This is a genomic window from Rhodococcus sp. 1R11 (assembly GCF_004563845.1).
GTDB lineage: Bacteria > Actinomycetota > Actinomycetes > Mycobacteriales > Mycobacteriaceae > Rhodococcoides.
The window spans coordinates 1-57,120 of the sequence record NZ_SPNG01000005.1 but is presented as its reverse complement, the minus strand read 5'-3'; the positions used below and the strand labels follow the sequence as shown (position 1 = coordinate 57,120).

At 65.2% G+C, this 57,120-nt stretch carries 52 protein-coding genes, 1 tRNA gene and 1 pseudogene; 35 read left to right on the top strand and 19 right to left on the bottom strand.

All coding sequences use genetic code 11. The annotated features are described in order from the left end of the window. Positions 1–247: 247 nt before the first annotated feature. Positions 248–1,618 (top strand): MFS transporter, encoded by a 1,371-nt coding sequence (locus tag E4P29_RS10270; protein WP_037176013.1) that lies wholly within the window; start codon positions 248–250, stop codon positions 1,616–1,618. Between the two features lie 151 nt (positions 1,619–1,769). Beyond that, positions 1,770–3,644, top strand: coding sequence for a glycosyltransferase family 39 protein (locus E4P29_RS10265; protein WP_135044373.1), 1,875 nt, complete (start codon positions 1,770–1,772; stop codon positions 3,642–3,644). A 62-nt stretch (positions 3,645–3,706) separates the two neighbouring features. Here E4P29_RS10265 and acs read toward each other — a convergent pair whose 3' ends face one another. After that, complete coding sequence (gene acs / locus E4P29_RS10260) at positions 3,707–5,650, bottom strand: acetate--CoA ligase (RefSeq protein ID WP_135044371.1); 1,944 nt, start codon at positions 5,648–5,650, stop codon at positions 3,707–3,709. Between the two features lie 445 nt (positions 5,651–6,095). Between acs and E4P29_RS10255 the strand changes: the two genes are divergently transcribed. From E4P29_RS10255 to E4P29_RS10235, 5 genes are all read left to right on the top strand, one after another. Beyond that, positions 6,096–7,724 (top strand): ABC transporter substrate-binding protein, encoded by a 1,629-nt coding sequence (locus tag E4P29_RS10255; RefSeq protein ID WP_135044369.1) that lies wholly within the window; start codon positions 6,096–6,098, stop codon positions 7,722–7,724. Positions 7,725–7,888: 164 nt separating this feature from the next. Continuing rightward, positions 7,889–8,815, top strand: a complete 927-nt coding sequence (locus E4P29_RS10250; RefSeq protein WP_135044368.1) for an ABC transporter permease — start codon at positions 7,889–7,891, stop codon at positions 8,813–8,815. Next, entirely contained in the window at positions 8,808–9,779 is a 972-nt protein-coding gene (locus E4P29_RS10245) for an ABC transporter permease (protein WP_027494482.1), read from the top strand. The genes E4P29_RS10250 and E4P29_RS10245 overlap by 8 nt, the downstream gene beginning before the upstream one ends. Further along, positions 9,776–11,497 (top strand): ABC transporter ATP-binding protein, encoded by a 1,722-nt coding sequence (locus tag E4P29_RS10240; protein WP_027494481.1) that lies wholly within the window; start codon positions 9,776–9,778, stop codon positions 11,495–11,497. The genes E4P29_RS10245 and E4P29_RS10240 overlap by 4 nt, the downstream gene beginning before the upstream one ends. Before the next feature lie 32 nt (positions 11,498–11,529). After that, positions 11,530–12,276: an oxidoreductase gene (locus E4P29_RS10235; RefSeq protein ID WP_135044367.1), complete on the top strand. Its 747-nt coding sequence runs from the start codon at positions 11,530–11,532 to the stop codon at positions 12,274–12,276. Between the two features lie 365 nt (positions 12,277–12,641). Here the strand turns inward: E4P29_RS10235 and E4P29_RS10230 are convergent, their stop codons facing one another. Beyond that, on the bottom strand, positions 12,642–13,475 hold the full coding sequence (locus E4P29_RS10230) for an HAD-IB family hydrolase (protein WP_135044365.1): 834 nt from the start codon (positions 13,473–13,475) through the stop codon (positions 12,642–12,644). A 347-nt stretch (positions 13,476–13,822) separates the two neighbouring features. On the opposite strand from E4P29_RS10230, the gene ssd reads away from it, so the two are divergent. The 7 genes from ssd (at position 13,823) to E4P29_RS10195 (ending at position 18,428) form a co-directional block, all read left to right on the top strand. Then, entirely contained in the window at positions 13,823–14,938 is a 1,116-nt protein-coding gene (gene ssd, locus E4P29_RS10225; RefSeq protein ID WP_135044363.1) for a septum site-determining protein Ssd, read from the top strand. Continuing rightward, the gene (locus tag E4P29_RS10220) at positions 14,926–16,119 is read left to right on the top strand and encodes a TadA family conjugal transfer-associated ATPase (RefSeq protein WP_135044361.1); all 1,194 of its coding nucleotides are present in this window, start codon (positions 14,926–14,928) and stop codon (positions 16,117–16,119) included. The genes ssd and E4P29_RS10220 overlap by 13 nt, the downstream gene beginning before the upstream one ends. Continuing rightward, positions 16,116–16,895 (top strand): type II secretion system F family protein, encoded by a 780-nt coding sequence (locus E4P29_RS10215; RefSeq protein WP_135044359.1) that lies wholly within the window; start codon positions 16,116–16,118, stop codon positions 16,893–16,895. Before E4P29_RS10220 ends, E4P29_RS10215 begins: the two co-directional genes overlap by 4 nt. Then, on the top strand, positions 16,892–17,464 hold the full coding sequence (locus E4P29_RS10210; RefSeq protein ID WP_135044357.1) for a type II secretion system F family protein: 573 nt from the start codon (positions 16,892–16,894) through the stop codon (positions 17,462–17,464). Before E4P29_RS10215 ends, E4P29_RS10210 begins: the two co-directional genes overlap by 4 nt. A gap of 66 nt (positions 17,465–17,530) precedes the next feature. Next, on the top strand, positions 17,531–17,731 hold the full coding sequence (locus tag E4P29_RS10205; RefSeq protein ID WP_032364737.1) for a DUF4244 domain-containing protein: 201 nt from the start codon (positions 17,531–17,533) through the stop codon (positions 17,729–17,731). Positions 17,732–17,754: 23 nt separating this feature from the next. Next, entirely contained in the window at positions 17,755–18,066 is a 312-nt protein-coding gene (locus E4P29_RS10200; protein WP_135044355.1) for a TadE family type IV pilus minor pilin, read from the top strand. Positions 18,067–18,083: 17 nt separating this feature from the next. After that, positions 18,084–18,428 carry an Rv3654c family TadE-like protein gene (locus E4P29_RS10195; RefSeq protein ID WP_135044353.1) on the top strand — a complete coding sequence of 115 codons (345 nt, stop codon included), beginning with the start codon at positions 18,084–18,086 and terminating at the stop codon, positions 18,426–18,428. Between the two features lie 235 nt (positions 18,429–18,663). Here E4P29_RS10195 and E4P29_RS10190 read toward each other — a convergent pair whose 3' ends face one another. After that, complete coding sequence (locus tag E4P29_RS10190) at positions 18,664–19,926, bottom strand: alpha-hydroxy acid oxidase (protein ID WP_135044351.1); 1,263 nt, start codon at positions 19,924–19,926, stop codon at positions 18,664–18,666. Positions 19,927–20,155: 229 nt separating this feature from the next. Continuing rightward, positions 20,156–22,525: a DEAD/DEAH box helicase gene (locus E4P29_RS10185; protein WP_135044350.1), complete on the bottom strand. Its 2,370-nt coding sequence runs from the start codon at positions 22,523–22,525 to the stop codon at positions 20,156–20,158. 404 nt (positions 22,526–22,929) lie between these two features. Here E4P29_RS10185 and E4P29_RS10180 point away from each other — a divergent pair, with 404 nt between their 5' ends. From E4P29_RS10180 to E4P29_RS10165, 4 genes are all read left to right on the top strand, one after another. Beyond that, on the top strand, positions 22,930–23,133 hold the full coding sequence (locus tag E4P29_RS10180) for a cold-shock protein (protein WP_005248460.1): 204 nt from the start codon (positions 22,930–22,932) through the stop codon (positions 23,131–23,133). Between the two features lie 154 nt (positions 23,134–23,287). Beyond that, the gene (locus E4P29_RS10175; RefSeq protein ID WP_032364537.1) at positions 23,288–23,875 is read left to right on the top strand and encodes a hypothetical protein; all 588 of its coding nucleotides are present in this window, start codon (positions 23,288–23,290) and stop codon (positions 23,873–23,875) included. A 109-nt stretch (positions 23,876–23,984) separates the two neighbouring features. Further along, positions 23,985–26,990: a type I DNA topoisomerase gene (gene topA / locus E4P29_RS10170; RefSeq protein WP_135044348.1), complete on the top strand. Its 3,006-nt coding sequence runs from the start codon at positions 23,985–23,987 to the stop codon at positions 26,988–26,990. Between the two features lie 118 nt (positions 26,991–27,108). Continuing rightward, entirely contained in the window at positions 27,109–28,296 is a 1,188-nt protein-coding gene (locus E4P29_RS10165) for a DNA polymerase III subunit delta' (RefSeq protein WP_135044346.1), read from the top strand. On the opposite strand, the gene E4P29_RS10160 is transcribed toward E4P29_RS10165, so the two are convergent. Beyond that, positions 28,293–28,811 carry a CGNR zinc finger domain-containing protein gene (locus E4P29_RS10160; protein ID WP_135044344.1) on the bottom strand — a complete coding sequence of 173 codons (519 nt, stop codon included), beginning with the start codon at positions 28,809–28,811 and terminating at the stop codon, positions 28,293–28,295. The two genes, E4P29_RS10165 and E4P29_RS10160, sit on opposite strands and share 4 nt — an antisense overlap. 87 nt (positions 28,812–28,898) lie before the next feature. Between E4P29_RS10160 and E4P29_RS10155 the strand changes: the two genes are divergently transcribed. The 4 genes from E4P29_RS10155 (at position 28,899) to E4P29_RS10140 (ending at position 31,720) form a co-directional block, all read left to right on the top strand. Beyond that, entirely contained in the window at positions 28,899–29,594 is a 696-nt protein-coding gene (locus tag E4P29_RS10155) for an SDR family oxidoreductase (protein ID WP_135044342.1), read from the top strand. A 66-nt stretch (positions 29,595–29,660) separates the two neighbouring features. Then, positions 29,661–29,736, top strand: a tRNA-Thr gene (locus E4P29_RS10150). A gap of 103 nt (positions 29,737–29,839) precedes the next feature. Next, complete coding sequence (locus E4P29_RS10145; protein WP_245154254.1) at positions 29,840–30,889, top strand: alcohol dehydrogenase family protein; 1,050 nt, start codon at positions 29,840–29,842, stop codon at positions 30,887–30,889. A 21-nt stretch (positions 30,890–30,910) separates the two neighbouring features. Beyond that, entirely contained in the window at positions 30,911–31,720 is an 810-nt protein-coding gene (locus tag E4P29_RS10140) for an alpha/beta fold hydrolase (RefSeq protein WP_135044338.1), read from the top strand. Here E4P29_RS10140 and E4P29_RS10135 read toward each other — a convergent pair. The 4 genes from E4P29_RS10135 to E4P29_RS10120 are packed head-to-tail and all read right to left on the bottom strand — an operon-like array spanning position 31,710 to position 35,725. Beyond that, complete coding sequence (locus tag E4P29_RS10135; protein WP_027494448.1) at positions 31,710–32,522, bottom strand: ABC transporter permease; 813 nt, start codon at positions 32,520–32,522, stop codon at positions 31,710–31,712. The two genes, E4P29_RS10140 and E4P29_RS10135, sit on opposite strands and share 11 nt — an antisense overlap. After that, positions 32,519–33,481: an ABC transporter ATP-binding protein gene (locus E4P29_RS10130; RefSeq protein WP_135044336.1), complete on the bottom strand. Its 963-nt coding sequence runs from the start codon at positions 33,479–33,481 to the stop codon at positions 32,519–32,521. Before E4P29_RS10130 ends, E4P29_RS10135 begins: the two co-directional genes overlap by 4 nt. Continuing rightward, positions 33,478–34,569 (bottom strand): transcriptional regulator, encoded by a 1,092-nt coding sequence (locus tag E4P29_RS10125; protein WP_135044334.1) that lies wholly within the window; start codon positions 34,567–34,569, stop codon positions 33,478–33,480. Before E4P29_RS10125 ends, E4P29_RS10130 begins: the two co-directional genes overlap by 4 nt. Positions 34,570–34,627: 58 nt before the next feature. Continuing rightward, the gene (locus E4P29_RS10120; protein WP_135044332.1) at positions 34,628–35,725 is read right to left on the bottom strand and encodes a DNA alkylation repair protein; all 1,098 of its coding nucleotides are present in this window, start codon (positions 35,723–35,725) and stop codon (positions 34,628–34,630) included. Positions 35,726–36,022: 297 nt separating this feature from the next. Here E4P29_RS10120 and E4P29_RS10115 point away from each other — a divergent pair, with 297 nt between their 5' ends. After that, positions 36,023–38,509 carry an EAL domain-containing protein gene (locus E4P29_RS10115; RefSeq protein WP_135044330.1) on the top strand — a complete coding sequence of 829 codons (2,487 nt, stop codon included), beginning with the start codon at positions 36,023–36,025 and terminating at the stop codon, positions 38,507–38,509. A gap of 92 nt (positions 38,510–38,601) precedes the next feature. Then, positions 38,602–39,693, top strand: a complete 1,092-nt coding sequence (locus E4P29_RS10110) for a spore photoproduct lyase family protein (RefSeq protein ID WP_135044328.1) — start codon at positions 38,602–38,604, stop codon at positions 39,691–39,693. Positions 39,694–39,697: 4 nt separating this feature from the next. Here the strand turns inward: E4P29_RS10110 and E4P29_RS10105 are convergent, their stop codons facing one another. Next, positions 39,698–40,066, bottom strand: coding sequence for a helix-turn-helix domain-containing protein (locus E4P29_RS10105; RefSeq protein ID WP_135044326.1), 369 nt, complete (start codon positions 40,064–40,066; stop codon positions 39,698–39,700). Between the two features lie 79 nt (positions 40,067–40,145). On the opposite strand from E4P29_RS10105, the gene E4P29_RS10100 reads away from it, so the two are divergent. The 5 genes from E4P29_RS10100 to E4P29_RS10080 all read left to right on the top strand — a co-directional run bounded on the left by E4P29_RS10100 (position 40,146) and on the right by E4P29_RS10080 (position 44,975). Further along, complete coding sequence (locus tag E4P29_RS10100; protein WP_135044324.1) at positions 40,146–40,556, top strand: RidA family protein; 411 nt, start codon at positions 40,146–40,148, stop codon at positions 40,554–40,556. A gap of 75 nt (positions 40,557–40,631) precedes the next feature. Beyond that, a complete protein-coding gene (locus tag E4P29_RS10095) occupies positions 40,632–41,189 on the top strand; it encodes a dihydrofolate reductase family protein (protein WP_135044321.1) in 558 nt (185 codons plus the stop codon). 39 nt (positions 41,190–41,228) lie between these two features. After that, positions 41,229–42,464 carry an AGE family epimerase/isomerase gene (locus E4P29_RS10090; protein WP_135044319.1) on the top strand — a complete coding sequence of 412 codons (1,236 nt, stop codon included), beginning with the start codon at positions 41,229–41,231 and terminating at the stop codon, positions 42,462–42,464. A gap of 49 nt (positions 42,465–42,513) precedes the next feature. Next, a complete protein-coding gene (locus E4P29_RS10085; RefSeq protein WP_245154253.1) occupies positions 42,514–43,869 on the top strand; it encodes a hypothetical protein in 1,356 nt (451 codons plus the stop codon). Continuing rightward, positions 43,866–44,975 (top strand): hypothetical protein, encoded by a 1,110-nt coding sequence (locus E4P29_RS10080; protein WP_135044317.1) that lies wholly within the window; start codon positions 43,866–43,868, stop codon positions 44,973–44,975. The genes E4P29_RS10085 and E4P29_RS10080 overlap by 4 nt, the downstream gene beginning before the upstream one ends. A gap of 28 nt (positions 44,976–45,003) precedes the next feature. On the opposite strand, the gene E4P29_RS10075 is transcribed toward E4P29_RS10080, so the two are convergent. Beyond that, positions 45,004–45,264: a hypothetical protein gene (locus tag E4P29_RS10075; RefSeq protein ID WP_135044315.1), complete on the bottom strand. Its 261-nt coding sequence runs from the start codon at positions 45,262–45,264 to the stop codon at positions 45,004–45,006. A gap of 118 nt (positions 45,265–45,382) precedes the next feature. Continuing rightward, positions 45,383–45,916: a CGNR zinc finger domain-containing protein gene (locus E4P29_RS10070; protein ID WP_135044313.1), complete on the bottom strand. Its 534-nt coding sequence runs from the start codon at positions 45,914–45,916 to the stop codon at positions 45,383–45,385. Between the two features lie 39 nt (positions 45,917–45,955). Between E4P29_RS10070 and E4P29_RS10065 the strand changes: the two genes are divergently transcribed. Then, positions 45,956–46,957 (top strand): DMT family transporter, encoded by a 1,002-nt coding sequence (locus E4P29_RS10065; protein WP_135044311.1) that lies wholly within the window; start codon positions 45,956–45,958, stop codon positions 46,955–46,957. Between the two features lie 7 nt (positions 46,958–46,964). On the opposite strand, the gene E4P29_RS10060 is transcribed toward E4P29_RS10065, so the two are convergent. Further along, positions 46,965–47,609 carry a TetR/AcrR family transcriptional regulator gene (locus E4P29_RS10060; RefSeq protein ID WP_135044309.1) on the bottom strand — a complete coding sequence of 215 codons (645 nt, stop codon included), beginning with the start codon at positions 47,607–47,609 and terminating at the stop codon, positions 46,965–46,967. A gap of 72 nt (positions 47,610–47,681) precedes the next feature. Between E4P29_RS10060 and E4P29_RS10055 the strand changes: the two genes are divergently transcribed. Genes E4P29_RS10055 through E4P29_RS10045 form a run of 3 tightly spaced genes read left to right on the top strand, consistent with a single transcriptional unit; the run spans position 47,682 to position 50,760 of the window. Next, positions 47,682–48,548, top strand: coding sequence for an SDR family oxidoreductase (locus tag E4P29_RS10055; protein WP_135044307.1), 867 nt, complete (start codon positions 47,682–47,684; stop codon positions 48,546–48,548). Between the two features lie 24 nt (positions 48,549–48,572). Next, positions 48,573–50,063: an NAD(P)/FAD-dependent oxidoreductase gene (locus tag E4P29_RS10050; protein WP_135044305.1), complete on the top strand. Its 1,491-nt coding sequence runs from the start codon at positions 48,573–48,575 to the stop codon at positions 50,061–50,063. A 37-nt stretch (positions 50,064–50,100) separates the two neighbouring features. Further along, on the top strand, positions 50,101–50,760 hold the full coding sequence (locus tag E4P29_RS10045) for an NAD(P)-binding domain-containing protein (RefSeq protein WP_135044303.1): 660 nt from the start codon (positions 50,101–50,103) through the stop codon (positions 50,758–50,760). 23 nt (positions 50,761–50,783) lie between these two features. Here the strand turns inward: E4P29_RS10045 and E4P29_RS10040 are convergent, their stop codons facing one another. The 5 genes from E4P29_RS10040 to E4P29_RS10020 all read right to left on the bottom strand — a co-directional run bounded on the left by E4P29_RS10040 (position 50,784) and on the right by E4P29_RS10020 (position 55,669). Next, positions 50,784–51,065: a protealysin inhibitor emfourin gene (locus tag E4P29_RS10040; RefSeq protein WP_209205365.1), complete on the bottom strand. Its 282-nt coding sequence runs from the start codon at positions 51,063–51,065 to the stop codon at positions 50,784–50,786. A 9-nt stretch (positions 51,066–51,074) separates the two neighbouring features. Beyond that, entirely contained in the window at positions 51,075–52,148 is a 1,074-nt protein-coding gene (locus E4P29_RS10035; RefSeq protein ID WP_135044302.1) for a M4 family metallopeptidase, read from the bottom strand. A 90-nt stretch (positions 52,149–52,238) separates the two neighbouring features. Further along, positions 52,239–52,988: a 5'/3'-nucleotidase SurE gene (locus E4P29_RS10030; RefSeq protein ID WP_135044300.1), complete on the bottom strand. Its 750-nt coding sequence runs from the start codon at positions 52,986–52,988 to the stop codon at positions 52,239–52,241. Then, on the bottom strand, positions 52,985–53,938 hold the full coding sequence (locus tag E4P29_RS10025) for a PfkB family carbohydrate kinase (protein ID WP_135044298.1): 954 nt from the start codon (positions 53,936–53,938) through the stop codon (positions 52,985–52,987). Before E4P29_RS10025 ends, E4P29_RS10030 begins: the two co-directional genes overlap by 4 nt. 57 nt (positions 53,939–53,995) lie before the next feature. Further along, complete coding sequence (locus E4P29_RS10020; protein WP_135044296.1) at positions 53,996–55,669, bottom strand: phospholipase D-like domain-containing protein; 1,674 nt, start codon at positions 55,667–55,669, stop codon at positions 53,996–53,998. Between the two features lie 54 nt (positions 55,670–55,723). Between E4P29_RS10020 and E4P29_RS10015 the strand changes: the two genes are divergently transcribed. Then, the gene (locus E4P29_RS10015) at positions 55,724–56,572 is read left to right on the top strand and encodes an aldo/keto reductase (protein WP_048316651.1); all 849 of its coding nucleotides are present in this window, start codon (positions 55,724–55,726) and stop codon (positions 56,570–56,572) included. A 96-nt stretch (positions 56,573–56,668) separates the two neighbouring features. Here E4P29_RS10015 and E4P29_RS10010 read toward each other — a convergent pair. After that, positions 56,669–57,001: pseudogene (locus E4P29_RS10010) on the bottom strand (CoA-transferase); the annotation flags it as partial. Between E4P29_RS10010 and E4P29_RS26590 the strand changes: the two are divergent. Then, the coding region (locus tag E4P29_RS26590) for a CoA-transferase (RefSeq protein ID WP_348539764.1) at positions 56,984–57,120 on the top strand (137 nt) is incomplete at its 3' end. The pseudogene E4P29_RS10010 and the gene E4P29_RS26590 sit on opposite strands and share 18 nt — an antisense overlap.

Below are 57,120 nucleotides of genomic sequence, written 5' to 3'. Positions count from 1 at the left end.
CTCTGCTCGGTGTTGCGGTGATCGCTCTGCTCGGTGTTGCGGAAGATCGTATCGACAGTAGTGCCTAAGTAGCAGATTATCTGTCCCGCGGCGGCCGAGCGACGCTCGGCCCGTCGTCGGTTACCTCTCCGGCTGTCGGCACAAACACGGAGATGTTGCACGAATCGGCAACGAACGGCCCGGGGGCGTGAAATTCTCAGGTGTTCATCAGGTAATTTTCAGGGAACTTTCCCCTTCAGGAGCACTCGTGAGTTCACCACACGCCGTCACGGACGACGGCGCAATTCCCGCACCTCAGGTGCCTCGGTCCCGCATCGTGATCGCCTCGATGGTCGGTACGTCCATCGAATTCTTCGACTTCTACATCTATGCAACGGCCGCAGTGCTCGTCTTCCCTCGACTGTTCTTCCCCGCGGGCAACGACACGACCGCGCTGCTGGCGTCGTTCGCTACCTTCGGTTTGGCGTTCGTGGCACGACCCATCGGCTCGATTCTGTTCGGCCACTTCGGTGATCGCATCGGACGCAAGGCGACCCTCGTCGGGTCCCTGTTGACGATGGGTGTCGCGACGTTCGCGATCGGCCTGTTGCCGACGTACGCCGCGGTGGGTCTGTGGGCACCGGCTCTGCTGGCGATCATGCGCTTCACCCAGGGCGTGGGCCTCGGCGGCGAATGGAGTGGTGCGGCGTTGCTGGCCACCGAAACCGCGAAGCCGGGCAAGCGAGCCTGGGCCGCGATGTACCCGCAGCTGGGTGCGCCCATCGGCTTCTTCTTCGCCAACGGCATCTTCCTGCTCATCGTCATCGCGACCGGCTACGATTCCGCGAACTCCGGCACCGACCATGCGTTCCTCACGTGGGGCTGGCGCATCCCGTTCCTGCTCAGCGCGATCATGGTGATCATCGGCCTGTACGTCCGCCTCAAGCTCGAGGAGACGCCGGTGTTCAAGCTGGCCGTCGAGCGCGGCCAGAAGGTCAAGACCCCGTTGGCTCAGGTGTTCAAGACAAGTTGGCGTCAGCTGATCATCGGCACGTTCGTCATGCTCGCCACCTACACGCTCTTCTACATCATGACGACGTGGGTGGTCAGTTACGGAACGGGCAAGGTGGCCGACGTCAACGGCCCCAAGTTGGCCATCCCGTACACGGACTTCCTGGAGCTCCAGCTCATCGCGGTGCTGTTCTTCGCGGCCCTGATCCCGGTCGCCGGGCTGCTCGCCGACAAGTACGGCCGTCGCCCCACGCTCATCGTCATCACCGCGGCGATCGTCCTGTTCGGACTCTCGTTCCACTGGTTCGCCGACCCGTCGTCCGCGTCGGCAGGCAAGATGCTGGTGTTCATGTGCGTCGGCCTGGGACTGATGGGCCTGACATTCGGACCCATGAGTGCCGTTCTGCCCGAACTCTTTCCGACCAACGTGCGCTACACGGGCTCGGGAATTTCGTACAACACCGCGTCGATCCTCGGAGCTGCAGTGGCCCCGTTCATCGCCACCTGGCTGGTGAGTACCTACGGCGTCGGCTGGGTGGGCGTCTATCTCGCCATCGCTGCTGCGCTGACCCTGATCTCGCTGATCATCATGAAGGAAACGCGAGACCAGTCGCTCGACAGCGTGTAGAGCGGCTTCGCCGCACGTGAGTGGAAACTCGTAGCAGGGGTCGAGTTTCCGCTCACCTGCGTAGCTCGTTCAGGTGGTCGCTGGACATAGACAGGCGATTGCCAGGAAGTCGGCAGCGGAGCCTCAGGGTCGAGGGCAACAGTGATCGACTGTGACCATCCGTTCTGCAACCAGCGCTGTCGAGCGCCACGTGAGTCGTCCGCGTTGGGCGTTGCCCACTCTTGCCGCCCTCCTCGTCGGAACAGCAGGGGCCTATGCCCTCGATCTGAACCGCGAGCATTGGGGTAATTCCTTCTACGCGGCGGCCGTTCAGGCCGGTTCGATCAGTTGGAAAGCGTTCCTGTTCGGTTCGTCCGATGCCGCGAATTCCATCACGGTGGACAAGCCGCCGGCATCGCTGTGGATCATGGAGCTCTCGGTACGGATCTTCGGTCTCAACTCGTGGTCGCTGTTGTTGCCGCAGGTGCTGATGGCCGTGCTGAGCGTGGGCATCATGTACGCGATCGTCGCCCGTCGATTCGGATACGGGGCAGCGCTGATTGCGGGCGCGGTCTTGGCCACCACCCCGACCTTCGCGCTGATGTTCCGCTACGACAATCCCGACGCCTTGCTCACCCTCACCCTGTTGGGGGCAGCATGGGCGATGCTGCGTGCTCTCGAAGACGGACGCACTCGCTGGCTGGTGCTGACGGGCGCTGTCGTGGGTCTCGGATTCCTGACCAAACAGCTGCAGGCGTTCCTCGTCGTTCCGGCTCTTGCCGTGGCCTACGCCGCGTTCGGTCCGCCCAAGCTCGGACGCCGACTTCTGCAGTTGCTGGCCGCCGGTGCCGCCGTGCTCGTCTCCGCTGGATGGTGGGTTGCGATCGTGCAACTGGTGCCGGCGGCGGACCGGCCCTGGGTCGGTGGATCGAAGACCGACAGCATTCTGGATCTGACCTTCGGCTACAACGGCCTGGGCAGGTTGACCGGTAACGAACACGCGGGCACCGGATCTTCTGCCGGTGATGCAGCGCAGGCCGGCGGTTTCGGGCCGGGCGGGCACGGACCTCAGACGGGCATCACCCGGATGTTCGCGGCCGCGCAGGGCGGTCAGATCTCCTGGCTCATTCCGGCCGCACTGGTGCTCGTGGTCGCGGGAATCGTGTTGCGCGGCAGAGCTCCTCGGCAAGACTTTCAGCGGGCCTGGTTCGTGATGTGGGGACTGTGGCTCGTCGGGTGCTCGCTGGTGTTCAGCTTCATGTCGGGCACGTTCCACTCGTACTACACGATCGTTGTCGCTCCGGCGATAGCCGCCATCGTCGGAGCGGCTCTCCGCGAGCTGTGGATGAGGCGTGACAAGGCCGCGTGGCGTGCGGTTCTCGTGCTGGCATCGGCGATCACGACGGCTACCTCATTCGTCTTTCTCGCCCGCACTCCCGAGTTCGTTCCGTGGCTGCGGTGGGTAGTGCTGGGAGTCGGGTTGGTCGTAGCAGTGGCCCTGGTGTTCAGGGGATCTCGAAAGACGTCGATCGCGGTGGGGGCCGTCGCACTGGCGGTCGCCCTGGCCGGGCCGCTGGCGTATGTCGCCGACACCGTGGTGACCCCGCACAGTGGAGGAGGTCCTTCTGCCGGACCTGCTGTTGCATCCGAGCCCGCTGGCTATCGAAGCGGTTCGAGAGACGAAAGTTCTGGCCGTTCAGCGCAATTCGGCTCCCCATCGGCTCCCGACTCCGAGCTGACCGGACTCCTCGAAGCCGATCCGCAGAAGTACACCTGGGCGGCGGCGACCATCGGATCCAATGCCGCGGCGGTCCTGCAGCTCGCGACCGACGACCCGGTGATGCCGGTGGGCGGATTCTCCGGTACCGACCCGTCGCCCACACTCGACCAATTCGAGGCCGACGTGGCCGCGGGAAAGATCCACTACTTCATCGCCGGAACGGGCAAGACCAGGCCGTCGGCGATCGGTGACTGGGTGGCCGCCACGTTCACATCGAGGACTATCGGCGATTACACGGTGTTCGATCTGACGGCCTCAGCGGCCTGAGCGGCTGCGCCGCATGTGAGTGGAACCTCGTAGTGGGCTACGAGGTTCCACTCACATGGTCGCTAGCGGCCCTTCTTGATCGCCTCGAACACCTTCGGGTCGACGAGGGTGGAGACGTCACCGAGTTCGCGGCCCTCGGCCACGTCACGGAGCAGGCGGCGCATGATCTTGCCGGACCTGGTCTTCGGCAGCTCCGGCACGATGGAAATTTCCCGTGGCCGGGCGATCGGCGAGATCTCCTTGGAGACCTGGGCTTTGAGTTCGGCGATCAACGCGTCGCCGGTGTTCTCCTCGCCGCCCCGCAGGATGACGAACGCGACGATGCCCTGACCGGTGGTCTCGTCGGCGGCACCGACGACGGCAGCCTCGGCGACACTGTGATGACTGACCAACGCCGACTCCACCTCCGAGGTGGAGATGCGGTGGCCCGAGACGTTCATGACGTCGTCGACGCGGCCGAGGACCCACAGCGCGCCGTCCTCGTCGTACTTGGCGCCGTCGCCGGCGAAGTACCAGCCTTCTTCGGCGTAGCGGGACCAGTAGGTGTCCTTGTAGCGGTCCATGTCGCCCCAGATCCCGCGGAGCATCGCCGGCCACGGCTCGGAGAGAACGAGGTATCCGTTGCCGCCGTTGCCCAGGGGTTTGGCGTCGTCGTCGACGATCTTGGCCGAGATACCCGGCAGGGGCGTCATCGCGGAGCCGGGCTTGGTGGCGGTGACGCCGGGAAGCGGCGAGATCATGATCGCGCCGGTCTCGGTCTGCCACCAGGTGTCGACGATCGGTGCGCTGCCGCCGCCGACGACGTCGCGGAACCAGCGCCATGCCTCGGGATTGATGGGCTCGCCGACGGAGCCGAGCAGGCGGATCGAGGACAGATCGTGTGCCTCGGGAATCTCCTTGCCCCACTTCATGAATGTACGAACGAGGGTGGGGGAGGTGTAGTAGATCGACACCTTGTACTTCTCGATGACGTTCCAGTGCCGGTGCTCGTCGGGCGAATTGGGCGTGCCCTCGTAGACCACCTGGGTGGCGCGGTTCGAAAGCGGTCCGTAGACGATGTAGGAGTGTCCGGTGACCCAGCCGATGTCGGCGGTGCACCAGTAGACGTCCGTGCCGGCTTTATGGTCGAAGACGTTGTGGTGGGTGTACGAGGTCTGCGTGAGGTAGCCGCCGGAGGTGTGGATGATGCCCTTGGGCTTACCCGTCGTACCCGAGGTGTAGAGGATGAACAGGGGGTGCTCGGCCGGGAACGGCTGCGCCTCATGCTCTTTCGACGCCGTGGCGACGGTCTCGTGCCACCACAGGTCGCGGTCCTCGGTCCAGGCGACGTCGGAGTCGGTGCGCTTGACGACCAGCACGTGTTCGATCGAGGCTGCCCCGTCGACTGCTTCGTCGACGGTGTCCTTGATGGGGGCGGGCTTGCCGCGTCGCCACTGGCCGTCGGTGGTGATGACGAGTTTGGCTTCGGCGTCGTCGATGCGCGAGCGCAGTGCGGTGGCCGAGAACCCGGCGAAGACGACCGAGTGGGTGAGGCCGAGGCGGGCGCAGGCGAGGATCGAGACGATGGCCTCGGGGATCATCGGCATGTAGATCGCGACGCGGTCGCCGGAGACGAGGCCCAGTTCGGTCAGGGTGTTGGCCGCCTGGCTGACGTCGGCGAGCAGATCGGAGTAGGTGATGTCGCGGCTGTCGCCGGGCTCGCCTTCCCAGTGAATGGCGACCTGGTCGCCGTGGCCGTCGACGACATGGCGGTCGACGCAGTTGTAGGCAACGTTGAGCTCGCCGTCGGCGAACCATTTCGCGACGGGGGCGTCGGACCAGTCGAGTACTTCGGTGAACGGAGTGTGCCAGTGCAGCCGGCGAGCCTGCTCCGCCCAGAAGCCGAGCCGGTCCTTCTCCGCGGCGGCGTACAGATCTTCCTGAGCGTTCGCCTGCGCCGCGAACTCGGCCGACGGTGCGTAGGAGGCAACCGCGGTCTCGTCGCTTCCGGAGGTACTGGTCGTCATCTCTTATAGCTCTCTTTCGTCCGAAGCATTTCGCCCATGAAACGGCACTTACAGGCCGGTCTGGAGCCCCTAGTGAGGGTAGTCACATGTGATGGCGATCGCACCGTTGCAAGCGTCTGAAACCCCTTGATCTGCGGTGATCGGTAGTTTCCGCACGATGGACGGTCATCGGTGTCGTCGACGCGAGGCCGTCTCGGCGGCTCTGCCCGCACTGTGGGAAATCGACTTGCCGAAACGTTTCGATCATGTTTCCGACCTACTCGCCGGTCAACAAAACTCGGGGGAGTTCACATGTTCGTTTCAGGATGTGTCTAAAGTTCGTTCCATCAGATCGTTGGTACGGCTCACAGGCCGTGTCTTGCGGTCGCCCACGAATCCCCGGGCGTCGCGCCCGAGGAACCTGAACACGGATGACCCCGTGCTCACATCTGGATGGAGGATTTCCTTGCGTAAAACACGCATCGCGTCAGCTGCAATCGCAGTTGTCGTGGGAGCGGCGCTGGTGACGGCGTGCTCTTCGAGCGATTCGACCGGCGGCGGAGGGTCAGGAGACGGCTCCGGCATCATCAACGCGTGGAGCGGTGAGCCGCAGAACCCCTTGGTGCCCACCAATACGAGCGAGAACACCGGCGGACGTGTCGTCGACTCGATCTTCGCCGGCCTGGTGTCCTACACCCCCGAGGGCGGTGTCGAGAACGAGGTCGCGGACTCGATCGATACCACCGACGGCCAGAACTACACCGTCACGTTGAAGGACGGCTGGCAGTTCACCGACGGCACGCCGGTCACGGCCAAGTCGTTCGTCGATGCCTGGAACTACGGCGCACTGTCGACCAATGCGCAGCTGCAGGGCTCGTTCTTCGATCCGATTCAGGGCTACGACGAGGTCGCGGCCGAGAACCCGACGGTGCAGACCATGTCCGGTCTCGAGGTCGTCGACGACAAGACGTTCACCATCGAGCTCAAGCAGCCCGAAGCAGCGTTCCCCGATCGTCTCGGCTTCGCGGCCTACTACCCACTGCCCGAGGTTGCGTACCAGGACATCGCCGCGTTCGGCGAGAACCCGATCGGCAACGGCCCGTACAAGTTCGCCCAGGAGGGCGCTTGGCAGCACAACGTGCGGATCGACCTGGTCACGAACCCCGACTACGCCGGTAACCGCAAGCCCGCCAACGGCGGCGTGAGCTTCATTCTGTACAGCAACCTCGACACCGCATACACGGACCTGCTGTCGAACAACGTCGACGTTCTCGACAACGTTCCGGCCTCGGCCGTCACCACCTTCGAGTCCGATCTTCCCGACCGCACGGTGAACCAGCCGTCCGCGTCGATCGAGACGTTCACGATTCCGGGCCGCCTCGCGCACTTCGGTGGCGAAGAGGGTGTGCTGCGTCGCCAGGCGATCTCCAAGGCCATCAACCGCGACCAGATCACCGAGCAGATCTTCAACAAGACCCGTACCCCGGCCAAGGACTTCACCAGCCCGGCCATCGACGGCTGGACCGGCGACCTCTCCGACGTCGGAAACGTCGAGTACGACCCCGAGGGTGCCAAGGCTCTGTGGGCGCAGGCCGACGCCATCGCGCCGTGGTCCGGAACGTTCTCCATCGCGTACAACTCCGACGGTGGACACCAGGAATGGGTGGATGCGGTCAGTAACAGCATCCGCAACACGCTCGGCATCGAGGCGCAGGGTGCGCCGTACCCGACGTTCGCTCAGCTGCGCACCGAAGCCACCAACCGCACCATCGCGACCGCCTTCCGGTCGGGCTGGCAGGGTGACTACCCGCAGCAGTACGGCTTCTTGGCACAGAACTACCAGACCGGTGGCAGCTCCAACGACGGTGAGTACTCCAACCCCGAGTTCGACCGTCTGCTCCGCGAGTCCGCAGGTGAGACCGACAAGACCAAGGCGCAGGAGCTGACCAACCAGGCTCAGGAAATCCTGCTCAACGACCTGCCCGCAGTGCCGACCTGGTACCGCAACGCAGCCAGTGGTTGGTCGGAGAACGTCACCAACGTCAAGATCGGTTGGGACGGAATCCCCATCTACAACCAGATCGAGAAGAACTGATCACGTTCGCTCCACTGCTGTAGAGACCGAGAAGGGCGGTAGGTCTTCCACCTACCGCCCTTCTCGTGTGCTCGCTCACTCCCGCATCTACGTTCGACGCCCCGCTGCAGCTGATCCTTGCGCCTCTGCGGTGACGTCCACCTTCCTCCAAAGGAGGTGATCCGATGCTCTGGTACATCGGACGCCGATTACTTCAGATGATCCCCGTGTTCATCGGGGCGACATTCTTGATCTATGCCATGGTCTTCTTGCTGCCAGGAGACCCCATCGCGGCATTGGCCGGAGACAAGGCGATCAGTCCCGCCGTCGCCGACCAACTGCGCGCCCGCTATCACCTCGACCAGCCGTTCATCGTGCAGTACCTGCTGTACCTCAAGGGCATTTTCACGTTCGACTTCGGCATGTCCTTCTCGGGCCGCCCCGTCAGTGAAGTTCTCGTACAAGCGTTTCCGATCACCGCCAAGCTCGCCTCGATGGCCCTCGTGATCGAGGCCGTGTTCGGTATCGGCTTCGGTCTCATCGCGGGTCTGCGCAAGGGCAAGCTGTTCGACTCGACTGTCCTCGTCGTCAGCCTCGTCATCATCGCCGTGCCGATCTTCGTCATCGGTTTTCTCGCGCAGTTCTTCATCGGTATCAAGTGGGGTTGGGTGCCGCCGACAGTGGGAGGCAACACCAGCTTCACCAACCTGTTGCTGCCGGCATTCGTGCTCGGAGCCGTCTCGTTCGCCTACGTGGTGCGGTTGACGCGCACGTCGGTGGCCGAGAATCTCAGTGCAGACTTCGTGCGGACGGCGACGGCCAAGGGCCTCTCGCGTAACCGCGTCGTCAACGTGCACGTGCTGCGCAACTCGCTGATTCCCGTCGTGACGTTCCTCGGCGCCGATCTCGCCAGCCTCATGGGCGGCGCGATCATCACCGAGGGAATCTTCAACATCAACGGAGTCGGCGGCACCATCTACCAAGCCGTCATCCGCGGTGAGGCACCGACCGTCGTGTCTTTCGTGACCGTGCTGATCGTCGTCTATCTGGTCGCCAATCTCATCGTCGACCTTCTCTATGCCGCGCTCGACCCGAGGATTCGCTATGTCTGATCCCATCACACCGAAGAGCGTCGACGCCGATCGCGCTACTCGCCAAGCACGTTTCGTCGAGGCCGACGAGGTCATCGACGTGTCGCAGACCGATGCGGTCGTCATCGACGACGCACCCGCCAGCATCTGGTCCGATGCGTGGCGGAACCTGCGCACGCGTCCGATGTTCATAGTCTCGGCCATCATCATCCTGGCCGTCATCGTGGTCGCAGCCGTGCCTGGCCTGTTCACCAGTACCGATCCGCGCTTCTGTGATCTGCAGTTCAGCATGCAGGGCCCGGGATCCGGGCACTGGTTCGGTTACGACCGACAGGGCTGCGACATCTACTCTCGGGTGCTGTTCGGTGCTCGGGCGTCCGTGCTGACCGGAGTCGGGGTCACGTTCCTCGTGCTGGTCATCGGCGTCGTGTTCGGTGCTCTGGCCGGCTTCTACGGCGGCATCGCGGACTCGTTGCTCTCACGAATCACCGACATCTTCTTCGGTGTTCCGCTGATTCTGGCTGCCATCGTCCTCATGCAGCTGTTCACCGATCGCACGATCTTCACAGTCATTCTGGTGTTGGCGTTGTTCGGTTGGCCTCAGATGGCTCGCATCACCCGCGGTGCAGTGCTGTCGGCGAAGGGCAACGATTACGTAATGGCTTCGCAGGCTTTGGGTTTGACGCGACTGCGAACTCTGATCCGGCACGTACTGCCCAACGCGATGGCACCCATCATCGTCATCACGACAATTTCACTCGGTACGTTCATCGTGGCCGAGGCGACGCTGTCGTTCCTCGGTATCGGACTGCCTCCCACCGAGGTCTCCTGGGGCGGCGACATCAGTGCCGCCCAGGTCACCCTGCGTCAGGGCTCGACCATTCTCTTCTATCCTGCTGCAGCGCTGGCAATCACGGTGCTCGGCTTCATCATGATGGGTGACGCCCTGCGCGACGCCCTCGATCCGAAGGCGAGGAAGCGATGACGGATCCAGCACGCATCGCAGTGGAGCAGCCCCTGCTCGACATCCAAGATCTCGAGGTCTCGTTCCGGTCCAACTCCGGTGCGGTCCCGGCTGTTCGCGGTGTATCGCTGACGGTCTACCCGGGGCAGACCGTTGCGATCGTGGGCGAATCCGGTTCCGGTAAGTCGACCACCGCGCACTCGATCATCAACCTGCTTCCCGGAACCGGCACGGTGACGGCGGGGCGCATCCTGTTCGAGGGCCGTGACTTGGCGCAGGCCAAGGAGAAGGACTTCGTCGACATCCGCGGCAGCCAGATCGGCCTGGTTCCTCAGGACCCGATGTCCAACTTGAATCCGGTGTGGAAGATCGGCTTCCAGATCGAGGAGGCCCTCGCTGCCAACGGCATCGCCAAGGGTAAGGCGGCGCGGGTTCGGGCAGCCGAGCTGCTCGAGGAAGCGGGCCTCAGCGATTCGGAGAAGCGGGTCAATCAGTACCCGCACGAGTTCTCGGGCGGTATGCGTCAGCGTGCGCTCATCGCGATCGGGCTTTCGGCACGTCCGAAACTTCTGATTGCCGACGAGCCGACGTCCGCTCTCGACGTGACCGTGCAGCGTCAGATTCTCGATCATCTCGAGGGTTTGACGAAGGAACTCGGCACCGCGGTTCTGCTGATCACCCACGATCTGGGCCTGGCTGCCGAACGAGCCGAGCACCTCGTCGTCATGAGCAAGGGACGGATCGTGGAATCCGGTCCGGCACTGGAGATCCTGCAGGATCCCCAGCACCCGTACACGCGCAAGCTCGTCTCCGCCGCGCCGTCTCTGGCGTCTCAGCGACTCAAGTCGTCGGTGGTGCGCAAGGACATCGTCGAGCATGCCAAGCAGGTGGCGGTCGAGGCCGTCACCGAGGAGACCGACTCGGCATTCGAGCCGGCCGCGGACACTGTGCTCGTGGTCGAGGGGCTGACGAAGGAATTCAAGCTCCGGGGCGGCAACCCGTTCAAGTCATCCGTGTTCACGGCCGTCAAAGATGTGTCGTTCGGAGTCGCACGTGGCACCACCACTGCGATCGTCGGCGAATCGGGTTCGGGCAAGTCGACTGTGGCACAGATGGTTCTGGGACTTCTCGAGCCCACTGCAGGTTCGGTGAAGTTCGACGGGCGTGATGTGGCGGGGTTGAACAACAAGGACGCGTTCGCGTTTCGTCGTCGAGTGCAGCCGATCTTCCAGAATCCGTACGGGACGCTGGACCCGATGTATTCGATCTTCAGCACTATCGAGGAGCCTCTGCGCACTCACAAGGTGGGGTCGAAGTCCGAGCGGGAAGCCAGAGTCCGTGATCTGCTGGACAAGGTGGCACTGCCGTCGTCGGTGATGCGCAGGTTCCCCAACGAGCTGTCCGGCGGCCAGCGGCAACGTGTCGCAATCGCTCGTGCGCTGGCCCTCGAGCCCGAAATGGTCATCTGTGACGAGGCAGTGTCGGCTCTGGACGTGCTGGTGCAGGCGCAGATCCTGTCGCTGCTCAACGACCTTCAGGCCGAGCTCGGATTGACGTACCTGTTCATCACGCACGACCTCGCAGTGGTCCGCCAGATCGCCGACGACGTGCTCGTGATGCGCAGCGGCGAGATCGTCGAGGCGGCGTCGACCGATGCCGTCTTCGACAACCCGCAGCAGGAGTACACCCAGAAGCTGCTCGCAGCCATTCCGGGTGGCTCGGTGCAGCTGGGCGCATAACCGCGGTGGGTGAGGGGGTACCGTCGTCTGTCGTGACGGACCCCCTCGCCCCGCTGCTGGAATTGCCCGGAGTTGTCGATTCCGCCGAACGGGCACGCGATGCCCTCGGTGCCGTGCATCGGCACAAGGCCAATCGTCGTGGGTGGCCGGCGACCGCAGCCGAGGCCGCTGTGCGGGCAGCTCGTTCGTCCTCCGCGCTCGAGGGCGGTTCGATGGATTTCCCCCGCGAAGGCGAGGAAGGCGACCCGATTCTGGCGGGTGCGCTGCGAGTGGCCGCTGCTCTGGACGGTGACGCCCTGCAGAACACGTTGTCGACGTGGAAGCGCGCACCACTGCAGACGCTGGCCCGCTTACATCTGTTGGCTGCCGCGGATCTCGTCGACGACGCTTCCTCGCTCGGTCGGCCGCGCACGGCCGCCGGCATCGGTGAGCGGCTCGATCTGCTCGCGCAGTTGGTGACGGGTGGAACCTCCGCGCCCGCTCCGGTGATCGCCGCAGTCGTGCACGGTGAACTGTTGACGCTTCGGCCTTTCGGAACTGCCGACGGCATCGTGGCGCGTGCTGCATCGAGATTGGTGGCCGCATCGTCGGGATTCGATCCGCACAACCTCGGGGTGCCCGAGGTGAGCTGGATGCGTCGAGCGAACGCGTACCGGGATGGAGCCGCTGGATTCGCCGAGGGCACGGCAACGGGCGTCGGCAGTTGGGTGATCCTCTGCCTAGGGGCATTCGAAGCCGGTGCGGCAGAAGCGACTTCGATTGCCGAAGCTGCGCAGTAGGAATTGTGCACACGTAAAAGGGCGGCGATGCCGACTTGCGTCGACGTCGCCGCCCGTTAGCACGGAGCGCCTGGTTACCAAGCGTGCACAGGTGGGCTGTGATGGACTACCACGTGGCCTCGGCGAGAACTCGACGGTGATGAGGTCATCCCTGCAACCGGTGCAGGGTTCTTGCTGATCACCCACGAATATCGCAGGCCCACAGCGCTTCTGCCATTAGGTGGCTAGCTCCGCGTGGGTGCCGGTGTCCGTGCTGGGAATCGCGGTCGGGAGAAGCGAACCTTCTCTTCCGGTTCGTCCTTGGCCTTCCGTTCTTCCGTACGTCATTTGTACCCCGTGACGCCGCTCACATCAAGGGTTTGGGCTCATCGTTTTCTGCGCAGCAATCCGTAGGTGATCGCGCCAGCTGCTATTGCACTGAAACCTGCTGCAGCACTTGCCACCACGGTCCTTCCGGACGGATTCGGAATGCGAGAGCGCAGCGAAACGGGGTTCGAGAACGTCAGAATCGGCCAGCCGAGGGACGAGGCCTCTTTGCGGAGCGCGCGGTCGGGATTGACGGCGGTGGGGTGCCCGACCGCCCGCAACATCGGAACGTCGGTGATCGAATCCGAGTAGGCGTAGCTCTTGGACAGGTCGTAATCATGTTGTGCCGCCAGAGACTTCATGGCGTCGACCTTTCCCTCGCCGTAGCAATAGAAGTCGACCTCGCCGATGTACTTGCCGTCGACGGTCACCATGGTCGTGGCCATACTGTGGTCGGCACCCAGCAGTTCGGCGATGGGGTGCACGATCTCGTCGCCCGACGCCGAGACGACCACCACGTCGTGTCCGCGGAGCTTGTGGTCCGCGATCAGATCGGCCGCTTCGGCGAAGACGAGGGGATCGACGATGTCGTGCAGCGTTTCGGCCACCACTGCTCGCACCTGTTCGACGTCCCACCCGGCGGTCATGCCCGCGATGTGCGCGCGCATGCGTTCCATCTGGTCGTGATCGGCACCGGAGAGCAGGAACAGGAACTGCGCATAGCTGCTCTTGAGTACCGCTCGCCGGTTGATCAGACCTTGGTCGAAGAACGGCTTGCTGAAGGCCAAAGTGCTCGACTTCGCGATGATCGTTTTGTCGAGGTCGAAGAAGGCGGCGACGCGCGCTGCGCGTCGGCCGGCGGGGGCGTCGTCGGTGTCTGCGCTGAGGGTCACGATTGTCACCATAGTGGCCGGTGGTGACCGGTGGATGTCGCGCTACTTCTCTACTCGACTCGCTCCGGACAAGTCCAAAAAATGCGACGGTTGAACTTGCAAACATGGACGTCCACGGGTGTAGTATTTTCCACGAGCCCGGTTCATTCCGGGCGGTGTTCAGCCCGACCCCCCGGGGCTGAACCAGACGACCCTCGCCTCCTCCCCCCCTGGCGAGGGTCGTCCTCTTTTCCGGGGTAGGCCGAAAACTGGTACCTCGGTACCGATATTCATCCACAGGGCCTGATCTATCCACATTTCCCCAAGTCGCGCGCCGATCGAGCGAATTCTCACGCACGCTTGGACCCATGAAAACGGATCCGATTTCACGGCGGACGAACGCGGACGCGTCGATGTCGATCGACCATCACGGACTGCGTCAGGACGTGTACCGAATCGCGGCAGCCGCGGATTGTGTTGTGGAAGAGCAGAACTTACTGGTCGGTATCGGATCGGCGCGCCCGATTTGGGAATTTGCCGGAATAATTTTGATCGATTTTTCTTCGGCCGAGACGGCACTCGCGGCCGGATTTCCGCGGCGGCCCGGCGTCGTTCTGGTCACGGCCGCGTCGCCGACACTCGATGATTGGCGGACGGCCACAGCGCTCGGTGCCGAACACGTGGTGTCATTGCCCACGGACGAGGACACGCTCGTTCGCATCCTCGGTGACCCCGTCGTCACATCGCCAGGCGGCGGTGGCGTCATCGCGGTCGTCGGTGCCCGCGGAGGCGCGGGGGCGTCCACATTCGCGGCGGCGCTCGGCCTGTGCAGCAGTCACACGGGGCGACGCACGCTCGTGGTCGAAGCCGACCGGTACGGCAGCGGCCTCGATCTGCTGCTCGGCTGGGAGAACGCCCCAGGCCTGCGGTGGTCCGGCCTCGTCGTCGAGGGCGGGCGAGTATCCGGCGACGCACTCCACGGCGCGCTGCCGTCGAAGAACGGATTGTCGGTACTGGCACTCGGGCGATCCGACGACCGGCGAACCGGACTCTCGGCCGTCGCCGCGGCGGCTGTGCTCGACGCAGGGCGCGCCGGAGGCGATCTCGTTGTGTGCGACGCCCCGCGCCACTCCGATGACCTCTCGGACGCCCTGTACGCCGCGGCCGACCTCGTCGTACTGGTGCTGCCTGCGGAATTGCGGGCCGTGACGTCGGCAGAAGCAGTAGCGGCCGAGATCTCGAGTCGAAATGCGAACGTCGGATTGGTCGTTCGTGGCCCCGCCCCCGGGGGACTGCGGGCCGCGGACATCGCGGCCGCCCTCGATCTGTCGCTGCTGACGTCGATGCGGGCCGAGCCGGGATTGGCCGAGCGTCTCGAGCGGGGCGGACTTGCTCTCGGCCGCCGGTCACCGCTCGCGGCGGCGGCAACCGTGGTACTGGATACGTTCGCGCACAAGCCCGGTGGTCAGCGGTGGGCCGCATGAGCGCAGTCGTCACCGCCGATCTGCTCGACCGCGTACGAGATCGGCTGGCTGCCTCGGCGCAGTCTCCAATGCCGGCCACCGTTGCCGCGGCCATCCGTACCGAGGCAGGGGGAGTCATCGGTGACACCGATATGCTTGCGGCACTGCGTATTCTGCAGACCGAGCTCACCGGAGCAGGCCTGTTGGAGCCGCTCCTGTCCGAGCCAGGGGTGACCGATGTTCTGGTCACGGCACCGGATCAGGTGTGGATCGATCGCGGTAGAGGCCTGGAACGCACCGGAGTCCAGTTCGTCGACGAAGCCGCGGTCAGGCGGTTGGCACAACGGCTCGCGCTCTCGGCCGGTCGGCGATTGGACGATGCGCAGCCGTGGGTCGACGGCCGATTACCCGGCGTCGGGCAGGGAGTCTTCGGTGTCCGTCTGCATGCGGTGCTGGCACCGGTGGCGAGCGGTGGCACCTGCCTGTCGTTGCGAGTGCTTCGCCCGGCTACCCAGGGACTCGGAGCGCTCCGGGCCTCAGGTGCGGTGACCGAGGAGGGCTACGAGCTGCTTGCGCGGATTGTGCTCGCACGCTTGGCATTTCTGGTCGTCGGAGGTACCGGTGCCGGGAAGACCACCCTTCTGGCTGCTCTGCTGGGCGAGGTCGACCCGTCCGAACGAATCGTCTGTGTCGAGGATGCGGCCGAGTTGGCTCCGGCACATCCCCATGTGGTGCGCCTGGTGGCCCGTGCTCCCAACGTCGAAGGTGTGGGCGAGGTATCGGTTCGGCAATTGGTTCGCCAGGCATTACGGATGCGACCCGATCGGCTCGTCGTCGGTGAGGTGCGCGGGGCCGAGGTGATCGACCTGATGACGGCTCTCAACACCGGGCACGACGGCGGTGCCGGAACCATCCATGCCAATTCGCCCTCGGAAGTTCCCGCTCGGCTCGAAGCCCTTGCTGCACTGGGCGGAATGGGCAGAGACGCGCTGCACAGTCAACTCGCCGCCGCGGTCCAAGTGGTGTTGCACGTCCACCGCAGCGCCGACGGCACGAGGCGATTGCGTGAGATCGGACTGGTCGAGGTGGATTCGACAGGACGTGTCCATATTGTGCCTGCCTGGTCCGCTGATTCCGACGCCGTGCCCGGGCAGCGCGGGCTGCACGAACTGCTCGCTCAGCGCTGTGGCGAGATGCGATGACAGCGGCACTGTGCGCCCTGGCCGCTGCATTCACGCTGTGGCCCAGCAGCTCTCGCCGACTATCGCGCCGCGGTCGAGGTGCCGTCGGCGTTCCTGGGTGGGCGTTCCCTCTCGTTGTTGCCGCGGCGTCGGCCGTGGGCATGTTCTGGATCGGCGGTCCGTGGGGCGCGGCGGCTCTGTTCGTGGCGGGCGGTACCGGATGGCACCGACATGGCCGTCGCACCGTGCGCGCCCGTCGTACGGCCGAATTGGATTGGTTGGCAACCGGAGTCGAAGTGGTCATCGGTGAATTGCGGGTCGGTGCGCACCCGGCGACGGCCGGCGAGGTGGCTGCGGACGAGTGCGACGGTATCGCCTCCGAGGCGCTGCGCGGTGCTGCGTCCAGATCGCGACTCGGTGGACGCGCTGCCGACGGGATAGCCGCGTCGGATCCGCTGTTGAACCCGGAACTGGACCGCTTGGCCGCGGCGTGGCGGGTGGCCGACGAACACGGCCTTGCACTCGCCGAGTTGCTCGACGCCGTGCGCGAGGATCTGCTCGGCCGTCGGCGATTTCGGGAACGAACCGAGGCGTCGCTCGCAGGGGCCCGCGCTACTGCACTGGTGTTGGCCGGACTGCCCGTCCTCGGGGTCGCGCTCGGACAACTGATGGGGGCCGATCCGCTGCGCATACTGCTCGGCGGCGGGCTGGGCGGAATCCTGCTCCTCATCGGAACCGCTCTCGGCTGCGCAGGTCTGCTGTGGACCGATGCGATCACCGGCAAGGTGACAACATGACGTGGGCGATCACGCTCTGTCTGGCAACGGCTTTGGTCGTCGTCCCCGCTGCCCGTGGCGGTTTGTCACGCGTGGAGGTTGTAGGGCTTTCGACGGCAGAAGCCGTCGACGACTCCGGACCCGATCCGCTCGCCGTAGCGACGACGTTCGACCTTCTCGCTGCGTGTCTGCGTTCCGGACTCCCGATCTCGACTGCCGCGGCGGCCGCAGCCCACTCTGCTCCGCCCGCATTCGGTGTCGCACTGCGCAAAACCGCCGATCTGCTCGAGCTGGGGGCCGATGCAGCGACGGCGTGGGACGCAGTGGCGAAGGATCCGGAGACCGAGGCGCTGGCGCGGATGGCAAGGCGATCCGCCCGGGCCGGGTCGTCCATGGCGTCGGCGATGACGGAACTGGCTGCCACCCAACGAACTCGGGCCGAGGACGCGTCGGCGGCAGCGGCCGAACGGGCCGGTGTGCTGATCAGCGGACCGCTGGGCCTGTGCTTTCTGCCTGCCTTCATCTGCCTGGGCATCGTGCCCGTGGTGATCGGCCTTGCGGGCAATGTCCTGGGCGGCGGTCTGCTGTGACCGCCGAACAACGAATCGTCCGGTGCGGACACGCCGCGCCGGAATACTGGGAGGGGAAGCATCATGATGGGGAATGCACTGCAGGAGATCAAGACTCGAATCGCATTGTTCGGCGTGGAGGACGATGGTATGTCGACCGCGGAGTACGCGATCGGCACCATCGCCGCCGCGGCATTCGGGGCGGTGCTCTACACGGTGGTGACGGGGGACAGCATCGTGACCGCGCTGACGGGGATCATCGATCGAGCGCTCAACACAGCCGTCTGATTCCGGGCGGTGAGGACGGGGCTGTGACGGTGGAGGCGGCGATTGCCGTCGCGTCCATCGTCGCAGTGATCGTGGTGTGCATCGGGGCGATCGTGTCGGTGACGATGCACATCGGCTGCGTCGACGCCGCGCGGGAGGCGGCCCGATTGGCGGCGAGAGGTGATGCGGCCCGGGCTGTGTCGGTGGGGGAGCGGGTTGCGCCGGAGGGTGCTCTGGTGACGGTGAGGGAGGACGGGGAGTTCTTCGTCGCGCGGGTGGAGGTAGCGAGCCCGCTGCCGGGTTTGACGTTGTCGGCGGAGGCGGTTGCTGCTGCGGAACCGGTTGCCGCGGAATGAGTCTTGGTCTCCGGAGGATGCTGCGTGACGACGAGGGTGGGGCGACGGTGTTGGCGGCGCTGGCAATGTCGGCGCTGATCGCCGTCGTGGTGATGGTGATGCACGTCGGCTCGGCGGTGGGTGCTCGTCATCAGGCGCAGTCGGCGGCCGATCTCGCTGCGTTGGCCGGGGCGGGCGCACTCGATCGCGGGGTGGCCGATGCTTGTGAGACGGCGCGGACTTTGGCGGTACGAATGGGGACTCAGTTGCGGGAGTGCACGATCGACGACTGGGACGTGATCGTGACGGTGGGTCAGCCGGTGTTCCTCGGGCGCTTCGGAATGTCCGACGCCATCGCGACGGCGCGGGCGGGGCCGGGGTGAGTCCGGGCCCCCGCCCGCCCGAATCCGCAAACCCGCCCGAATCCGCAAACGCGCGCGCGTTTGTCAGGTGCGAGCGGAATCGCCCCGTTCGAGCCGGCGAATTCGCGTGCGTTCAGCGAATGCGCGCGCGTTTGCGGTGAAACCCGGCCTCGACCCCCGCCCGAGGACCCGAACCCGCGGCCGATACGTCGTCCCCCGGCCTCGAACCCCGGCATCGACGGTCTGTCCGCAGCGGTCAGCTTGATGTGAAGGTGCGCGCACCTGATTGCAGGGGAGCGAATCGAGTGAGCTGCGTGACGTGCTCCGGGGTGAGCTCTGCGAGGGAATTGACCTGCAGCAGTTGCATGGTACGGATGATCTCCTCTCGCAGGATCTCGATCATCCGGTCGACGCCCGCGCGACCTCCCGCCATCAGACCGTATAGGTACGCCCGGCCGACGAGCGTGAACGACGCACCCATTGCGATGGAGGCGACGATGTCGGCGCCGTGCATGATGCCGGTATCGACGGCCACTTCGAAGTCGGATCCGACTTCCCGGACGACCTGAGGCAGGAGATGGAAGGGCACCGGAGCGCGATCCAGTTGCCGGCCTCCGTGATTGGACAGAACGATACCGTCCACACCCAGTTCGGCCAGACGCACTGAATCTGCCACCGACTGAACACCTTTGACGACCAGCTTGCCGGGCCAGATCTCGCGAATGACGTCGAGGTCCTCGAACGAGATGGAGGGATCCATCGCTGAATCGACCAGCTCTCCGACTGTGCCGCCGGTAGAGGTCAGCGACGCGAACTCCAGCTTGGGCGTGGTGAGGAAGTCCCACCACCACCATGGGCGCGGAATGGCGTTGGCGATGGTCGACGCGGTCAACTGCGGCGGAATGGAGAACCCGTTGCGTTTGTCTCGCAGGCGAGCTCCGGCGACCGGTGTGTCGACCGTGAACAGGAGGGTGTCGAAGCCAGCTTTCGCGGCGCGTTCGACAAGACCGAACGAGATGTCGCGGTTACGCATGACGTAGAGCTGGAACCAGTTTCGGCCGTTCGGGTTGGTGGCCTTGACGTCCTCGATCGACGTGGTGCCCAGGGTCGAGAGGGAGAACGGAATTCCGGCAGCGCCGGCGGCGGCAGAACCGGCGTATTCGCCCTCGGTCTGCATCAGGCGGGTGAAACCCGTCGGCGCGATACCGAATGGAAGCGCGGACGGTCCGCCGAACACCGTCGTCGAGGTGTCGACGTGGGAGACGTCTCGCAGGATCGAGGGGTGGAATTCGACGTCGCGAAAAGCCTGCCGAGCCCGGGAGAGCGAGATCTCGGCGTCGGCCGCGCCGTCGGTGTAGTCGAATGCTGCGCGCGGGGTGCGGCGACGGGCGATGGTGCGGAGATCGTCGATGGTCAGTGCCGCGCTGAGGCGTCGTCGACGCAGGTTCAGATCGGGCTTCTTGAACGAGAGTACCTCGCGCAGGTCGGTGGCTTTGGGTATCTGCCGGGTGATGGGCATGCGTTGTCTCGATTCTGTGGGCTGATCCTCTCCCCACCACACCACCCGAGGTGTTGGCAACGACAGGCAGGGTGGCGCACCAGTTCGATCCAAGCCTTGAACGCGCGCGCGTTTGCGAAAAATGACTGGTTATCCTCGTGAAACCCTGGCAATTTTGCGCGCGCATGGCAAACGCGCGCGCGTTTGCGGCGACCCCCCACTCGGTCCCCAGCACACAGGGCCCAGGTGCTCATCCCTCCCGAGTAATCGCCGCCAAGACAGCAGTCAACACTCGAACGGCACCCTCTTTGTCCAGGGGGTCGTTACCGTTTCCGCATTTCGGGGATTGCACGCAGGAGGGGCATCCGGTCTGACATTCGCAGGAGACGATGGCGTCCTTGGTGGCGGCGAGCCAGTCCGCGATGGCTACGTGTCCGCGGTCTGCGAAACCTGCTCCGCCGTCGTATCCGTCGTAGACGAAGACCGTCGGCAGACCGGTGTCGGGGTGTAGCGCCGTCGACACTCCGCCGATGTCCCATCGATCGCAGGTCGCGACCAACGGAAGCAACCCGATGGCGGCGTGCTCGGCGGCATGCAGCGATCCAGGGAATCGCTCGAACGGAACGCCGCTGTGCTCCAACAACTCCAGGGTGATGGTGTACATGACGGCGCGGGTGTCGAGGGTCTGGGCCGGCATGTCGAGCTCGATGGAATCGAGGACCTCGCCCGAGGGGAGGCGTCGAAGATATCCCACCACCTGATGGGTGACGTTCACCTGCACCAACGCGACTCGGACCTCGCCGTAGTCGACGGATTCGTGCACCGCCGTGATGGCAATGTCGGTGATCTCGCGGGCCGAGGTGTTCCACTCGGGCTGTTCGGCATGCACCAGCGCGAGGCCGGCCTCGAGATCGAGCTCGTCGACCACGAAGGACTCACCCTGATGAATGTGCACCGCACCGGGATGTGCTGTGGCAGGGGCACGTCCGCCGTCGACGGTGCCGAGCATGCGGCCTGACTCGCCGTCGACGATGGCGACCTGCACGCCCGTGCCGCCGCGAATGTTGACCGCACCGTGCGGAGACAGCTGCTGTCCCTCGGGGGTGATGAACCACCCGTGAGGACGCTTACGCACGTAACCCTTCAGCTCGAGCTCTTCGAGTACCGATTCCGCGCTCAACGCCTCGGCCTCGGCTAGGGTGATCGGTAGTTCGACTGCAGCGCAGAGCAATTGGGGAGCAAGAATATACGGATTGGTCGGGTCGGTGACGGTTGCCTCGACCGGCTTGTCCAGCAGGGCCGCCGGGTGATGCACCAGGTAGGTATCCAACGGATCGTCGCGCGCGACGAGTACCAGCAGTGAGCCCTCCCCGCGTCGTCCGGCACGCCCACCCTGCTGCCAGAACGAGGCGACGGTGCCCGGGAAACCGGCGACGATCACCGCGTCCAGACCGGCGATGTCGACGCCGAGTTCGAGGGCGTTGGTGGTGGCCACTCCCAGCAGGGTGCCGTCGGAGAGATCCCGTTCGAGTTTTCGCCGATCCTCGGCCAAATAGCCTGCGCGATAAGCGGCGACGCGTCGGACCAACTGCGGATCGACGTCGGCGAGAATTCGCTGGGTCCCCAACGCAGTGACCTCGGCTCCGCGCCTGGACCGTACGAACGCGAGTGTCCGCGCACCCTCGATCAACAGATCCGCCATGATGCGCGACGCCTCGGCCCCGGCCGATTTGCGTACGGGCGCGCCGTTCTCGCCGGTGATCTCCTTGAGCAGCGGCGGTTCCCAGAGTGCGACGGTGCGCGCTCCGTGGGGTGAGCCGTCCTCGGTGATCTCCTCGCAGGGCGCTCCGATGAGTCGACTGGCTGCGCGTCCCGGCTCCGACGTCGTGGCACTGGCGAGAACGAATACCGGAGATGCTCCGTAGCGCGCGCAGAGGCGTCGCAACCGACGGAGTACCAGGGCGACGTTGGAGCCGAAAACACCTCGGTAGTAATGGCATTCGTCGACCACCACGTAGCGCAGGTTGCGCAGGAAACGCGACCATCGCTCGTGCGCGCCGAGGATGCCCAGGTGCAACATGTCGGGATTGGTGAAGATCCAGCGCGCATTCGTTCTGGCCCACTGCCGAATCTCGATCGGGGTATCGCCGTCGTACGAGCTGGGAAACACCTCGGCGAGATCGTCTGACAGCGAACGTAACTCGTCGGTGATCGAGATGGTGGTGCGTAGCTGATCGGCTCCGAGGGCCTTGGTCGGTGCGAGATACAGCGCCGTCGCCCGGGCGTCGGCGGCCAGCGTCGTCAGAATGGGCAGCTGATAGGCCAACGATTTGCCCGACGCGGTACTGGTCGAGAGCACCACATGACTGCCCTCGGCGGCGAGCGTCGCGGCCCGGGCCTGATGCGTCCACGGTTGTGCGATGCCGCGAGAGGTGATCACCTGCACCACTTCCGGGCCGACCCAGGACGGCCAGGGTGCAAAGCTGGACGATCGCGCGGGCAACTCGGCGACATGCGTGACGGGGCCGTCGTCGGCGGGGGTACCGGCCAACACTCGATCCAGCAGCCGCTGCCCGTAACTCCGGACATCCGCACCGTCGTGCGGATGCTTCTCGCTCACTGCCGCTCTCCATGCATTCGTTCGATCTACTGGCCGCCCGTTCGGGCTAGGCGCGACCTGGGGTCCTCATGCTATCGCGGACCCGAAACGAGCGGCTCGAGCCCTGGTGAGAGCCGCATTCCACCCGTCCGGCGTTGTGTGTTGTTACAAGACGGGCAATTTGTTCGAAAAGGGTCGGTTTTCGACTGTTGCGAACGCGGAGTTCATGGTTCACTTGACGCGGTCGCAGCTTCTGTGTTCGTTCTACGCTTCGCAGGATCTTATGTTGCGGGCGCGGTACTGGGAGAGCTCGTCCATCAGGGGGAAGTCCTGAGGGGGATTCGTACAAGTGCAGCGGTCGGAACCGGCCCGATGGATCGAAAGTGCGCTCCATCGAATCCGGTGTTAGAAAGAGAAGGAAAAGCATGGCACAGGGAACTGTGAAGTGGTTCAACGCCGAAAAGGGCTTTGGATTCATCGCACCAGAAGACGGCTCCGCTGACGTTTTCGTTCACTACTCCGAGATCCAGGGCAGCGGCTTCCGCACCCTCGAGGAGAACCAGCGCGTCGAGTTCGAGGTCGGCCAGGGCACCAAGGGTCCTCAGGCAACGGGCGTTCGCGCAGTCTGATTCTCTTCTCCTCTTCGGAGACGAGAACCTTCATCCCCCTTTCTCGATCGGCCGTGAAAAGCCGTTCGAGAAAGGGGGATGTTTCGTTCGTGGCGAACCACCAGGAAGAGTCGAAAGCAGTGTCTGCCGGTGTCGATGTCCTAATGTCCATGCTGTGAACCAGCTGTCCTTCTTCTCTGCCGAGTCGTTGCCGCCTGCGGTGACCGATCTCAGCGGATTGCTGGCTGCCACCGGCCATGTCGTCACGTCCTCGGGATCGGCACGCATCTCGGTCGTCGTCGACGCGCAGTGGCGGGCCGATGCCATTGCCGAGTTGATCGAACAGTGTGGTCTGTCGGCGGAGCTGGGACGGTCCGAAGAAGACCGTCCTCTCGTGCGCACCGCGTCGGTTCCGGAACTGTCCGCCCTGGCGTCGTTGTGGACCAAGGGCGCGGTGAAGGCTGTGCCTCCCGGGTGGGTGCCCGGTTCCCGCGAGTTGCGGGCATGGGTGCTCGCGTCGGGGCGTCCCGAGGCGGAGGGGGAACGCTACGTGCTCGGTCTCGACCCGCACGCGCCGGAGACTCATGCGGTCCTCGCTCAATCGTTGATGCGCGCGGGCATCGCGCCGACTCTGATCGGCACCCGCGGGTCCAATCCGGGCCTTCGAATCACCGGCCGACGTCGGCTGTTGCGGCTCACCGAGAACGTCGGTGAGGCTCCTGCGAATGTGGACGCACGTACCAATTGGCCCCACGCTGAGTAGGAAGATGAATGACTGATCTGCGAGTATTTGCTCGACGTATGTCAGTCTGTTAGGAGTGGGGCAGGCAAATCTGCTTGTGAAAACGCACTAGGGAAGGTTCGGCAGCAAGGTGGCAGCACGTAACAACGGCTCGGGGGACAGCTCCGCCGAGCCGCGTCGTCTGGTCATCGTCGAGTCTCCGACCAAGGCCAAAAAGATCGCTCCCTACCTCGGGAGCAACTATGTCGTCGAGGCCTCCGTCGGCCATATCCGCGACCTTCCTCGTGGTGCTGCCGACGTGCCCGCCAAATACAAAGGCGAGCCCTGGGCGCGTCTCGGTGTGGACGTCGACCACGACTTCGAGGCCCTGTACGTCGTCTCGCCCGAGAAGAAGGGCAAGGTCGCAGAGCTGAAAAGCCTGCTCAAGGACGCCGACGAGCTGTATCTCGCCACTGACCCCGACCGCGAGGGTGAGGCCATCGCCTGGCATCTCCTCGAGACCCTGAACCCCAAAGTTCCTGTTCGACGGATGGTCTTCCACGAGATCACCAAGCCGGCGATCCTCGCGGCCGCCGCCGATACTCGCGACCTCGACCAAGACCTCGTCGACGCGCAGGAGACCCGCCGCATTCTCGACCGCCTCTACGGCTACGAGGTCAGCCCGGTGCTGTGGAAGAAGGTCATGCCGAAGCTGTCGGCAGGCCGTGTGCAGTCCGTGGCCACCCGCATCATCGTCCAGCGTGAGCGCGAGCGGATGGCATTCCGCAGTGCCGAGTACTGGGATATTTCTGCCACTCTGGACGCCGGTGCCGACGCGAGCCCGCGCAGTTTCGGAGCACGTCTGGTCAATGTCGACGGCAATCGCGTCGCCGCCGGCCGCGACTTCGGTCCCGACGGCAAGCTCAAGACCGAGTCGGTCACCGTCCTGGACGAACCGCGTGCTCGACGCCTCGCCGACGCTCTCGAAGGCGTCGACCTCACCGTCGCGTCCGCCGAGGACAAGCCGTACACGCGTAAGCCGTACCCGCCGTTCATGACGTCGACGCTGCAGCAGGAGGCCGGCCGCAAGCTGCGGTTCAGTTCCGAGCGGACCATGCGTGTCGCGCAGCGTCTGTACGAGAACGGCTACATCACCTACATGCGTACCGACTCGACGTCGCTGTCCGCGTCTGCGGTCTCCGCGGCACGGGCGCAGGCGACCGAGCTCTACGGCCCCGAGTACGTGCACCCCACTCCGCGGCAGTACACCCGCAAGGTCAAGAACGCGCAGGAGGCGCACGAGGCCATCCGCCCCGCGGGTGACGTGTTCCAGACTCCCGGTCAGCTGCATTCGGCGCTGCAGACCGACGAGTTCCGGCTGTACGAGCTGATCTGGCAGCGCACGGTTGCGTCGCAGATGGCAGATCTGCGCGGCACCACGCTGACCCTGCGCATCACCGGCACCGCGGGTACCGGCGAGGAGTGCACGTTCTCCGCGTCGGGTCGCACCATCACGTTCGCGGGCTTCCTCAAGGCGTATGTCGAGAGCGTCGACGACGAGGCGGGCGGTCAGACCGACGACGCCGAATCGCGTCTGCCCGCATTGAAGGCCGGCCAGGCGGTGACGGCCACCAAGCTCGATCCCGACGGTCACACCACCAACCCGCCTGCTCGATTCACCGAGGCGTCGCTGATCAAGACGCTCGAAGAGTTGGGAATCGGTCGACCGTCGACGTATTCGTCGATCATCAAGACGATTCTCGACCGCGGCTACGTCTACAAGCGTGGCAGCGCTCTTGTGCCGTCGTGGGTGGCGTTCTCGGTGATTGCGTTGCTGGAAGCGCACTTCGGGCGTCTGGTGGACTTCGACTTCACCGCAGGCATGGAGGACGATCTCGACGCGATCGCGGGAGGCCGTGAGCGGCGCGGAGATTGGCTGCAGAGCTTCTACTTCGGCGGCGAGACCGGTGCCGAGGGTTCGGTGGCGCGCTCGGGTGGCCTCAAGAAGATGGTGGGCCAGAACCTCGAAGACATCGATGCGCGCACCATCAACTCGATTCGTCTGTTCGACGACTCCGAGGGCCGCGAGATCCATGTGCGCGTGGGCCGTTACGGTCCGTACCTCGAGCGCATGGTCGTCAGCGACGACGATCCGGACGGCGATCCGATCAGCCAGCGGGCGAACTTGCCCGACGATCTGCCGCCGGACGAGTTGACGCTCGACTTCGCCGAAAAGCTCTTCGCCACACCGCAAGAGGGCCGCAAGCTCGGTGTGGATCCGTTGACCGGTCACGACATCGTGGCAAAGGAAGGCCGATTCGGGCCCTACGTCACCGAGATCCTGCCCGAGCCGGAACCCGAGCCGACGCCGCCTCAGCCCGACATCGTGCCGATCCCGTCCGGTAACGACGGCGATGGTGGCGGTGGCGTCAAGACTGCGGTGAAGAAGGCCGCAGCCAAGAAGGCGCCGGCCAAGAAGGCTGCCGCGAAAAAGGCCACTGGCCCCAAGCCGCGGACCGGTTCGTTGCTCAAGTCGATGGATCTGGCGACGATCACGCTCGAGGATGCGCTCAAGCTGCTGTCGTTGCCACGCGTCGTCGGTGTCGATCCCGAGTCCAAGGAAGAGATCACCGCGCAGAACGGCCGTTACGGTCCGTATCTGAAGAAGGGCACCGATTCTCGCTCGCTCGCCGACGAGGATCAGATGTTCACGGTCAGTCTCGAAGAGGCTCTGAAGATCTACGCCGAGCCCAAGCGTCGGGGCCGTCAGGGCGAGGCCAAGCCGCCGCTGCGGGAGCTGGGCGTCGACCCGATCAGTGAGAAGCCGATGGTGATCAAGGACGGTCGGTTCGGGCCGTACGTCACCGACGGCGAAACCAACGCGAGTCTGCGCAAGGACGACGAGGTCGAGACGATCACCGACGATCGCGCGTCGGAGTTGTTGGCGGACAGACGTGCTCGGGGACCGGTGAAGAAGAAGGCACCGGCGAAGAAGGCCGCTGCGAAGAAGGCACCGGCCAAGAAGGCTGCCGCTAAGAAGGCTCCGGCCAAGAAGGCTGCAGCCAAGAAGACCGCCACGAAGACGACGGCGGCCAAGACCACGACGAAGAAGGCTGCTGCCAAGAAGGCACCGGCGAAGAAGACCGACGGCGAGTAGCTCGCGAACTCGAAGTTGTGGATGGAATCGGCTGCGATTATGTCCATAGCTTCGAGTTCGGCACTTGTCCGGGAACAGTGCGGCGGGGTAGTCGGTCCCAACCGTTAGGGTTGCCAGCATGGCGGGTGTGTTCGATCGATTGGTCGGTCAGGAAGATGTCGAGGCCGATCTGACGGCTGCAGCAGTGGCTGCTCGTACGGGTGTCGACTCGTCGGCGATGACGCATTCGTGGCTCTTCACCGGCCCTCCCGGGTCCGGGCGTTCCATCGCCGCCCTGTGCTTCGCTGCGGCGTTGCAGTGCACCACCGAAGGCACTCCGGGTTGTGGGCATTGTCAGGCGTGTTCGACGACGATGGCAGGCACTCACGGCGATGTGCGACGCGTCATCCCGGAGGGTCTGAGCATCAGTACCAAGGAGATGCGAGACATCGTCTCGGTCGCGTCGCGTCGGCCGAGCACCGGTCTGTGGCAGGTGGTCGTCGTCGAGGATGCCGATCGACTCACCGAGGGTGCCGGAAACGTACTGCTCAAGGTCGTCGAGGAGCCGCCCGCTCGGACGGTGTTCCTGTTGTGCGCTCCGTCGGTCGATCCGCAGGACATCTCGGTGACGCTGCGCTCGCGCTGCCGGCACGTCTCGTTGGTGACGCCCACTGTGCCGGCCATCGCGCAGGTGCTGCAGACCCGCGACAAGCTCGACGCCGAGACGGCGGAATGGGCCGCGTCCATCAGCGGCGGCCATGTGGGCAGAGCACGCCGACTCGCGACCGACGAGGACGCGCGGGCGCGCCGCAAGCGGGCACTTGCCCTGGCGTCGGCCGCGGCCCGTCCCAATCAGGCGTACCTCGCAGCCGAGGAACTGGTGAAGGCCGCCGAGGACGAGGCCAAGGAAATGAGCGCCACTCGCGACGAGGCCGAGACCGAGGAGTTGCGCACGGCCCTCGGAGCCGGAGGCACAGGTAAGGGCGCTGCCGGAGCATTGCGTGGCTCGGCCGGAGTGCTGAAGGACCTCGAGAAGCGGCAGAGGTCTCGCGCCACCAGAACCGGCCGTGACTCGCTCGACCGCGCGTTGATGGACCTGGTGGGTCTGTACCGCGACGCGCTCGCGCGTTCGTACGGCTCGACCGCGACGGCCACGCACCCCGACATGGCCGAGCAGGTCGAGCGAATGGCGAAAGCCGTACCGCCCGAGGCTCTGCTGAAAAGTATCGAGGCGATCCTCGAATGCCGAGAGTCGTTGGCTGTCAACGCGAAACCGAAGTTCGCGATCTATGCGATGGTCGCAACGCTGGGTGACGTACTGCGCTAGTTCTGCGTCTTCTTGCGGGCTCGTGAGGCGCGAAGATTGGCGACATTGCCGCACGTCTTCACGTCGTGCCAGACGCCACTGTTGTTGCGGGAGCGATCGTAGAACGCAGATCCACATGCCTCGTTCTTGCATCGCTTGAGTCGACGCCACGTGTCCGCTTGTTGGGCGAGAAGCACTTCCGACCAAATCTTGGATGCGATGTAGTCGGTCCCGGTGCCGGTCGGCATCAGTCGTACGGTGCCGTCGTCGCCCGGTGCGAGTTCTGCTCGGACGGCCGGACGCGTGGGCAGGTTGCCGGCAATGGCCGCTTCGACATCCGAGCGCAGAGCCCGCAGCGTGGCCGCATCGTCGTCCGACAGCGTGGTCTCCCACACGAGCGATGCCGCCTTCCCGTCCGCTAGGAGGTCGGGGAGCCCGTACGCGTCGATGGCTCGCGTGTTGAGCAGATTTTGAACCACCTGCAGTCCGTCGGGTGCCGGTGCGAGGTGGAAGCGCTCGGTCGGCGACTGTGACATAAGTGAACAGTATTTGACTATGTCGAACTGGTCAACTACTACTGACAGAGGCAAAAGCATTTAACCTCTGTCGTAAGGGTGAGTTCGATGGTGTCTGTTTCAGGAGCAACGGTATTGGTGACCGGCGGTCAGCGCGGTCTGGGCAAGGCCACGGTCGACGCATTGCTCCAGCGTGGGGCAGCGAAGGTGTACGCGACTGCGAGGAGCCCGCGAGAGGACTCGGATCCTCGGGTGGTTCCCGTTGCTCTCGATGTCACCGACGCGGATTCCGTTGCCGCACTTGCTGATATCGCATCCGATGTGTCGATCGTCTTCAACAACGCCGGCGCTCCCGGTGCGACACCGTTGCTGACAACGTCGATCGACGACATTCGCGCGGTGTTCGAGACCAACGTCTTCGGCGCGCTGCGAATCGCGCAAGAGTTCGCCCCGATCCTGAAGGCAAACGGCGGCGGGGCGTTGGTCGACATTCATTCGGTGCTGTCGTGGCTCGGCGGTGCGGGTGCCTACGGGGCATCGAAGGCAGCGATCTGGTCGGCCACGAACTCACTGCGGCTCGAGCTCGCACCGCAGGGAACCCTCGTTGTCGGGGTGCATCTCGGGTACACCGACACCGACATGATCGCCGAACTGGACGTCCCGAAGAACGACCCACGCGACGTGGTGCGCCAGGTACTCGACGCCCTGGAGTCGGGGGAGACCGAAGTGCTCGCCGACGACCTGACCAGGCACGTCAAGACGATCCTCAGCGGGCCTGTCGAAGGACTCGGCCTCGCGGGCTGACCGCCAGGGAGGGCGATTTTAGTTTCGACGGGATGCTCCGTTAGACTCACCAACGCCGAAAGGCACGCCGCCTTAGCTCAGTCGGTAGAGCATTTCACTCGTAATGAAAAGGTCAAGAGTTCGATTCTCTTAGGCGGCTCCACCAGCAGGCCCCTGACATGCACCATCGTGTCGGGGGCCTTTTTGGTTGCTCGATCCAGCGCTGGATCGACCCGTTCGCAGCGTCGGTCCTGCAGGATCAATTCATGCGAACTGACGATGAGCTCAGCGCCGGTGACCTGATGACAGCGATCGTCACCACCGGCACCGGTGGATACGACAAGCTCGTCGTGTCCGAGGTGCCGAGACCCGTGCCGGGGCCGGGTGAGGTGCTTGTTCGCGTGTTGGCGGCGGGGATGAACAACACCGAGATCAACACGCGCGTGGGTTGGTACCCCGACGGCGGGTGGAACGATGCGACGCCCTTTCCGCTGATTCAGGGCACGGACTGCTGCGGGGTCGTGTGCGCAAGTCCCGGGACCGAGGAATCCATCGTCGGCCGCCGGGTCCTGGTTCGACCGTGTATGCGCATCGACGGATTCTCATCGGGCGAGACGCGGTGGTTGGGTTCGGACATGAACGGCGCGTTCGCCCAGTTCGTCGTCGTTCCGGCAAACGAGGTCTTTCCGGTCGATTGTGATTGGACCGACGCTGAGCTGGCGACGATTCCGTGTGCGTACGGCACGGCGGAGAACATGATCGCTCGCGCGGGGGTACGTCGAGGGTCGACGGTGCTCATCACCGGTGCCTCGGGCGGAGTCGGTTCTGCCGCAGTACAACTCGCGGCGCGGCGCGGCGCGCGCGTGATCGGCCTCGCGAGCCGTGCCAAACACGATCAGCTCCGAGAACTCGGGATCCACGAGGTCTACGGGCGCGACGCAGATCTGGTGGGCGCCCTGGGCAAGCGCAGCGTCGATGTGGTGATCGACAACGTCGCCGGCGCGGGGTTCGGTCCTCTGCTCGACCTTCTCGTTCGCGGTGGAACCTACGTGTCCTCGGGTGCGATCGCGGGACCCCTCGTCGAGTTGGATCTCCGAACGATGTACCTGAACGATCTGACGCTCCTCGGCTGCACGGCGTGGGGCGAGGACGTATTTCCGAATCTCGTGTCGTACATCGAAGCCGGTGAAATTCGCCCCTTGTTGGCCGAGTCCTTTCCGCTCGAGCAAATCGCGGAGGCGCAACAGTGCTTTCTGGAGAAGGGCCACGTTGGAAAGTTCGTGCTCGTCCCTCCGGTGGTCCTAGATCAGGCTTGATCTCCAGGCACACTGGACGGGGTGTTCGCCTCCCTCGCCCCGGCTCGTCGTCGTTTTATGTACGTCGTACTAGCTCTCGTCCTGATCGGTCTCGTCGTAGCCGTGGCGGCCTTTGTCTCATCGCGGTCCACGAACGACCCCGTCGCGAGCGTCGACCAGTCGGTTCCCGGCCCGGTGCTGTTGGTCCCCGGGTTCGGCGGATCCACCGATGCTCTCGAGGTGCTCGCGGCGGAACTACGGGAGAACGGCCGAGACGCCACCGTCGTGGCTCTGCCCGATGGTGGCGTCGGCGACCTGACCGCACAGGCGCAGACCCTGCGCGACGCCGTCGACGCGGCTCTGACTCGGACGGGAGCGACCTCGGTCGACGTCGTCGGGTACTCCGCCGGCGGGGTGGTGGCCCGGATCTGGGCCGCTGACCTGGGCGGTGCCGATCAGGCCCGACGCATCGTGACCCTCGGCTCCCCACACCACGGCACCCAGGTGGCGGGCCTGGCTGCCCAGGTCCTGCCCGACCGGTGCCCGATCGCCTGCCAACAGCTTGCTCCGAACAGCTCCGTGCTGGCCGGCTTGAACTCGGGCGACGAGACTCCGGACGGGCCGCAGTGGGTGTCGATCTGGACCGAACTGGACCAGGTGGTGACCCCGCCGAACTCGGCCCGCCTCGATGGGGCGATCGACATCCCCGTCCAGAGCGTGTGCGCGGACTCGACCGTCGACCACGGGAACCTGCCCCGCGATCCTCTCGTCGGCGCGATGGTCTCGGCCCAGTTGGACGGCAGCTCCACCGTCGAGCTCGGCGCTGCCGACTGCAGCCGTCTCAGCTCGTGATGTCCTTGGTCGTGAAGTTCGCCCACGCGGCGCCCAGGAGCACGACGACGTAGACGCCCTGCAATCCGACGCCGCGCACCAGGTCCCGCGTCGGCACCGGGTCGCGGAAGAGATCGACGAAGGCCAGCCAGTACCGCGTCGGAAGGTACGGCGCGATGGCGTCGGCGGCGTCCAGCGTCAGCAGTAGCGAGCTGGCGATGAGGAAGGCCAACGCGCCCAGCGTCGCCGCGAGTGGCGAGTCGGTCAGGGTCGACAGGAACAGCCCCATGGCGGCAACTCCGAGCATCGACAAGGTCACGTAGAGCACGGCGATGACAGTGCGCACGGCGACCTGTTCGTCGGTCAGTACCGTGCCGGACACGCTGGACACTCCGGCCAACGAGGTGGTGTCGAACAGCGTCGTGCCGACGAAGTACGCGACGGCTGCCACGATGACGACGGCCAGCAGCACGAACGCAGCCACCGAGATCAGCTTCGCGACCAACAGCTTCGTTCGTCCCACCGGGCGAGCCAGCAGGTAGCGCAGCGTGCCGGCCTGGGCCTCCCCGGCGACGGAATCGCCGGCGATGACCGACACGGCGACGGGAAGAAACAGCGGGAGCACGATGGCGAGAGCGGCGAGTGGGAAGAGTTGGCCGTTCGTGGTCACCGCGGACAGGAAGGCAGGGCCGTCGCCGGGACGCGGACCGACGTCGGTCAGGGCAAGCAGACCCGCCACGATGGTGGGCAGCAGATTGAGCAGGAGGATGACGACCCAGGTGCGGGGTCGGCGAAGCATCGCGCGCAGCTCGACGCCGATCATGCGGTCACCTCCGACCTGGGGGAACCTTCTCGAGGGCCAGCAGGACCGTCGACTCGGTCCGAGCTGGCACCGGTGACCGCCAGCACCGACTGCTCGAGGCTCATCTGCTGCGGGCTCAACTCGCTCACCCGGACTCCGCCTTCGACGAGCAGTCGATTGAGCAGGGCCGGATCAGGGTGTTCGATCACGAGTTGCTGTCCGTCGCGCTCGCGCACGGTGGCGTCCTCCACATCGGACAGGACCGTCACCGCGTCGGCGGGGTCGGGGGTACGCACGAGCACTCGGCCGGTGGGTTGTTGGAACGCGGCGAGCTGATCCTGCAGAACGAGGCGACCTCGATCGAGCACTCCCACGCGGTCGCACAATTGCTCCACTTCGGCCAGCAGGTGGCTCGAGAGGAACACGGTGGTGCCCCGGGAATGCAAGTCCAGCAACAACTCTCGAATCTCAAGGATCCCCTGTGGATCGAGGCCGTTGGTCGGCTCGTCGAGTATCAGCAGCTCGGGGGTGCGCATGAGCGCCGCGGCCAAGCCGAGGCGTTGTCGCATGCCGAGCGAGTACTGCTTGACCGGTCTGCGTCCGACCCCGGCGAGGCCTACCTGCTCGAGGGCCTCGCTCACGCGGGCGGTCCTGGTGCGCCGAGAACCACCGGGGCCGGCCGCGTCGAGCAGCGTGAGGTTCCGGCGCCCGGAAAGATTGGGGTAGGCGGCGGGGTTCTCGATCAGCGCACCCACCCGCGGCAGCACGCTCCTGCGTCGTCGCGGCATCTCCTCGCCGAGCACCTGCATCTGCCCGGAGGTGGCCAGGACCAGCCCGAGCAGCATCCGCACGGTCGTCGTCTTGCCGGAGCCGTTGGCACCGACGAAGCCGTAGATGTCGCCGGCGCGTACGTCGAGGTCTACGCCGTCGACGGCCCGCACCGATCCGTAACGCTTGGTGAGGCCGGTCGTGCGGATCATGTGGCTGCTCCTTCGAGCTGCTGGGCGGCGGTGGCCAAGGCTTCTGCGGTGACGGTGCCGGAGAGTAGATATCGGCGGCGGTCTCCGGCGGGCTCGGTGATCAGGACGTTCAGCGGTCCGATCGACAGCGCCACGCTGTCGCCGGTCACGACTGCGCCGGGAGCGGCCCGCAACTGGTCGACGAGCCCGCGCGCGGCGCGACGCGGCAGGGGAGCGGCGATCAGCTCGGTCACTCCGCGGCCGTATATCCCGACGGATCCCGGTCCGTCGCGGTCCCTCTGATCCAGTCCGGACAGAGTGGACGGAAGACGGGGAGAGTCGATCCCGTCGGCGAACGACGCGATGTCGAGACCGTCCTGCTGCTGCACATCGGTACCCGGGGGCGGGACGAATCGGACGGTGTCGGCGTCGGGCATCTCGAGTGAGAAGTCCAGGAACGCGGTGCTGACGACAGGGCGTGCGGCCCCACCGGCGAGCACGTCGACCTGCAGTGGCAGCCCGCTGTCGGGGTCGGCCCACACATCGACCTCGGTGATGGTGCTTTGTGGCTCGGCGGGGACGAGCCGCAGGCCAGGGGCATCCCGGCCGGCAATTCGGCGGGTCGGCAGCCGGGTGACCTCGTCGGCGGTCGCCTCACTGAGCAACCGCTGCCCGAGCTCCGGTGGCAGCAGGTCGGCCTCGCGCGGCAGACGCAGGCTCGGTTCTGGGACCGGGGTCGCCACGGCCGTGTTCTGTTCGTAGTCCCACGTCCACAGCAGAGCCGGGGACCGGTAGAGACCGCGTTCACCGGCCAGGCGGACGGTGTCGACTCGAAAGTTGTCCGGGGCGCGGTACCAGGCGCGCAGGGTCGTGGTGTCGCCCAGCAGATCCGGTAGGCCACCGAGTCCGTCGGTGACCGGCAGGGTGACGCCGCCGACGGCCTGGGCGTAGCCCGAATACGGTGTTGCGGTGGAGGACTGGACCCGAGACAGCAGTTCCGCCGCACCGATGTCCGACGCGTCGACGGGCAGGCGCTCGATCACGGAGGGCGTCGCAACGAGCACGGCGATGCCGAGCACCACTGCCAGCCACCGCCACTGTCCACGCACCTCATCGACCGTACGGACGTAGCCGATGTGCCGCATGTGCGTGGTACAAAGCCGGCGGCTAGCGGACGAGCACGAACTCCGCGAGACCGTAACTCACGCCGTTGATCTGGAGCTCGATCGAGTGCGGGCCGGGGTAGTACTTGCGTGTGGTCAACGTCCTGAACGAGTGTTGCCGCGCTACCTCGATGCGCTCTCCGGGCGCGATCGTCTTGGTCGTCAGCTTGAACGTCTTTCCCGTCACCCCGCCGTTCGCTTTGGTGTGGTGCACGATGTAGTCGATCGCGACCTTGGCGGGCTCGACGCCGACGTTGCGAATTTTCGCGGTGAACTGCAGGCTTTCGCCGATCTGCAGTTCGGCCACGTCCACGGCAGGGCCCGTCACCTCGAGGTCGGCCGGGGCGAAACCCAGTAGCGCGAGCGCGTCGGTGTTCCCCTTCTTGATCACCGTCCGAAGCGCATGGCGCGCAAGCCGGTCGGTGTTGGCGTCCGGCTCGCCCAGCCACCGCGCCGCAGTCCCGACGACGACATCCGGGATGTCTCGGCTGAAGTCGTTGAGATGGTTGGCAACCGACCGCCGAACGTAGTCGCTGTCGTCTCGGTACAGCCTGTCCAGAATCGGCACGGTGACGCCGGGGCGCGCAAGTATTTCGGGCACTCTCACCGACCACGGCAAGTACGGTCGGGTGCCTTCCGACGCGAGGCGACGTACGTGTTCGTCCGGTGATTGCGTCCACTCGGCCGCGATGGCGAGAGCCCGATCCAGATCGGTTCGGAGGAAGGTCCGGAGGGCGAATTCGGAGGTCAGTCGGCCGGTGAGCTCGGCGAGCAAGGACATCCCGTCGTCGAACGCGGTCGCAGTGCGCTCGTCGACGGCCTTCGATGCGACAGCACTTGTCACGGGCCAGACCGACCAGCCTCGAAAGTCGGGATCCGCGGCGGCGAGCCGAATGGTCCGAGCGAACTGGGCGTAGTCGCCCGGCAGCCCTGTCAGTAGCGCGTCACGCAGCAGGTCGGCGCGGGCTCGGAGTGCGAGCGGACCCAACCCGTCCGACGACTCTCGAAGCAACGACAGGTCCGCGTTCGGAGCGGCCGTGCGGATGGTCCGAAACAGCGTGTGGGCTGCGTCCGGACCGAGTAGTTCATCGGCGAAGGGCATGTGAGCTTCTTACCCGACTCTTCGTGCTCGTTCGGCGGCGGACCGTAAGTCCGAATCAGCCGACGCAACGCCCAATTCTTCGCCGCCTGATTGGCAGCAGTAGGAAAAGAACTGCGATAACCTTCGCGGAGCACAATACGCTGAAACGCTGGTCAACTCGGGTGTTCGTCGCAGTGAACATCGGTTCCGGTCCGATCATCTTGTGCAACGCGCTACGAACCTGGGGGGTCGCTTCGTGCTCGTCGTCGACTCGAACCGACGCGTGAGCCCGGTGTGCCGATCCGATGAGCGATCGCGGTGAGCGGCTGGCTCTGGGTGGTGATTCTCAACGGGATCACCGCGGGCGCGTATCTCGGGATCGTGCTGTTCATCGTCAGGGGTCTGCTGCGAACCAGGCAGTTTCGCGCCAACCGGCTGGCAGTCGCCACCGCCGCGATCTTCACGACGTGTGCCGCCCACCACTTGATCCATGCATGGCATCTGACGGCCGGGCTCGGCACTCACGCATCGCATCTCGGGAACTCCGCCGGCGTTGGAACCCTGGACGCGATGCGGGAGTCGATGGGCGGGACCGTCGATGTGATGGTGACGGCCTCGACGGCACTCGCCGGCGTCGTCTACCTGGGAATGCGCCGCTTCTACGGACCGTTGCTCCGCTCACCGGCGATGTTCGACGACGCGAGCGAGGCCCGGTATCGGCAGCTGGCGGCGAACCTCCCGCACACGTCGGTGCTGGTCGTCGACCGCGACCTGCGATTCATACTCGTCGAGGGTGCCGGACTGCTGGCGGAAGGATACGACCCGCGGCGGATGGAGGGGCAGCTGCTGCAAGACACTGTGCCGCCGGACGCCTACACCCGGCTGAAGCCGTTCTACACAGCGGCCATCGACGGCGAGGAATCGTCCTTCGACACCGTGGGTTCCAGAACGGGTTCGATCTTCGCCGTCAAGACCAGACCCCTGCGCGATGACACAGGTCGAATCGTCGGCGCGATGGTCCTGTCCGAGGACGTCACTGCCGAGCGTGAGGCCCGGGCCGAGCTCGAGCAGGCCCGTGCGTTTCGCGATGCGGTGCTGACGGCATCGCCGGACGTCACCATGGTCACCGATGTCGAAACCGGAACCGTGAAGTGGGCCTCACGCAGCATCGGATCGTTGTTGACCGGGCCGGACCAGCGCGCGTCATCCCGTGACACCGCCGCCCCCCAGGACGAGGTGGAATCGGTGGTGGCCGAGGACCTCGGTGTAGTCCGAGCAGCGGATCAGGAGGCCGCCGCGCTGCCGGAGGGGGAGAGCGTCAGCATCCGGTACCGGGTGCGCGCGGCGGACGGCTCGCTGAGGTGGCTTTCGCGACGCACCACCCCGTTCCGACATGGACCGGAGGGTTCGGCGGTGGAGGTGCTGTCTGTGGTGCGGGAGGTGACCGACGTTGTCGAAGCCGAGCGCGCTCTCGAGCGTGCAGCTCTACAAGATCCGTTGACCGGCCTGCCCAACCGTATGAAGCTGCTGGAGCGAATCGGATCGGCGATCGAGCGGGGGGCGCGCACCGGCGCTGCCGCGGCGGTGCTGTTCTGCGATCTGGACGGGTTCAAACGAATCAACGACACCGGCGGCCATGCGGCCGGGGACGCCGTGCTGGTCGAGGTCGCTCGCCGCTTACGCTCGGTGCTGCGGGCCGAGGACTCGATCGCCCGCGTCGGCGGCGACGAGTTCGTTCTCGTCGTCGATGCGTTGCCTGCGGAGAACGGAACAGGCAATCCTGCGGGTGGCGCGCTTGCCGCACAGGTCGCCGAACGAATCCGGACGGTACTCGCAGCGCCCATCACGTACGGAGGACGCGAGTACGTGGTGTCGGCAAGCGTCGGGATGGTGTTGGTCCGCCGGGGCGTCAGCGCCCAGGAAGCGCTGCGCGATGCGGACTCCGCGATGTACCGGGCGAAGCAACTGGGCAAGGACCGAATCGAACTGTTCGACGACGCGTTGCGGGTGCACGCGATCGAGCGTGCCTACATCGAACAGACCCTGAGGGACGCGCTCGATCCTGATCGGGGTGGTGCCGCGACGTTCGGTGTGGCCTACCAACCGGTCTACGACCTCGGCAGTCGACAACTCGTCAGTTTCGAAGCGCTCGCCCGCCTGCGGGACAGCAAGGGCGCAGCGATTTCACCCGACAGATTCATCCCGGTGGCCGAGGACACGGGGCTCATTTCCGATCTGGGTGAGCGCGTGCTCGACGACGCTCTCGGCACCCTCGTGCGGTGGAGATCCGAGAACCCGCCCTCATCGGCGTCCGAGTCTCCCGTCACGATGGCCGTGAATCTCAGCGCCCGGCAGGCTCAACACGTCGACATCCGTGCGGCAGTGGAAACAGCCCTCGAGCGGCATCGCATGGCTCCGGCGGGCCTCGTTCTCGAACTCACCGAGTCCGTGTTGCTCGATTCCGGCTCGTCGGTCCTGCGTCAGCTCGGCGAATTGCGCACGCTGGGTGTGGGAATCGCCATCGACGACTTCGGAACGGGCTTCGCGAGCCTGCGATACCTCGCTACGCTGCCGGTGAGCGCAGTGAAGATAGACCGGTCCTTCACCTCCAGCATGACCAGTGACGCGACGAGCAGCAGCATCGTCGGAGCAATCATCAACTTGGCCCGCGATCTGAAACTGGGCTGCGTGGTCGAGGGCATCGAAACTCTCGATCAACTCGAAGCGCTGCCCGATTCCGTTCAGGGACAGGGCTATCTGCTGGGCAGACCTGCCGAGATCGCGTCGGATACTTGGAATCCCTGAGCGTCACCACTGCTGGGCGTGCTCGACAAATTTCTCGCCTGAGCTGCGGCAATCGGGAAGCTTTGCGCGCTGCGACGCGTTGAACTCGGGTAATGGATGATCTTCTGGTTGCCCCCACTCGACTCTGGACACCCTCTCGTGTCCTGGTCACCAAGTCTGCGTCCGAGCTTCCGCACACCGCGGAGATTCTCCGTCGGTGCGAAGCCGCAGGCGTCGCCGACATCGACATCCTGTCCGGCGATCGCCTCACCGGACTGCGTGGTGAGTCCGAGCGCGAGACCTACGCACGAGCCAAGTCGACGATGGCCGTGGTGGTCGCGCCGCCGAGTGTGCTCGAACCGCAACCGATTCCGCCGAGCGCGGACTGGCGGATCGACCTGGCGAAGGGATGCCCGGCGCATTGCCAGTACTGCTATCTCGCCGGCTCGTTGTCCGGTCCGCCGATCACCAGGGTTTTCGCCAACCTCGACGACGTGTTGGCCGGTATCGGCACTCACGCAGGCCGCGGTTCCATCACCTCCGGTACGGACGAGCGCGGGCATGAAGGCACCACATTCGAATTGTCCTGCTACACCGATCCGTTGGGGATCGAACACGTGACGGGCTCTCTTGCCGAGGCCGTTCGCAGAGTGGGCGCGGGCGTGTACGGGGACGACGTATCGCTGCGATTCACCACCAAGTTCGACGACGCCCGTGAGTTGGCGACGCTCGACCACGGCCGCCGAACGCGAGTTCGCCTGTCGGTCAACGCAGATGACATCGCTCACCGCTTCGAGGGCGGCACGGCACGTATGCCGGCTCGGATAGAAGCTCTGCGGCAGCTGGCAATGGCCGGTTACCGAGTGGGGTTGACGATCGCACCGATCATGCCGATCCCGCAGTGGCGCGAGCAGTACGGCCGATTGCTCGCGAATGTCTCCGACGCGTTGCGTGATGTGCCCAATCTCGATCTGACCGCCGAAATCATCACTCACCGCTTCACGCCGTCGAGCAAAGATGTGCTGCTGAGCTGGTATCCGGGAACGAAACTGGAGATGGACGAGGGCGCGCGCACGGCGAAGAGAAGCAAATTCGGCGGCGTGAAATACGTCTATCCGAAGGACACGATGGCCGAGATGCGCAGCTGGTTCGTCGACGAACTTCGCGACGTTCTGCCCGACGCACAGCTGCTGTACTGGACGTGAACCGTCACAGGGCATCGAATCGGTCTCGCGCTCGCTCGATGTCGTCCATGTGCCTGGTTGCCCACGCCAGCAGGACGTCGACGGGAGCTCGGAGTGTCTTGCCCAGGGGAGTGATTCGGTATTCCACCGCCACCGGGCGGGTGCTCAGAACCGTGCGTTCGATGATCCCATTGCGTTCGAGCTTCCGCAGCGTTGCGGTGAGGGACTTCTGAGTCACCTCAGGAATCGCGCGGCGGAGATCGTTGAATCGGCAGGGGCGCTCGCACAATTCGTTCAATACTTGCAGCGACCATTTGTCCAGCACCTGATCCAACAATTCGCGGTGCGGGGCAGTGATCGTGAGTTCTGCGGTTCCGTCGGCGGTATCGGTCATGAAACCAGGTTCCCTTGAAGTGTCCTTTGTGTACCAGGTATCAACGTTATACCTGAATTTCTGCGACGAAGGGACAATCATGAGCGTCACTCGATTCACCCCGCCCGGCATGATGCAACCCACCCCGTATCACCACGTGGCGGTGGGTCAGGGTTCTCGACACATCCACGTCAGCGGTCAGATCGCCCGAAACGAGGACGGGTCGGCGATCGATACCGACGACCTCGCCGGTCAGGTTGCGCAGGCGCTGCGCAATACCGCGGTCGGATTGACCGGTGCGGGAGCAACATTGGAGGATGTTCTGCGGCTGACGTTCTACGTCACGCACTGGGCCCCCGAGCTGATCGGTGAGTTCATGGACGGCGTCACGCGCGTCGCCGACGAGATCGGGCTGCCGACTCCCATGCCGCCGGCGTCGTTGATCGGAGTGGATTACCTCTTCGAACCGGACGTGCGGGTAGAGGTGGAAGCAACCGCGATTCTGGATTGAATCCGCGGATGGGCCGGTGACTTCTCGGCGGTGCTGAGGTCGATACCGGCAAACCCACCCGACCTCTGGAGTGACATGGCGATTCTGACCTACAACCTGCATGTTTCCCTCGACGGCTACATCGAGGATCCCGACGGCAGCCTCGACTACTCGATGCCCGACGAGGAATCGCATCGGTTCTCCAATCGACAGACCGTGGAGACGAGCGTCTTTCTGTTCGGACGGCGGTTGTACGAGGCCATGGAGGACTACTGGACCGACCCGGAACGGGCGGCCGGCGACCCCGTCGAAGCCGAGTTCGCCGAGCTGTACAAGGCAATTCCTCGGGTGGTCTTCTCCGACACCCTCACTTCCGTGCCCGACGGTTGCCGGCTGGTCCGTAGTGCCGACGCCGTCGCGGAAGTGGAGCGAATGAAACGAGAGACCGAGGGCACGTTGGCCGTCGCCGGCGCGTCGTTGGCCGCATCGTTGTTCGACTCGATCGACCAGTTCGAGCTCATTGTCGTCCCGACGATCCTGGGTGGAGGAAAGCCGTACTTCCCGGTGGGCCACCGACTGAACCTGGTGTTGGAAGAGCAGAAGCACTTCCCCACGTCGGGCTGGATGTACTTGAGGTACAGGGTGGTTCGCTGAGCCGACCTCTCGTCCGGGTCGATCGCGCAGAATGAACTCATGACATCCGGAGATCGTCGTCAGTGCTGGACCTTGCCCGCGCACCAGTGGTGGCTCGACACAGAATCGGCTCGGCTCCTCCGGTTCGGTAGCTCGCTCGAGCACCCTGCCGGGGGAGCGGCGTGGTTGAACGACCGTGGACATCCGGACCTGAGCCATCCGGCTCTGACATACATCACTGCTCGGATGGCGCACGTGCATTTCCTGGCCTCCATGCAGGGGTATCCCGGGTCTCGTAGAAAAGCCGATCGAGTGTTCGGCGGTCTACTGACGACGTTGCGGGACAGCGCTAATGGTGGTTGGTTCGAGTCCAGCGCCGATGTCTCGTCGGACGACGCGACGAAGACGGCCTACACGCACGCCTTCGTGGTGTTGGCGGCAGCCGCAGCCGCAGCGGCGGGACACCCGAATGGACGGGATCTTCTCGACGAAGCCCTGGAGGTCGTGGATCGGCGATTCTGGGACGAGAAGTACGGCATGTGCGCGGACACCTGGAATGCGAGCTGGACTGCGCTCGACGGCTATCGCGGCATCAACGCCAACATGCACATGGTCGAGGCACTGTTGGCGGCGGCCGATGCGGGTGCGCCCGAAGTGTGGCGGAGCAGGGCAGTACGCATCTGCGACAACGTGATCGGCTGGTCGCAGGCGAACGAGCATCGCATTCCCGAGCATTTCACTGCCGAATGGCAGCCGATGCTCGAGTACAACAGCGGCGACACCGCGAACCAGTTCAAGCCTTACGGGGCAACGGTGGGGCACGGTTTCGAGTGGGCTCGGCTGCTCGTGCAGGCGAGTCTCGTGGCCGACAGTCCTCGTGGCCACGATTACGTTGCCGCCGCCGCGTCCCTGTATCACCGCGCGGCGCAGGACGGATGGCAACCCGGCCCATCGCCCGGCTTCGTCTACACCACCGACTGGACCGGGCGACCGGTAGTGACAGAGCGTCTGCACTGGGTGCTGTGCGAGGCGATTGCCGCTGCTGCAACGCTGGGCCGTCAGACGGGAGGAGACCGCTACGACAGCGATTATCGCGCTTGGTGGGAGGTCGCCGCCGACTCCTTCGTCGACCTCGTCGACGGCTCCTGGCATCACGAACTCGACGCGGACAACAGGCCCGCAGCCACGGTGTGGAGTGGAAAGCCGGACCTGTATCACGCGGTCCAGGCGACCTGGATCAGCCGATATGCGCCGAGCTCGAGTATGTTGGCGGCGCTGCGGGCCGCCACGCGGTAGCCCTCGCGTTCCAGCGCGAAACCTTCCGGTGGGTCTGTATTGTTTCCTCGTGCCCGGAGTGAACAGACACAACACCGTCATCGACGTATCCGTCATCGTCACGGTCGTGGCGCTCGGTGTGGTCGCGGCCGGATTACTGCATTCGCCGGAAAGTGAACTGTCGCCCGGAAATGCTGTGTCATCCGGAGAGGCCGCGCGCGACGGTGACTACTCCATCGTCTCCGAGCCCGTCGAGTATCCGGTCGACATTCCGGGTTGCTCCGAGGTCGAGCCGCCCCCGCCCAGCGAGGATGGGCACCTCATCTCTGTCATCGGCAGTCAGGCTCCGTCCTACGACAACCCTGCCTACCCGTGGCTGACCGCGAGCAAGGCAGGAGCGATGACCGACGCTCTAGTGGGCGCCCTTCCCGCGGATGTCACCGTGAAGTTGGCCGCCCCATCGCAGTCGTTGACCTTCCAACCGGTGGACGATTTCGGTGGTAACGCGCCGGAGGGTCTCGAGGCCAGCACCAGCGCCCGTGGCGATCTGACTCGTGCGGGGGTGTCTGCGTTTGCCAGCGTCGATGTTCGACCGTCGTCGACGGGGATTCCGGCTTGTGTCGCAGGCGTTCTCGACGCCCGCACCACCGAGCCCGACGGGACGGTGGTCGATACCGACGACAGTTGGTACGAGATCGGCGGTGACCGCACGAACAGTCGCAGAGCGACGGCGTATCACCCGGACGGAACTCTGGTCACCGCGAACATCAGTACCACAGACGGTCCCGACTTTCCTTTGGAGACAGCCGAGTTGACCCGAATCGCGGCGCTGCCGGATCTTCGAGTCGGTTCGCCTGCACCGGCGGGAAGTGCTGCGCCGCGTCAGGATTGCTCGGTCTCGATCGCAGGGGAGGCGACCGCGGTGGACATCGACCAGCAGTCCTTGGACGCAGCGAACGAGGCGTTGACGACAACCTGGCAGGCGCTACCGGGCGCGCCGGTCCTGAACCGGCCGATCGGGTCGCTGATACCCGATCGCACGGGCAGGGGTGCCTGTACGGACATCGACGTAGAGAACTCCGATGTAGCGCTGTCGATTTCCGTATCCTCCGGCGCTGCACTCCCGGTGGCGAGGGACCCCTACGATCCGGAGAATGCGTACGAACCGGTTGTGGAGCTGCGAACATTGCCCGACGGTTCGGTGCTCGAATCGTACGACGTCGATCTGTCGAGCAGCATGACCGCGGAGGACGGAACCATGCGGGTGGCGAGGTCGGTCACGCTGACACGCCCGTCCGGCGTGCAGGTGTCGGTTCGGTCGACTGCGGATTTCGTTCCCGGCGGGGGCCGTTCGACACGGCCGGAACCGCTGCCAATGGACCTACTGGATGCAGTGGCCCAAGCTCCGATCATGGAGTGGCTGTGAAAGATTCGATGGCACGCACAGCCCGCGCCGGCGCCGCGGTGGTGGTTGCAGTGGCGTCCGTCGCCGCTGCTGCGGTCGTGCTGGTGAATGCGGACGTGTCCGTGGATTCGTCGGTGGGCGAGGCAACGACGTCGGCGTTCGACGAGATGCCGACGTTCTCGCAGGAGACGGAGACAACCGTGGCACCGGCTGGGCCCGCGCTCGAGCCCAGCTGGCAGATCGACGCCGAGGCCGTTTATGGACGTAACTTTGCCGCATTCCGTTCTCCGGCTGCAAATCTGCAGTTCGATTCGAGCGTCACCGGGGTGATCGACGGAGACGATGTACTCGTCACGGCCGTCGGTTTGCCGAATCCGCGTTCCTACTCGGTGGATGCGATCGAGTTCGCGGCCTTCGACGCCGACGACGGCAGCGTCCGGTGGAAGAAATCGCCCGGTGCAGTCGACGAATGCGCGAGCGTTCCCGTTCAGAGCGAGATCGTCTGTCTGGATTCGTATTCCGACGTCCCATCGATCGTGAGGATAGGAGTGGACGACGGGGAGTCACGGAGAACGCCGATGCCCGAAGCGTGGTTCGCGTACGCCGTCGAGAGCGATGGCTCGTCTGTCTTCGTGCTCGAGGGCAACCCGGAGGACGGTGAATCTGTGTTGCACGGGGGTTCCATCAATGCCCTCGACCGGATGTGGTCGCGTCCGATCACATCGTTTGCGGGCTGGGATGGCGTGGAGGGCCCGTTGATTCACGTGTCCGACGGTCGCGGTCTCGTCACCCTCGGCGGCGAGGCCACGTTCTTCGATCAACGAACCGGCACTCCGCTCGAGGGGCTCGAATTGTTGCCCGACGCAACCACGGTCGCGGAGGACGGCGCGGAAGTGTGGAAGCTGCGGGACCCGTATGCCACCGAGACTTCCGTCGGTGACACCGTCTATTCGTTCGAGGAGGACGCGCTCGTGGCCACCACGGCATCGAACGACGTGCGCTGGCGGTGGCCCTTACCCAAGAGGCCGGACGGTTTCACGGAATCGGGTTCGATCGCTCAGACGCGATCGGGGGTGTTCTTCCTCGGAACCGATTCGATGGTTCGTCTCGAATCGGTTCCGAGTTGAAGCCGATCAGCTCTCCTGTGCGGCAGCGCTAATCCCGGTGCGGAGTGCGCTCGCCGGTGTTCGGGTCCACGTCGAACAATTGGTCGGTGTTGTCGGGGGAGTAGACGACGGTGTCGACTTCCCGCGCGCGTCGTCGGGCACCGTCGCGAACGGCGAAAAATGCGGCTGCGAACAGTACGACCACGGTGATGCCGGCGACGATCGCCCATCCCTCGAAGCCGCCCGCCAGAGCCGCGATGAGACCGCCCGCAGATGCGATTCCGGCGAAGATCAAGATGACGGCCAGCATGTTCTCGACTGCACGTGCCCAGCTCGTTTTCGAAGGCCTTTTCTCGACCATGGGGATGTTCCTCTCGCTAAGTTCCTCTGAGGAATACCCGAAAGCCGGTCGTCTAAGCCCTGCGGTGCTACTGAGCCTTGCGTGCGCGGTACGCGGCAACTGCCGCCCGGTTGCCGCAGGTGGTGCTGCAGAACCGGCGAGAGCGGTTTCGGGAGAGGTCGAGAACGAGGCCGTTACAGTCCGGATCAGCGCAGACGTCGAAACGGGAGAGCTCGTCGGCCCGGATCACGTCGATCATGGCCATCGCGGTCTCGACGACGATGCGGGTTGCCAGCGGACTGTCGTCGGCGACGGCATGGACGTGCCAGTCGAGAGTGTCGTGCCGGACCAGTCGGGGCAGGGCCGAGGATTCGGCAAGCAAGCGGTTCACCTCGACCACGGCGTCGTCTCGACTGCTGGTGAGCAGTGATCGCAGGGTCGGACGCAGTGCCCGCACCGCCTCGAGCTCGGCGTCGTCGCCGTCGAACCGTCCGGAGTAGCCCTGGTCGGTGAAGAACTCGGCCAGCTCCTGGCGTGTGGTCAGCGTGTCCGGGTCTTCGGCGGAATTGACCAATGCCACGGCGGACAGAAGCGACAGTTCTGCGTCATGAGCAAAAAGCATGTTGACACCTTACCAATTCACTCCCTACTGTCACATGTCATGACGGCTTACACTCATGACGCGGAGGTGGATCGCGCAGCTGCACACGACGCTGCGGCACGGTCGCGTCGACTCTCGGGGCTCGGGTTCGCGCTCCTGTCAGCGGCATCGTTCGGGCTCTCCGGCTCGTTGGCCAAGGGCCTGCTCGATGCCGGCTGGACTGCCGGTGCCGCCGTGACGGCGCGCATCCTGCTCGCGGCAGCGGTGTTGCTGATTCCGTCGATTCTCGCGCTGCGTGGACGCTGGGGCATGTTGGCCAAGAATTGGAAGCTGCTCGTGGCCTACGGGGCCTTCGCGGTGGCCGGCTGTCAGCTCGCGTTCTTCAACGCCGTCGGCCGAATGGACGTGGGTGTCGCACTGCTCATCGAATTCACCTCGCCCGTAGCCGTCATCGGCTGGATGTGGTTTCGGCACCAGCAGCGTCCGGGGCGGCTGACGCTGGTCGGTGCGCTGTTGGCCGCAATGGGGCTGGTGCTCGTGCTCGACCTGATCTCCGGCGCGGACGTCGACAGCGTCGGGGTGCTGTGGGCGCTCGGTGCGATGGCGGGAGCCGCCGTCTACTGGGTGCTCTCCGCCGACGAGAGCAACGGTTTGCCGCCGATCGTGCTCGCCGGGGGCGGTCTGCTGGCAGGTGGACTCATTCTGCTCGCCGCCGGGCTCGTCGGCATCGTCCCGTTCGCGGCTCCGCTGACCGACGTCACGTTCGTCGATGCCGTGGTGCCGTGGTGGGTTCCGATCATCGGTCTCGGTGTGGTGACCGCCGCTCTGGCGTACGTGCTCGGAATTGCGGCCGGCCGACGCCTCGGCTCGCGGCTGGCGTCGTTCATGGGTCTGATGGAAGTGGTTGCAGCGCTTGTGTTTGCGTGGCTGTTACTCGGCCAGGCTCCGGGGCCGATCCAATTGGCCGGTGGCGCACTGATTCTGCTCGGCGTCGTGGTCGTCAAATCCGGTGAACGCGTCACCTCGGACGAACCGGTGGAGCCGCTGCAGAGCAGAGCATGACAACTGCTCAGCCGTCGACGCGTCCGAACACGACGGCGGCCAGGATGGTGTGCGCACTGGCTATAACGGAGTCGAGAGGTTCGCGTTCGGGGGACAGCAGCCATTGCTGAGCAATGGTGAGAACCGCGCCCACCAGACCCATCGCCAGCGTTTTACGGTTCGGCCCGGCCAGGCCACGGCTGGACCCGACGGTATCGGCCACCTGTAGGACCGTTGCCGAGAACGAGGTGGTGGTCTTGCGGTACAACGCGTCGACGGTGGGGGATACACCGAGGATTTCGACGAAGGCGATACGAGCGGATTTCGGCTGCTCGGCGATGAACGTGAAGAAGCCGGTCAGGGCTCCTCGAAGCACCTGTTCGCTGGACTCCGTCTCCGCGGCCGCTCCGGCGAGGATGCTCTGGCGCATCGCGTCGGTGGCGCGGGCGTAGGTGGCCATCAGAAGTTCTTCGCTGTTGGTGAAGGATTCGTAGAAGTAGCGCTTGGTCAGGCCCGCTTCGCTGCAGACTTTCTCCACGGTCGCCGTTCGGTAACCGGTGGTGCCGAATACTTCGACGGCTGCATCGAGCAGGCGGATCCGACGCTCCTGCTGCCGCTGCTGCGGATCGGCACCTCGATAGGTGCGGCCGACTTCACTGTGATGGGTAGTCACAGACAGATCTTGACACCGCTCGGTATCAGATGCAAAGTGTTCGCAGGAATACATCTCGATCGAGGGGGAGACATGGCGTCATCGACGCTCCGGAACAAGGTCGTTCTGATCACTGGCGCGGCACGCGGAATCGGTGCCGAGACCGCACGTGCGCTGGCAGGTCGAGGAGCCAAGTTGATACTCGTCGACGTCGACGAGGCCCCGCTGCGCGAGGTGGCGACGCAGTTGAAGGCCGAGGCGTTCGTCGCCGACGTCCGGAATCTGGACGACATGCAGCGCGCCGTCGACGGCGGTATCGCGGCCTACGGAGGCGTCGATCTGGTGCTCGCCAATGCGGGAATCGCCAGCTACGGATCGATCCTGCAGGTGGACCCGGCCACGTTCCAGCGCGTCATGGACATCAACGTGATGGGCGTGTTCAACACCGTCCGCGCTGCGTTGCCGTCATTGATCGAACGCAACGGCTACATCCTCGTCGTCTCCTCGCTGGCCGCGTTCACTCCGTGCCCCGGCTTGGCCGCGTACAACGCGAGCAAGGCTGCGGCAGAACACTTTGCGAACGCATTGCGGCTGGAGGTCAACTATCGCGGAGTCGATGTCGGCTCCGCGCACATGGCGTGGATCGATACCCCGATGGTGCAGGACGCCAAATCCGATCTCACGGCATTCCAGGACTTGCTCGCTGTCCTGCCCGGCCCCCTCGGGAAGACGATGACCGTCGAGCAGTGCGTGGACGCGTTCGTCGACGGCCTGGCCAAGCGCAAGCGTCGCGTCTACGTACCGCGGTGGGTGGGGGCGGCGTCCTGGTTCAAGGCCGTCATCACCTCGCGCGTCGGCGATCGCAGCATGTTGGCGCACGTGCCGACGATTCTGCCCAAGATGGACGAAGAAGTAGCGCGCCTCGGTAGGTCCGAGAGCGCACGCAACAAGACCCGCTGACCCCCACCCGAAGGAATCGTTGACATGACTGCCGTACTGACCACCCCCGAGGTCGATGTCCTCATCATCGGTGCCGGCCTGTCCGGGATCGGGGCCGCGCGTCACCTCGGGCACGATCTGCCGGGCAAGACGTACACCATCCTCGAAAGCCGCGGGGCGATCGGTGGCACGTGGGATCTGTTCCGCTACCCCGGTATTCGCTCCGATTCCGACATGTACACCCTGGGGTACAGCTTCAAGCCGTGGATGGGGGAGAAGTCCATCGCCGACGGTTCCGACATCCGCAACTACATCGTCGAAACCGCGCGAGAAGCGGGTGTGGACAAGCACATTCGATACCACCACAAGGTCGTCGCCCTCGAATGGTCGTCCGAGCAGCAGTTCTGGACGGTCACGGCGCAGCGTAGCGACACCAACGAGACCGTCACGATCACCGCGTCGTTCGTGTTCTCCTGCAGTGGTTACTACAACTACGACAAGGGTTTCAGCCCGGAGTTCGTCGGTCAGGAGAACTTCGGTGGGCAGGTGATCCACCCCCAGCACTGGCCCGAGGATCTGGATTACGCGGGCAAGAAGATCGTCGTCATCGGCAGCGGTGCAACGGCGATCACGTTGGCTCCCAACCTCGCTCGTGAGGCCGAGCACGTGACGCTGCTGCAGCGCTCGCCGAGCTACATCCTCTCGCTCCCCTCCAAGGATCCGATTGCGCAGACACTGCGGAAGCGTCTGCCGAAGAAGTTGGCGTACAGCGTGACTCGGCTCAAGAACGTGTCGATGGCCATGTTGATCTTCACGCTGAGCCAGAAGTACCCGGAATTCATGAAGAAGCGGATCCGGAAGATGCAGGAGGGATGGCTGCCGAAGGGATACGACCTCGACACCCATTTCACCCCGTCGTACAACCCCTGGGATCAGCGCCTGTGCCTGGTGCCCGACAACGATCTGTTCCGCTCGATCCGCAAGGACGAGGTCTCGATCGTCACCGATCACATCGACAGCTTCACCGAGACCGGCCTGAAGTTGAAGTCCGGTCAACACCTCGACGCCGATATCGTCGTCACCGCAACGGGATTGAACCTGTCCGCACTCGGCGGCGCAACCTTCCGCGTCGACGGTAGGGGTGTGGATCTGCCCAGCACCATGGCGTACAAGGGCATGATGCTCACCGGAATCCCCAACTTCGCTTTCGTTGTCGGGTACACCAACGCGTCGTGGACGCTCAAGGCCGACATGGTCTCGAACTACGTCATGCGCCTGCTCGCCCACATGGACGAGAACGGGTACAGCACCGTCGAGCTCGAACGCGATCCCTCCGTGGACGAAGAGCCGTTCCTCGATTTCGCCGCCGGCTACGTGCTGCGGGCCGTGGACAACTTCCCGAGGCAGGGCAGCGAAACCCCGTGGAAGCTGCGGATGAACTACTTCCGCGACCTGCCGGTTCTGCGGTACGGCAAGCTCGTGGACAAGGCGATGAAGTTCGGGCGGCCTCGATCGAAGGTCGCGGTCGGTTCCTGACGGGAATAGATCCAGTCTCCGATCGTTTGTTCCGGACATGAAAATTGGCATCATCGGAAGTGGATTCATCGGCGGAACGCTCGTGCGTCGGTTGACGGCGCTCGGTCACGAGGTTCGGTTCTCGAACTCACGCGACCCGGAGACTCTGGCGGAGCTGGCGTCGGAGACCGGAGCGACGGCAGTGTGGGCAGCGGACGCGGCGCAGGATGCGGACCTTGTCATCCTCAGCATCCCGCAGAAGAACGTGCCCGACCTCGCCGCCGGTATCGCCGGCGCGCGCAAGCCCGGTGCGCCGATCATCGAGACGAACAACTACTATCCGCAGCAGCGCGACGGATTGATCGAAGACATCGAAGGCGGCACACCCGAAAGCGTATGGGTGTCGCAGCAGCTCGGTGAGCCGGTGATCAAGGCGTTCAACGGAATTTGGTACAAGCACCTGCTCGAGAAGGGTGTTCCTGCCGGAGCCGACAAGCGCATCGCACTGCCGATCGCCGGGGACGACGCGGAGTCGAAGAAGTTGGTGTTCTCGGTTATCGACGAGCTCGGCTTCGATCCTGTCGATGCCGGTTCCCTCGCCGAGTCCTGGCGTCAGCAGCCGGGAACCCCGGTGTACGGCAAGGACTTCGGCGTCGACGACACCGTGAAGGCGTTGGCCGAGGCGTCCGCGGAACGCTCCGCGGAATGGAAGGCCTGAGCGGTTCTGTTCGAGCTGCTGAACTACCTGACGCGACCCTCGCGGAGTGTGCGCTCCGCGAGGTCGCGTAGGGGTCCGGTCAGGGCCGAATCGCCGACACGGCACGATTGCTCGCCCACCGACACGTTCCACACGAAGGTGTCGCGGGCCTGCGATTCGGCCGGCTCGGGTGAGGGCGGCTCAGCGAGGTACGGGCGCGCAGCCTCGACCAGCGACTGCCATTCCGGCTCGTCGGTCTCGACCACTCCGCGCTTGGACATCCCGGCGATCCCGCCGGTTCGCAGTACCTCGATGCGCAGGCTCATGCCCCTCGATCACACCCGATCGTCGCTCGGCTCCCGTGTTGACTGAACTCCCACGGTAGACCAACCGGTGGCCACGGCCCGTGCGACGTCGGAATCGGCACCGAATCGCTTCTGTGCGGCGAGCAGCGTCGCCGCGGAGAAACCGGCGAAGTCGACCGTCGGTGCAAGGCCCCCGACGGTCATCGTGTCGAACCAGACCTGCCCGACGCGATCCCACGCCGGGCCTCCCAACGTGGTTGCGGCGACCGCGAACGCGCGGTTGGGAATGCCCGAATTGATGTGCACACCGCCGTCGTCCTCGGTGGTGACGACGAAGTCGTCCATGCTCGCAGGCTGCGGATCTTTACCGAGTACATCGTCGTCGTACGCGGTGCCGGGCTCGAGGAGCGAGCGCAGCGCCTTGCCCTGCACTGCGGGCAGGAACAGGCCTTCGCCGATCAACCACGATGCGTCCTCGGCGTTCTGCTTCGCGGTGTACTGCTCGACGAGTGCGCCGAAGACGTCGGAGATCGACTCGTTCAGTGCGCCGGCCTGGTCCTTGTATTCGAGCGGAGTGGTGTACTGCGTGAAACCGTGTGCGAGCTCGTGCGCGATGACGCCCAGGGAGACGGTGAAGCGCGCGAATACTTCGCCGTCGCCGTCGCCGAACACCATGCGAGAACCGTCCCAGAACGCGTTGTCGTAGTCCCGGCCGTAGTGCACCGTCGCATCGAGTGGCAGGCCGCTGCCGTCGAGGCTCGAGTAGCCGTACACCTCGTCGAAGAAGGCGTACGTGGCACCGAGGCCGTCGTATGCCTCGTCGGTCGCAGCATCGCCGGTGGGATCCTCACCCTCGGCGCGAACCTGCTGACCCGGGAGGTCGCGGGTCGCTTTCGCGTCGGAGATGGTGCGTTCGAGGGTGCCTCCGGTCCGTGGTGCGAGGGCGGTCCGTGCCTGGACGACCTCTCGGCCCGCCCGCATCTCGCGGTCGGCCAGCAGAGTCGCGCGGGCACCCGCTCCCTGCAGACGCTCGAGCAGAAACGGCGGAACTACGCCATGCGAGTGGAGCCTGCGGAACGATCCGGAATCGGTATCTGTCGTCATGTGCGGTGACCCCCTAGGTCCGTGGCATGTGCGGTGATGGTTCCCAGTGTGCCCGAGGGCACCGACACATTCGGGTCCACCGCACCGAGCTCACTCACGCAGCGTCGACAGATCGATACTGTCCACCTCGCTCGGGGGACGCAGCGCGGTGACGGTCGCCCAGTTCCGAGCCAGCAGGGAGGCGTCGGAGTCGTCGTCCTCGGCGTGGATCTCGTCGAATCGGACGGTAACGAAATCCTCTCCGCGATCGCCTATTTCGGCCTGCACCGCGCCGTAGCGAGCGAGTGAGGCCGGAACGATGCCGGCGAAATCCGACCGTGGCACGTCGGGAATGTTGACGTTCACGACCGCATCGACGGTCAGGTGCGAGATCATCCATGTCACCGCCAGATGCGCGACGTGTTCGGCGGTGTCCCAGTGCGACGGCCGAGTGGCGAGGGACGACAGCGCCATGGCGGGAACCCCATGCGTCAGGGCTGTCAACGCCGCGCCTACCGTCCCCGAATGCAGAACGGCTGCACCGGTATTGGGGCCGTGATTGATGCCTGAGAGGACCATGTCGGGTGGGTCGCCGAAGGCACCTCGAGTGGCGACGAACGCGATGAGGGCGGGCGAGGCCTGCACGGCGTACACCTCGACACCGCGCAGCCCCTCGATCTCGGTTCGCTCGATACCCAGGTGATCGTCGACGCCCATTCCCGTCAACGATGCACTGGCACCGCTGCGTTCCTCGTGGGGTGCGGCCACCACGACGTCGAGTCCGGCGTCGAGCGCGACCCGCGCCAGCAGCGCGATGCCTGCGCTGTCCACACCGTCGTCGTTGGTGATCAGCGCCTTCATTTCTTGCCCGCCTTGCCGTACGGACGCACGTCGACGGATTCGGTGAGTCCGAGAACCAGGTCTTTTCGGCCGCTACCGAGTCCGCGACGGGTGACGTTGGCGGTGCCCGCGCCGCCGCCCAGGCGGAGCGCCTCCGGCATCGACATCCCCTGAGCGATTCCGGCGGCAATGCCGGCGCTCATCGAATCGCCTGCGCCGTGGTGGTCGACCATCTGTAGACCCGGGGTGACGATCTCCAGCACGTCCCCGTCGACCAACGCCAGGGCGGGGTCTCCCGCTCGGGAGATCACGACCGCCTCGGCACCGTCGTCGTGCATCTTTCGCATGGCATCGATCAGGTGCTTCGGGTCCTCGGACTCGGCTCCGCCGTCGGCGATCAGATCCTCGTGGCTGACCTTGAGAACTGTGAGACCGCCGGCGAGGGCGGCCAGCATGGTGGGTCCCGACAGATCGGCGACCACCGGGACTTTCAGTGCGCGCAGGTCGGCACACAGCCGCTGGTAGACCTCCGGCGGCACGATGTCGTCGGCGTGCGGACCACCGAGAATTGCCACGTCACTGCGGGCACCGGTGGCCAAAGCTGCGCCGAACAGATCGTCGAGCGCGTGCCTGGCCAGCGGCGGCGGATCGACCGTGGCCAGCACCTCGCGCTCTCCGCTGCGGCGATCGTGCACGTAGGAGCCACTTTCCTGGCCGATGTCGACGGAGACGACGGAGATGCCCTCGCTCTCGACGATGCCCCGCAATACGGCACCGATCTCGCCGCCGAAAACCCCGGCCAGAGTGACATCGAGCCCCAGCACCGACGCCATCCTGGCGATCCAGTGACCCTGACCTCCCGCGTGTACGTGCAGTTCGGTACTGCCGTTCGGGGCGGCGTCGAGGGTCACCGTCAGCAGTGGGGACGGCGCGAAGACGAGCGCGCTGGGTGCGCGAGAGGAGGTGGACATCGTTGGCGAATGCCCGATATGTCAGGTCCGAAACAGCTGCAGCTCGAAAATGTGGACTCAGAATCGACGACGCAGGCGCATTCCGATAGGGCGGCCGTCGGGGTCGACGAACAGTCGGTAGGCGAGTGCGGCAAGTCGCTGCTGCCAGACGGGCGGCACCGTGATCTCGTGCATTCGCAGTCGGCCGACGGGTCGAGACTTCGCGGACGGGTTGCGGTGCCAGTTGTCCAGGGCGCTCGCGCTCGCCGAGACCACGTCGAAGAACTGCTGCGGATCGACGAGGTCGGCGTCGTCGCCGTCGGCTCGTCCGAGGTGTTCGCGGATCAGTTCGAGCCGAAGATTGCGGGCGTGGGTTCTGGCGCCGTCGCCGAGGCCTGCTGGGTCCAGCGGTGCACGGTCGTCGCGCTGCTCGTCGACAATGGCCGCGGTCAGCTCCGAATCGTGAGTCCAAGAGCGGCGATTGAAGTTGTCCGACCCCACCGCGGTCCACACGTCGTCGATGATGCAGACCTTCGAGTGCACGTATACCGGTATGCCACGGTCGTTCTCGATGTCGAGTACCAGTACGCGATCACCGCCGGCCGCCCGGATGACGCCGAGCGCCGCCGAATGTCCCAGCAGCGCAGAGGGAATGGTCAAGTTGCTGTCGTCGTCGAGGTGCTTGGGGACCACCACCACCAGCCGCAGGTTCGGCTTGCGGCGCAGTGCGGCGGCGAATACGCGAGCGACGTCGACGGACCACAGATATTGGTCTTCGATGTAGATCAGCTCGGTCGCCCGATCGAGGGCCTTGGCGTAGGCGCGGGCAGCGCTGCGCTCGCCTCTCGTCGCGAAGGGGTAAGCGGGTCGTCGACGCGGGTAGGTACGCAGCAGCTGAACCGAGCACGTGCCCTGCGGCTCCGGGGCTGCAGCGGCGGGTGGCAGTTCCGACGGTTCGCGCGTGACTCCGCGCAGGAAGTCGGGTATGGCGTGCCACGGTAGGCGCGAGAGCGCCGCGGGATCCTCCCAGCGTTCGCGGAAGACGTCCTCCACATCCCGGACTGCGGGTCCCTCGATCTGCACCTGCACGTCGTGCCACGCCGGGATCTCGCCGTACTCGGGCGGGAACGGGCGTGAGACAGGATCGCCGAAGTGATCGGCGTCGTCGCGTCGAGCACGGGCCAGATCGATACCGCCCACGAACGCGACGTCGGGCAGATCTTTCCTGCCGTACCGCACGACCACGAACTTCTGATGGTGGCTTCCGGTCACGAGCACGCGCTGGTCCAGAATGACCTCACCGCCTGCCTCCTCCAGCCGCAGTGCGAGCTTGCGGTTCTTCGGACCGGTGAAACCGAGGGTCTCCATGTGGGAGCGCCACACCATGCCCTTGACGACGCCACCGCGGTGTGCGACGGCGGCCAGGGCATCTTCGACGGTCACGCCGTCGTCGGTGAGGAGCTGCTCAGGGTCCCCGCGCCAATCGGTGAAGAGCACCAGATCGTCGCGCTCGGTCTGCTCGAGGGCCCGTGCGAGTGCGGCGAAGTAGGTCTTGCCGTGTACCAGGTTCTCGACGCGGTTGCCCTCGGTCCAGGCCGAGATGCGGGTGTCGTCGTTGCCTCGCTCGGGCGCGGTGAGAAACCACGGGTGCGCCGGGTCGAAGTCGCGCTCGGGGGCAATCAGCGCGGAGGTGGACCGGCCGAATTTCTCGGCAACTCCGTCGACGACGCGCCGGATGCGCTGCACTATCACGCACGCATCATTTCACCCGGTTTGAAGGCGAGAGTGGGCGGGCACCCCGGCGATATGACTCAGGTACCCAACGTCACGCTCAGAAACGGCAAGCAGATTCCCCAGCTCGGTTTCGGCGTCTTCCAGATCGACGCCGACAAGACCGCGAAGGCCGTCGAAACGGCGCTCGAGATCGGCTACCGACACATCGACACCGCGCAGATGTACGGCAACGAGAAGCAGGTCGGCGAGGGCATTCGCAACTCTGGCATCGACCGCGAATCGGTGTTCGTCACCAGCAAGCTCAACAACGGTTTCCACCGGCCCGACGACGCGCGCTCGGCATTCGACAAGACGCTCAGCGACCTCGGGACCGACTACGTCGATCTCTTCCTCATCCACTGGCCGCTGCCCACCCGTTACGACGGCGACTTCGTCTCCACGTGGAAGACGTTGGAGGAGTTCGCCGCCGACGGCCGGGCCCGCAACATCGGCGTCTCGAACTTCCAGCCCGCGCACCTCGATCGCCTCGCCGAGGAGACCGAGACGGTCCCCGCGGTGAACCAGATCGAGGTGCACCCGTACTTCGTCAATCACGACGTGTGGGCCTACGGCCGCGAACATGCCATCCCCACCGAGGCGTGGTCGCCGATCGCTCAGGGCAATGTCCTCGACGACGCGGAACTGAAGCGAATCGCCGACGCCGCAGGCAAATCCGTCGCTCAGGTGGTGCTCCGCTGGCACATTCAGCGTGGCAACATCATCTTCCCGAAGTCGGTGACGCCGGAGCGAGTGAAGGCCAACTTCGACATCTTCGACTTCGAGCTGAGCTCGGCCGACGTCGACGCGATCACCGCACTCGACAAGGGCGAGGAGGGTCGGAACGGTCCGAACCCGGACACGTTCGACATGATTCCGGACTAGAACGTACAGCTGTGGGCCCGAACGTCTTCGGACGTTCGGGCCCACAGTGTTGTTCGGGTGCTCTTCGGTGTCTCGGTCCTTCAGTGTTTCAGTGCTTCAGACCTTCAGGGCCGATCCGGTGGCGGCTATGACCTGTTCGGTGGTCACGCCGGGTGCGAGTTCCGCGAGGGCGAGCGTGCCGTCGCCGACGACGTCGATGACGGCCAGGTTGGTGATGATGCGGTCGACGACGCCCTGGCCGGTCAGTGGCAGGGTGCACGCGTCGAGGATCTTCGGATTGCCGTCCCGGTCGGTGTGTTCCATGACCACGATGACGCGCCGAGCCCCGTGTACGAGGTCCATCGCCCCGCCCATGCCCTTGACCATCTTGCCCGGGACCATCCAGTTGGCGAGGTCGCCGTTACTTGAGACCTGCATGCCGCCGAGGACGAGGTCGACGCCAACCTCATCAATGCCGGGAAAGAGACCGTCACCGTCAATCCCGGTGCTTCGTACTTCGATTCGTCGCTGAGCTTCGGCATGATCCGAGGCGGACACATCGACACTGC

Excerpts from the sequence above, each read along its gene's own strand:
- E4P29_RS10055 (WP_135044307.1), top strand. The coding sequence starts at position 47,682 with ATGGCGTCATCGACGCTCCGGAACAAGGTCGTTCTGATCACTGGCGCG.
- E4P29_RS10105 (WP_135044326.1), bottom strand. The coding sequence starts at position 40,066 with ATGACCGATACCGCCGACGGAACCGCAGAACTCACGATCACTGCCCCG.
- E4P29_RS10245 (WP_027494482.1), top strand. The coding sequence starts at position 8,808 with ATGTCTGATCCCATCACACCGAAGAGCGTCGACGCCGATCGCGCTACT.
- E4P29_RS10210 (WP_135044357.1), top strand. The coding sequence starts at position 16,892 with ATGACGTGGGCGATCACGCTCTGTCTGGCAACGGCTTTGGTCGTCGTC.
- E4P29_RS10045 (WP_135044303.1), top strand. The coding sequence starts at position 50,101 with ATGAAAATTGGCATCATCGGAAGTGGATTCATCGGCGGAACGCTCGTG.
- E4P29_RS10160 (WP_135044344.1), bottom strand. The coding sequence starts at position 28,811 with ATGTCACAGTCGCCGACCGAGCGCTTCCACCTCGCACCGGCACCCGAC.
- E4P29_RS10070 (WP_135044313.1), bottom strand. The coding sequence starts at position 45,916 with ATGCTTTTTGCTCATGACGCAGAACTGTCGCTTCTGTCCGCCGTGGCA.
- ssd (WP_135044363.1), top strand. The coding sequence starts at position 13,823 with ATGAAAACGGATCCGATTTCACGGCGGACGAACGCGGACGCGTCGATG.
- E4P29_RS10130 (WP_135044336.1), bottom strand. The coding sequence starts at position 33,481 with ATGATCCGCACGACCGGCCTCACCAAGCGTTACGGATCGGTGCGGGCC.
- E4P29_RS10030 (WP_135044300.1), bottom strand. The coding sequence starts at position 52,988 with ATGAAGGCGCTGATCACCAACGACGACGGTGTGGACAGCGCAGGCATC.
- E4P29_RS10065 (WP_135044311.1), top strand. The coding sequence starts at position 45,956 with ATGACGGCTTACACTCATGACGCGGAGGTGGATCGCGCAGCTGCACAC.
- E4P29_RS10240 (WP_027494481.1), top strand. The coding sequence starts at position 9,776 with ATGACGGATCCAGCACGCATCGCAGTGGAGCAGCCCCTGCTCGACATC.
- E4P29_RS10180 (WP_005248460.1), top strand. The coding sequence starts at position 22,930 with ATGGCACAGGGAACTGTGAAGTGGTTCAACGCCGAAAAGGGCTTTGGA.
- E4P29_RS10120 (WP_135044332.1), bottom strand. The coding sequence starts at position 35,725 with ATGCCCTTCGCCGATGAACTACTCGGTCCGGACGCAGCCCACACGCTG.
- E4P29_RS10250 (WP_135044368.1), top strand. The coding sequence starts at position 7,889 with ATGCTCTGGTACATCGGACGCCGATTACTTCAGATGATCCCCGTGTTC.
- E4P29_RS10050 (WP_135044305.1), top strand. The coding sequence starts at position 48,573 with ATGACTGCCGTACTGACCACCCCCGAGGTCGATGTCCTCATCATCGGT.
- E4P29_RS10195 (WP_135044353.1), top strand. The coding sequence starts at position 18,084 with ATGCTGCGTGACGACGAGGGTGGGGCGACGGTGTTGGCGGCGCTGGCA.
- E4P29_RS10015 (WP_048316651.1), top strand. The coding sequence starts at position 55,724 with ATGACTCAGGTACCCAACGTCACGCTCAGAAACGGCAAGCAGATTCCC.
- E4P29_RS10205 (WP_032364737.1), top strand. The coding sequence starts at position 17,531 with ATGGGGAATGCACTGCAGGAGATCAAGACTCGAATCGCATTGTTCGGC.
- E4P29_RS10145 (WP_245154254.1), top strand. The coding sequence starts at position 29,840 with ATGCGAACTGACGATGAGCTCAGCGCCGGTGACCTGATGACAGCGATC.
- E4P29_RS10090 (WP_135044319.1), top strand. The coding sequence starts at position 41,229 with ATGACATCCGGAGATCGTCGTCAGTGCTGGACCTTGCCCGCGCACCAG.
- E4P29_RS10135 (WP_027494448.1), bottom strand. The coding sequence starts at position 32,522 with ATGATCGGCGTCGAGCTGCGCGCGATGCTTCGCCGACCCCGCACCTGG.
- E4P29_RS10040 (WP_209205365.1), bottom strand. The coding sequence starts at position 51,065 with ATGAGCCTGCGCATCGAGGTACTGCGAACCGGCGGGATCGCCGGGATG.
- E4P29_RS10035 (WP_135044302.1), bottom strand. The coding sequence starts at position 52,148 with ATGACGACAGATACCGATTCCGGATCGTTCCGCAGGCTCCACTCGCAT.
- E4P29_RS10165 (WP_135044346.1), top strand. The coding sequence starts at position 27,109 with ATGGCGGGTGTGTTCGATCGATTGGTCGGTCAGGAAGATGTCGAGGCC.
- E4P29_RS10155 (WP_135044342.1), top strand. The coding sequence starts at position 28,899 with ATGGTGTCTGTTTCAGGAGCAACGGTATTGGTGACCGGCGGTCAGCGC.
- E4P29_RS10215 (WP_135044359.1), top strand. The coding sequence starts at position 16,116 with ATGACAGCGGCACTGTGCGCCCTGGCCGCTGCATTCACGCTGTGGCCC.
- E4P29_RS10100 (WP_135044324.1), top strand. The coding sequence starts at position 40,146 with ATGAGCGTCACTCGATTCACCCCGCCCGGCATGATGCAACCCACCCCG.
- E4P29_RS10190 (WP_135044351.1), bottom strand. The coding sequence starts at position 19,926 with ATGCCCATCACCCGGCAGATACCCAAAGCCACCGACCTGCGCGAGGTA.
- acs (WP_135044371.1), bottom strand. The coding sequence starts at position 5,650 with ATGACGACCAGTACCTCCGGAAGCGACGAGACCGCGGTTGCCTCCTAC.
- E4P29_RS10110 (WP_135044328.1), top strand. The coding sequence starts at position 38,602 with ATGGATGATCTTCTGGTTGCCCCCACTCGACTCTGGACACCCTCTCGT.
- E4P29_RS10095 (WP_135044321.1), top strand. The coding sequence starts at position 40,632 with ATGGCGATTCTGACCTACAACCTGCATGTTTCCCTCGACGGCTACATC.
- E4P29_RS10025 (WP_135044298.1), bottom strand. The coding sequence starts at position 53,938 with ATGTCCACCTCCTCTCGCGCACCCAGCGCGCTCGTCTTCGCGCCGTCC.
- E4P29_RS10075 (WP_135044315.1), bottom strand. The coding sequence starts at position 45,264 with ATGCTGGCCGTCATCTTGATCTTCGCCGGAATCGCATCTGCGGGCGGT.